This is a genomic window from Streptomyces sp. PKA51, assembly GCF_057552455.1.
The window spans coordinates 1-56,136 of sequence record NZ_BAAJPZ010000015.1; the positions used below are offsets into that span (position 1 = coordinate 1).

The following is a 56,136-nucleotide window of genomic DNA, read 5'->3' on the forward strand; positions in this document are numbered from 1 at the left end:
GGGGGCGCCCGCCGGCTACCACCGATCGGTGGTCGCCGGCGGGCGCCGTCCTTTTTACGGACACCAGCGGCCCGGCGGCCGTCCGTTCAGCCGGCGGGCGTCGTCCCGCTCATCGCGCGTGCCTGGGCGCGCACGCGCCAGGTGCTCAGCGCGAGGGCCAGGCCGGAGGCGACGGCCAGCTGGAGGACGGCGCCGGTGAGCGCGGCGTGCGGGGAGACGACGGAGTGCCACAGCAGCGGCGCGGCGACGGCCGTGCACATCAGGGTGGGGGCCGCGTACCAGATGAGGAAGGGCAGGACGGCGTACCAGTCCGGCGAGAGGAACATCAGGTCGTAGCGCATGGCGCCGCGGTACGCCGTCATGAGCGCGGCACCGACCGCGGCCGGGGCGCCGATCGTGGTGACCAGGGCCCACAGGTGCCAGGTGGCGGCCGGCAGGCCGGTCAGCAGGCAGGTGAGCCAGGAGGCGGCGGGCCCGAGCAGGCACAGGACCGCGGTGGGCACGACGAAATGACTGAGCGCCACCGTGTGCGGGGCGAAGGGCAGCAGGCGGGTGCGGGTGAGGTTGTCGGTGTCCTGGCGGGCGCCCTCGGTCAGGGCGCAGGCGGCGAGATACAGGGGGAGGACCAGGATCCAGCCGAACAGCGCGGCCTGGGGGCCGCCCGCCGACGGGTGGTCCGGGGCCTGCCCCCACTGCTGCATCAGGTGCAGCAGGAGCACGCCCACGGCCTGGCAGACCACGGCCGCGGCGATCCGGGCGGGCCGGCGCAGCAGCGCGAGCGCGTCGCGCCACAGCAGGACGAGCCGCGGGTGGCCGGCCGTAAGGGGCAGGCGGAACCGGGCCCGGCCGCGTCCGGCGCGCGCCACCGACTGGGCGACGAGGGCGATGCCGCGGACGTCCAGCAGGGCGGCGCCCTGCCCGGCGCGGGAGCCGTGCTGCGCCCGGGCGGCGAGTTCGGCCGCGGGTATCGCGCCCAGCCGGCGGAAGGCGCGGGCCAGGAGCGCCGCGGCGCAGCCGAGGACGGCCGTGGTGAGGAGGGCGGCGGGCAGCAGGTCGCCGCGGGCGGCGGCGGCCACCGCCCGGCCGGTCCAGCCCCACGGGCCGCTCCAGGCCAGGACGCTGCCGAGCAGCGGGAAGGACGCGCAGGTGGCGGCCGTGGCCGCGCCGAGGGCGCCGACGACCGCCGCGGCGGTGCGCAGCGCGCGGGAACGGGCGGGCCGGGCCTGGGTGAGGACGCCGAGGGCGGCCGCGAGCAGGGCCGCGGCCACCGTCGCCGGGACGGCGACCAGGACGGCCGCCGGCGCGGCCGCGCCGAGGGCCGCCTGGGCGACGGCGGCGAGCGGGACGGCGCCGACGGCACCGGCCGCGGCGGCCACGCCGAGGCCGGCCAGCAGCCGCGGCCGCAGCATGCGGCCGCGGTCGCCGGGCAGGGGCAGCAGCCAGGTGACCTCGTGGCTGCTCAGCAGCACCGGGCCCAGCCAGGTCGCCAGCCACATCGCGGCGGCGGTCAGCAGCGCGCCGGTGCCCGTGGTCAGGGCCAGGGCGGTGCCGGCCGAGGCGGGGGCGCCCACGGCCCGTCCCGCGCCGGGCGCGGTGTGCAGCACGCCGGCCGCGACGAGCACGAAGGCGGTGAGGGAGAGCAGCAGTTGCCAGCCGCCGGCGAACCGGGGGCGGCCGGAGCGGCCCGCGCGCTCGCGCCGGGCGTCGTGCGCCTCGCGCAGCGCCTCGGTGGTGGCGCCGGTCAGGTCGAGCTGCGGGTCGGGGGCTCCGGGAGCGGCGTACTGCGTGCTCTTCCGGCTGTTCTTCCCGTTGTCCTTCCGGTTGTTCGTCCGGTTGTTCGTCCGGGCTGTCCTGGTCGTGTTCTTCACCGTCGTGTTCTTCATCGCCACGGCGCGGCCTCCTCGGCGAGGACGCGGGCGGGTTCGCCCTGGGCGACGCAGCGCCCCGAGGCGAGCAGGACGACGTGGTCGGCGACGGCCTCCACCAGGAAGCGTTCGTGCGAGATCAGGACGATGCCGGTGCCCGCCCGCTTCGCCGCGCCGAGGACGGCGGCGAGCCGTTCCTTGGCGCGGGCGTCCAGGCGCTGTTCGGGCTCGTCCAGCATGAGCAGCCGGGCGGGGCGCACCAGGGCGGCGCTCAGCAGCAGGGCCTGGCGCTGTCCCGCGGAGAGGGTGCCGGGGAAGGCGTCGTGGTGCGCCGCGAGCCCGAGGTGGTCCAGGACGTCGGCGGTGGCCGCGGCGGCGCGGCGGCCGAGGCCGTGGGCGGCGGCGACCATGCGGACGTGCTCGGCCACGGTGAGGTCGGGGAAGCACTCGCCGCCGTCCATCGACACCGCGACGTCGCGGCGGAAGCGCGGGTCGCTCTCGCGTACGGGTTCGCCGTCGAGGAGCACGCTGCCGCCGTCGGCCTCCTGCCGTCCGGCCAGCACCCGCAGCACGGTGGACTTGCCCGATCCGTTCGCCCCCGCGAGGGCCACGCATCTGCCCGGTTCGACCTGCAGGCTGACGCCCGCGACGACGGGGGCGCCGCCGTAGTGGACGGTGAGGTCTTCGGCCTGGAGCAAAGGAGGCATGGGGGGAGCTTTCCTGCGGTCGGTGGTACGGAAGGGGCGGTCGGTGCGCCGGGGGGCTCAGGCCCCCGCGGGCACCGGCAGCAGGGAGCGGGCCGTCTCGATGAGCGCGAACTCGTCGTGCACCAGCAGCCCGAGCCGGTTGAGGGTCATGTGGCTGTGGGAGATGCACAGGCTCTCCCGGCGCGCGGCGGCCTCGGGCCCGTCGGCGACGGCGTCCAGGGCGGCGGCCAGGGCGGTGTCCCAGGCGGTCAGCGGACCGCCGCGCCGGATGAGCCGGTCGGCGGTGACGCCGGCGCGCTCGCGCAGGACGGTGGCCCACTGCACCGCCTCGGCGGCCAGCCGGTCGGCGGGGAAGACGGCGGTGGGGGCGAGCCCGGCCCACGTACGCCAGTACGCGGCGTACCGCTGCAGCCAGCCGTCCACGTCGTGCGGGCGGGCGCGGTGGGCGGCCTTGCAGATCGTCTCGATGCCCAGCAGGCGCAACTGCACGGCGCTCGGGGCCTGCCCGGCGGAGCGCACGGCGAGGTCGCTGGAGGCGGCGAAGGCGGCCTCGGAGAGGGCCAGGTGTTCGCCGGTGCCGTAGCGGTCGGTCTCGGGGGTGTAGACGGCGTGGTGGACGCCCGGCTCGCGCACCAGGCCGGCGAGGTGCGGGTCGACCGTGGGGTCGGCGCGCAGGCTGGCGCGGGCGAGGTCGCGGACGCCGTCGAGGTAGACGGCGGGGTCGTGGCCGGCCGTGGGGATGTCGCGGAAGGCGGCGTGCACGGCGGCGTCCAACGGGCCGGCGTCGTCCGCCGCGGTGGGCAGGATGCGCAGGCGCAGGTGGGGGCCGCCCTCCCAGTAGCGGATGAAGAACCAGTTCCGCACGCGGCCCGCCGCGCGCTGGGCTGCGATCAGCTGCGCGAGGGGCCCGGCTATGAGCGGGGCGAGGTGATCGGTGCCGGTCGGGTCGGCGGCCACGTGGACGTGCCAGGACAGCCAGCCCGGAGCCGGTCGCTGCTCGGACGGAACGACGCTCACGCCGTTGCTCCTTCGAGGGTCGTGGGGCGGGCATCCAGCCCCGGTTCGTCGAACCGGCCGGTGCCGCAGGCCAGTTGGTAGATCGCCTGGTGGTGCGGGGGAAGGCCCAGCGCGTCGGCCGCGTGGTCGCCGCGGAAGCTGCGCAGCGGCCGGGCGAACATCCCGTGCGCCGCGGCGGCCAGGGACAGGTGCTGGGCCAGCCATCCGGTGGCGGCCAGCACGTCGTCGGCGACGCGGGCGGGGTCGGGGGCGGTGCCGGCGGACCCGGTGCCGGTGGCCTGCAGGCCGGCGGCGGCGTCGAGGTCGGCGACGAACATCCACACCATTGTGCACCGGTCGAGGTCGAAGGCGAGCGAGGGGACGGGGGCGGCGTCGATCAGCAGCCCTCCGCTCGCGGGCGCGCACTCGCCCACGCGGTGCGCCTTGCTGCCGTCGACGCGGTACAGGCCGTCACGCATGCCCTCGACGCCGCGCACCCAGCAGTACAGGTGCAGCACCGACCGGGCCTGCGCGAGCACACCCAGGCCGGTGCCGGCGGCGGACAGCGCGGCCAGCGCCCGGCGGAAGGCGTCCCCGGGCACGGTGGTGCGCGTGGCGGTGAAGCCGGCGAAACCCCGCGGCACCCGGCCGCTGTTGCGCGCCCACACCGTCCGCGCCCAGCTCGGCCCGGGGCCGGCCGGGTCGGCGGACGCGGGCGCGGGCGCGGCCGCGTCCGTCATGCGGTAGCCCGGCACGACGGCCCCGCCCGTCAGCTCCTCCAGCCAGCCGGCCCACTGCTCCCCCGCCCGGCCGGTCACCTCGACCGGCCGGCCGAGGGCGGCGCCCAGCAGCGCCACGGAGGCGAGCAGGTGCCCGGTCTCCAGCCCGGCCAGCACCCGGCGCAGCGGACCGTAGAAGCCGGGCAGCGTGCGCAGCGCGGAGCCGGTCTCGATCGCCCGGCCCTGCGGCCGGACCTCCTGCGGCAGGGGCAGGTAGGCGTCGGCCTCGGGCGCCAGCAGGTGCCCGTCGGCGACGACGCGTACGGGGAACTTGGCGCGCGGCGACGGGTAGGGGCGGTGCTCGGGGTAGGGGTTGTCGGTCTCGTAGCGGACGGGCGCGCAGGCGGTGGCCACGACGTCCGCGAGGTCCACCGCGCGCCGCGGGCCGGGCTGCGGCCAGGGCAGCGCGTCCAGCAGGTCCCAGCGCGGCCGCGGGGAGGGCAGGTCGCCGCCCGCGGCCGCGTCGGCCACGGCCCGGCGGACGGGGTTGAGGTGGGGTGCCGCCTGCGGGTCGCGGCGGGTGTCGCCGCTGGGCTGGGCGCCCAGGATCTCCCGCAGCGCCCGGACGCGGCCGGACGGCGGATGCGTGGGGTGGGACATGGTCTGCGCTGCTCCTACGGGACGGGCGGGCTGGACGGTCGTCAGCGGGCTTTACGGGAAGGGGTGCACCGTGAGCCGGTCGGCGAGCGCGCCGTCCTGCGGCCCGGCGAACCGGGGCAGCCGGGGCAGGCCGAACACGCGCTGGTGCGCGTAGCCGAAGGACAGCGGGATCGCCCCGGGGACCAGGACGCGGGCCGCGTGCAGCCCGGCCGCCCGGTGCTCGGGCCCCGTCTGGTCGAGCACCAGCACCTCTCCCAGCCCCGCCGCGGCCAGCCGGGCGGTGAGGTCCTCGCGGACCTCGGCGAGCGGCCGCCGGCGCCGCGGCAGCCGGTGCGCGGCGGGGAAGGCGTCGTCGAGCGTGCCGAGGGGACCGGACAGGAAGGGTTCGAACGCCGGTGCCGCCTCGGGCACGGAGTACCAGCGCACGTGGTCGTCGAGGTCGGTCACCTGCCAGGGGTCCTCGCGCAGGGCGAGGGCGCGCTGCCGGTCGGGCGCCGTGAGGTCGCCGAGCACGATGGGGGCCAGTTCCGTCACGGCCGCCCGGACCGCGCTCACCGGATCGGGGTGGGCGGCGGCCGCGGTGAGGCTGTACTTGTCGCGGGAGGAGGCGTTGACCGCCAGCGCCCACACCACGGGCAGCGCGATGTCCTGGGTGACGGCGAACAGGTGGATCTCGTAGCCGGACCGGCGGATCAGGGCGCGCAGTTCGCGGGTCGTCGGGTCGGTCACCGACCGCCAGTCGATGCGCGGCACCGGGCGTTCGGACCACCAGGTGCGCAGAAAGGCGTCGCGCTCGACCACTTCCAGCAGTGCGTGCACGGCGGCCTCGTCGAGGCTCGCGCCCAGGGCGCAGCCGTTGGAGGACTCGTAGGCCACGCGCCCCCAGCGCTGGCCGGGGACCGGCCGCGGGTGCAGGTGGTAGGAGGCCGACTCCAGCGGTACGTACCGCTCCTGGCCGGTGCCCCAGACGCGGGCCGGCGTCCAGGACATCGGCTGGTCCTCGGTGAAGGGGTCCACGCGGCAGCGGGGGTGGGCGAGTTGCTCGGCGGAGAGCATGCCCAGGCGGCGCGGGTCGACGGCCTGCCCGGCGATGTCGCGGTAGGCGGCCACCAGCGGCCGGGCGGTGCGCGCGACGTGCTGGGAGCCGGCGCGCTCCAGCCGTTCGAGCAGCGCCAGGCGGGAGGCGCGGCCCAGGGTGCGGCCGCGGCCGTACCCCGCGGTCTCCTTGGCGCGCTCCTCGCGGGAGTGCATGGCACCGACGAGGGCGGCCGGCACGTCGGGCATGGCGCGCAGGGCGAGGACGGGGCCGTAGCGCAGGTCGACGAGCCGGCGGCGCAGGTGTTCCAGGGACAGGTCCGGGCCGTCGACGTGGCGCAGTTCGGCGTCGAGGTCGCCGAGGGAGGGTTCCTCGGTGGCCTGCATGCCGGCGGGCGTGCAGGCAGGGCAGCCGCTCTGGCGCAGCAGGCGGTGCCGGCTGCTGCCGGTCGCGCAGACGGTCAGCGTGTCCCCTTCCGCCGGCGGTTCCTGCGCGGCAAGGGCGAGGGCGTCGCGCAGCAGGCCGTGGGCGGCCTCGGCGGTGCCCCCGGAGGCCCGCAGCACCGCGGGCGCCTGTTCCTTGCCCCGGGTGCGGAACTGGGCGGTGACCTGGCACACCGGGCAACCGACGGCCGTACCGGGCGACCACAGCGGGCCGACCTCGGCCTCCTCGGACCAGATGCGGACGGTCAGCAGGGCGCGGCCGTCGCGCGTGGCCGCGTGCACGGCCTGCGACTCCCAGGCGAGGTCGTGGCCGGCGATCACCAGGAGGCGGGCGTCGTTGCGCTCCGCCAGGACGCGGCAGTCCTCGACGAGGGCGGGCGGCAGGCGGAGTGCGGGGTGAAGGTGCACGTCGGGGGCGGTGAGGGTGCTGCTCGTCCCGGTCATGCCCGTGCCTCCGTGACGACCAGGTGGCCCGCGACCAGGGGGGCGTGGCCGGTGAGGACGTCCTCGGCGTCGGGGCTGAAGGTCACCGGGGCGCCCAGCAGCGTCCGGGCGAGGGCGTACGCCTCGTCGTCCGCGGCGGCGATGCCGGTGGCACCGGTGGTGTCGAGCGCCACGCCGTTGCCGTCGGCTCCCTGACGCAGGGCCAGGTAGGCGCAGGCGGCGTGGTCCAGGGCGGTGGCGGCGTCGGTGGCCCAGGCCGCGGTGCGCCCGTGCTCCCCGGCGGCCTCGGCCAGGACGAGCCCGGCCGGGCCCCGGTGCGTACGGCAGGTCAGGCCGGTGACGTCCGCGGCCACGACGGGCACCGGCGCGTCCTCGTGCCAGGGGGTGTCCGGGGCGTCCGACAGGCGGCGGGCGGCTTCCCGCAGGGCGGCGTCCACGACGGCGGCCTGCAGCGTGAGGCCCGCGCCGCGGCGGGGGCCGTCGCCGCGCAGGAAGGCGGCGAGGGCCCGGGCCTTGGCCTCGTTGCGCACGACGCCCCAGCCGGCGGCCGGCGTGCGCTCGACCGTGCCCGGGCCGGTGCCCGGGCCGGGGACGATGCGCTCCAGGGCCAGGGGGATCTGCTGCCAGTCGTCGGGCGTGTCCCAGCGGTAGCAGCCCACCAGGTCGTCGGCGCCGGGGTGCGCCTGCTCGTCGAGGGCGTCGAGGACGTCCTCGACCGGCCCCGCGGCCCGCTCGATGCGCCGGCTGCGCCAGCCCAGGGGGGCGGAGTCGACGACGTGCACGGTGCCGGGCGCCTGCGCCAGCTCCAGCAGTTCGCGGAAGACCTGCTCGGCGGCGAGGCCGGCGGCCAGGCGCCGGGCGGCGGGTCGGGGCCGGCCCGGCACGGTGAGCCGGCGCTCCAGCTCCGCCATGGCCCGCGGGTCGGCGCCGAGGTCGCCGGAGGCGACCCACAGCCGCTCGCCGGCGTACCGCAGTTCCACCGCGAGGCGGCCGGCGGCGTCCCGGACGGTCAGGCCCGTACGGTCGCCGTCGTCCTCGGTGGTGTGGGCGATGCCGCGGCCGGCGAGGGCCTCGGCGGCGGCGCGGACGAGGTCCGCCTCGCCGCGCAGGGTCACCGTGGTGCGCGCCAGGCGGCGCAGGGCGGCGTAGGGGTCGCCCGGGCAGTGGCTCTCCGCGTAGGCGACCGCGGCGGCGGGGACGTGCTCCGGTGCCGGTTCCGCGGGGAGGTCCAGCAGCACGCCGTGGCCCCGCAGGTGCTGCAGCACCTTCTCCAGGGCGGGCGCCGCCTTGGGCCCGCCGGCGACGGCGAGCAGGTCCTGCTCGGTGGCCGGCCGCTGCAGGGCCTCCAGCCAGGCGGCCACCGGATCGATCAGCGGCGCGGGCAGGTTGAGGGTGAAGGCGCCCCGCGGCGACTGCACGAACACCGACGTCTCCGTGGTGCCGTACAGGATGCTCGGGCGCAGCTTGAGCCGCGGTATGTCGGTGGGGTGCATGTCAGTTGGGCCTCGTCTTCAGGCGGTCCTGCCATGCCTCGCCGAGCCGTTCGTCGACGGCGCGGGCCGTGCAGTAGCAGTACAGGTAACGGTGGACAGTGGTGACGTCCAGCACCGGGAGCAGCTCGTAGAGCCAGTTGACCAGGACGCGGTAGGGCAGGAAGCCCTCGGGCGGCCTGCTGTGGAATCCGCTGTGCTGCAAGGTGGCGTGGAAGGCGCTCATCCGGCCGGGCTGCGGCAGGGCGGCGGTCTCGTCGGCGGCGCCGAGCAGCGCGCGGACGGGGCCGTCCAGGTCCGGCTCGCGCAGCCGTGCGTACGCCTGCGCGAACGTCCCGTACGCCGGGAGCGCCTCGGGGGTGGCGAGCGCGTCGGCGACGAGCTGGTCCAGTGCCGCGGCGCGCTGCCGGTACGCCTGCTCGAAGCGGTCCCGCAGCGGCTGTTCGTGGGGGGAGGCGGCCAGGTACGCCTCGGCGTGCGAGCGGTACGACAGGGAACCGAACCGCAGCCCGCCGGGGAAGACGGAACCGGCCGCCAGCAGGAGCTGCAGCACCAGGCCCGGGCCGGGCTCGGCGGCGTCCGCGAGCACACCGGTGAGGCCGGTCAGCATCGTGTGCCGTACGGCTTCGAGCGGTGCGGGGTCGTCCTGCGTGTCGGCGCGCACGGTGCCGTGGGGGAAGGGCGAGGCGTGACGGGCGGTGCGCTCCTCGACGGCCTCGTACTCCCGCCGGCGGGCGGCGTACTCCGCCTCGCTCCAGGCCGCGCCCGGCTCGCCGAGCGCGGCCACCCGCTCGCCCAGCAGGGCGACGGCGTCCGGGCGGACGGGGCCGGGGCCGAGGTGCAGGGCGAGGTGGGAGCCGCCGTCCCAGTGGCGGGTGACGAAGGCGACCTCGTGGCCGTCCGCCCGCCGCAGCTCGTCCAGGAGCGGCAGCACCGCGCGGGTGAGCAGCCCTGCCTTGCGCGGGGCGTAGTGGTACGCGCGCAGAACGGTCAGCATGCCGCGTCTCCTGTCGTGCGGTCGAACTCGTGGACGTATTCGCGGGCGTGCGCGCCCTCGCGGGGTGCGGGCAGGCACTCCTCCAGGAAGGGGTGGGTGAAGGCGGCCGCGTCGCGGGCCAGCGACTTCAGACCCAGCGGGCTGGCCAGGTGCACGTAGCGGGGCTTGGGCTGCAGCGGCGCGGTGGTCGTCAGGTCGGGCATCGAGCCGCCGGCCCGCTGCCATGCGGCGAGTTGCTTGCAGAAGACCTCGTCGGACACGCCGTGTTCGGTGGCGAGGGCCAGCAGCCGGCGCACCCCCGCCTCGCTGCCGTCGGCCGCGCCGATCAGGTCGCTCAGGTCCGGCAGGTACCAGCGCCGCCGCTGCAGGACGAGGTCGCCGAAGCGGATGCGCGGGACGCGCGTGACGCCGGCGGTGCGGGGCAGGTACTGGTCGAAGGTGGGCTGCACGAGCCCGCCGCCCTGCAGCCACAGCGCGATGCGGCTGGGCGCGGGCAGCAGGTCCCAGCGGGTGGAGGTGATCACCACCGGCCGGTGGCCGTCGCGGGTGGTGACCCGGATCCGCACGTTGCCCGGGGCGTCGCCGCTCTCGATCACCGCGTCCGCCCAGTCGTCGGCCGTCATGGCCTCGCGCAACAGCGGCGGATGTACGCCGGTGTTGAGCCCGTGGCAGGCGCGGTCCTCCAGGACGCGCGGGCCGAGGAAACGGTGCAGGCGCTCGCGGAGCTCCTCCGTGGCCCGGCCCCCGGCGAGGGAGTCCAGGTGCAGGAAGCGGGCGAGGGTGGCGCCGGCACCGGCGAAGATGCCGTTGCAGACCCACTGCGGCCCGGTGGTGGCGGGCTGGAGCATGAAGGCGTAGGAGGCGTCGGGCCGGTCGGTCCAGGCGGGCAGCGCCTCGCGCCAGGCGGCGACGAGGGAGTCGGGCAGGGCGACGTCGTCGTGATCCCGGTGTGTGTCGCTGCCGATGAGCTCGGCGATGTCGGTGAGCACGCGCTGCCGGAAGCGCCACAGCTGTCCGAGCGCCTCGTTGAGCGCGGGGTCGGCGAGCCGGGGCATGAGGGTGCCGGTCCCGGTGACGGCACGGGCGGCCTCGGCGGCGAGGTCCTCGGCGGTGGCGGTGAGGGACAGGCGCGTCCCGCGGGCACGCACGGCGTCGTGCAGGGCCAGCCGCAGGTCGTGCTTGAGGTCGAAGGCGCTGAGGACGGGCAGGAGCGTACGGATACTGTCCCGCACTCCCTGCGGCAGATCGGGGGCACCGAGGGCAACGGCGGCGTCCTCGTACAATCCGAGCCCCAGCTGGTCGGCGTGCGGCAACTCGTGGGCGGCCTGCGCGACGTCCTCCAGCAGCGCCCGGCGTCGCTCGGGGAGCGCGTCGACGGCCGCGGCGATGCGCCGCAGCGGCGCCCGCACCCCGGCGCCGTCCGGCAGGGCGTCCACGGTGTCGTCGAGGAACCGGGGCGACTGCTCGTCGACGGCGAGCGCGGGCAGCAGGACCTTGGCGCGCAGCGCGCCGTCCACGACCCGCTCGGCGGCGTCCTCGGCACAACCCAGGCGTACGGCAAGCCGCTTGACGACGTCACTGCGCTCGTGCACGCCGAAGCGGGCCACGGCGACGAGGGCGTCGAGATGGGGCGTACGCCCGACGGTCACCCGACGCGGCCCCTCCTCCCCCACCCGCAAGAATCCCAGCCGGCCGTCACCGGCGGGCAGCAGCGGGGCGAGACGTACGTGTACGGCGGAGCCGTGGTCGAGCACGCTCTCACTGATGGTCTGAACGGCCCCCCGCTGAACGTCGAAAGCACTGACGAGCACGGTGGGCTTCTCCTGGTCCGCACCCGGCGTACCGAACCCGACCCCGGTGAACCGGGCCCGAGGACTGGTCCGCAGCATGGCCCGATGCGCATAGGCGACGAGCCCGGCCTCGCTCTTGCGGTCACCCCGCGACCAGCGCCCCACATGTCCGGCGTACCGCGCGCGGGCGGTGTCCAGGTCGAGGCTGACGAGGGCGAGGGAGGAGGCGAAGTCCTCCTGCCGGCACACGGCGGCGAGCTGCGCCCGCTCGGAATCGGTGACCTCCGGAATACGGGAGAGGAATTCCTCCAGCAGCCCGCAGAATTCCCGAACGGCCGACTCCCACCCGGCAACGGGCTCCCCCATGCCGGCCACGGACACGGCCAAGGGCGAGGCCGGCTTCTGCCGAATCCGCCGCCGCAACCGCACGAGCTCCGCACGGACATCGGAATCACCGGCTTCACCGGCTTCACCGATACGCCGATGCAGGAATTCATCGGCCGCCCCGGCGGCCCGGACAACCTCTTCATGGGCGGCGCCCAGAGCTTCCCAGGCACTACGGTGGGACGACGGTGCAAGGTGCCCAAAAGGAACCGGATTGGCCCTGACCACCACACGCTGATCGACTCTGAATTCCACGGCATCCTGCACTAGGTCCGGCGGCTTCCATCCAAAAAAGCGCCCGGGGGGCGGCCGAACGCCGCCCCCGGGTCACACCTCAGCTGCTGCTGGAGCAGCAGGAGCAGCTGGCCGCGCAGCAGGAAGCACCCTTCGAAGCACCCATGGCCGGCAGACCGGTGGTGTCGGGAAGCTCCTCGGCGGAAATCTCGTCGATGGCGAACTCGTCGAACTCGATGGTGGCGTCCATGATGGACCTCATTTCCATTCGTAACTGATGTGACGAAGCAACAGAGGGAACCGGACTCCGGTGAGCCGCACCCCCCGTGGCTCATGACCAGAACTAAACACGATCATCAAGAGGGAAGTCAACACCGATCGGCCCGATAAAACGCCACGAGAATTCTTTAGAAGGCCGATAACGAGGCGATAAGCGGGCGCGATAAATTGAATTGCGCGAGCGGGCGGAAAACGTCTTACCGGCCATTGCTCCGGCTGGTTCCGGACGGCTGCGCCGGACCTCCGCCGAGGCGTACTCCGGGCGCCTCGCCCCGCTGCGGCGCGCCCGCTCGGGCAAGCGCCGCCCGTCCTCCCACCCGCCGAGCGCCCTCCGGCACGGGGTCCGTTGCCGGTTTCACCCGGTGCCGCCCGTCAGTCGTCGCAGTCGCCAGCTACCATCGCCGACAGCCGGACAGTTGTACGGGGGCAGCGTCGGCAGTGGAGGGGTGTGTCCGGCGGGAGCGGCGGGGGATGTCATGGGTGACGTGAAGGCCGTGGTGTTCCCGGCGTGTGCTGCCCTGTGCGCGTTGGCGTTTCTCTACAAGGTGCGCGATCTGCGGCACCGGCGGAACGATCCTGCGCTGCGGGCGCTGCTCGTCGCCTTCTTCTGCAAGGGAGTCTCCTTCACCCTGTCCACGCCGCTGGTCGCGCAGGCGGTGGATGTCGCTGTCGGCGTGAACGATCTGGGGGCGCTGGGCATCCATCTCTTCGGTGGCGTGGCCTCCAGTGCCGCGTTTCTCACCGCGATCGTCTACTGGGTGTACCCGCCCGAGGAGGCCCGCCGTCGCGCGCTCGTCCGTCTCCTGGCCGCGGTCGTGGTGGCGGTGGTGATGGTCGGTCTCTGGTTCGCCGCGAAGAGCGGTAGCCACCAGCGCAGCGCCCACTATCTCCTGCAGAACGCGAACCGCCCGGCCGTGGCCGCCTATCTGCTGCTGTACGTCAGCGCCTTCGGCGCCGGGATGATCGAGATCATTCGGCTGTGCCTGCGGTACGGCCGTGTGGCGGGCCGGCAGTGGCTGCGCAGGGGGCTGCACACCACGGCGATCGGGGCGAGCGCGTGCCTCGTCTACTGCCTCAACCGCCTGTTCGTCCTGATCAGCGTGCAGTGCGGGCTGGATCCGCTGGACTGGGAGCTGCTGACGCCGGTCGCCAACGGCACGGGCATCTTCTTCCTGGTGGCGGGGCTGACGATGCCGTCATGGGGGCCCCGGGTGTCCGAGGGACGGCGTCTGGCCCGCAACTTCGTCGCGTACCAGCGGCTGCATCCGCTGTGGCACGCGCTGTCCACGGCGGTGCCCGGCATCGCGCTCGATCCCCAGTCGGGCAACCCCCTGGCCCGTCTGCTGCCGGGGGACATCGACTTCCGGCTCTACCGCAGGGTCATCGAGATACAGGACGGCCTGCTCGCCCTGCGGCCCTACACGTCCCCGGCCGTCGTCGCCGCCGCCCGGCAGTCGGCGCAGGAGGCGGGGGTGGCGGGCGACGCCCTGCGGGCACGCGTAACGGCCGTCTCCGTCGCAGCGGCGCTGCGCGCGAAGCGCGACCAGCGCAAGCGGCCGGACGGGGAGCCCCTGCCTGCCGGCCCGGAGGCGGCCGGGGGCGGGAGCTACGCCGACGAGGTGGCATGGCTGCTGAAGGTCGCCCGGGCGTACGCCGCTCTTCCCGCGAGTCTTCCCGCGATGGAAAGGAACGAACAATGAAGTACCGCAGGCTCGGGGCCCACGGGCCCGAGGTGTCGGCGATCGGCCTGGGCTGCATGGGCATGTCGATCGCCTACGGCGTGCCCGACGAGGAGGAGTCGCAGCGCACCCTGGACCGTGCCCTGGAGCTGGGCATGACCCTGCTCGACACCGCGGACGCCTACGGGCGGGGTCTCAACGAGGAACTGGTGGGCCGCTGGCTGCGCCGGCACGCCGGCGACCGGGACCGGGTGGTGGTGGCCACCAAGTTCGGCCTGCGCCACGACGCGGCCACGGGCCGAGTGGGCGACGTCGACACCTCGGCGGCCTACGTTCCGGTGGCGTGCCGCGCCTCCCTGCAGCGTCTGGGCGTCGACCACATCGACTTGTACTACGCGCACCGCAGGAACCCCGACACCCCCGTCGAGGAGACGATGGGCGCCCTGGTCCGCCTCGTGGACGAGGGGCTGGTGCGCCACGTCGGCCTGAGCGAGGTCAGCGCCGCCACGCTCCGCGCGGCGCACGCCGTCCACCCCGTCAGCGCGGTGCAGGTGGAGTACTCGCTCTTCACCCGGAACGTGGTGGAGGGCGAACTCCTCGACACCTGCCGCGAGCTGGGGATCGCCGTCGTCGCCTACTCCCCCCTGGGGCGCGGCATGCTCACCGGGGCCCTCTCCTCCCGCGACGACCTCGGCCCCGACGACAACCGCCGCCGCTGGCCGCGGTTCGACGAGGACAACATCGACCGCAACCTCGCCCTCGTCCGGGCCGTGGAAGAGGTCGCCGCACGGATCGGCTGCACCCCGTCCCAGGCGGCGCTGGCCTGGCTGCTGGCCCAGGGGGACGACATCGTCCCGATCCCCGGCACCAAGCGCCGCCGGTACCTGGAGGAGAACGCCGCCGCGGCCGACCTCACCCTGACCCCCGCCGACCTGGACCTGCTGCGCGCGGCCGTCCCCGAGGAGGCCGTGGCCGGCGACCGCTACCCGGCCCAGGCCCTGCAGCGGCTGGGGCACTGAGAGCCCGGTCCGGCTATGCCGCCCGCTTGAGGATCGCCACGCACTCCACGTGGTGCGTCATCGGGAACAGGTCGAACGCCCGCAGCGTCGCCGGCTTGTAGCCCGCTTCCGCGAAGTACTTGAGGTCGCGGGCCAGGGCGGCCGGGTCGCAGGCGACGTAGGCGATGCGGCGGGCGCCGAGCGAGGCCAGGTGGCGGACGGTGGTGCGGCCGGCGCCGGCGCGCGGGGGGTCGAGGACGATGATGTCGGCGCTGTCGATGCGGGTGCGGGGCAGGACGTCCTCGACCTTGCCGTGCTCGATGCGGACGCGGTCGAGGTCCTGGAGGTTGTGGCGGGCGTCCTCGACGGCGCGCTTGCCGGATTCGATGCCGAGGACGGCGCCCTTGTCGCCGACGCGTTCGGCGAGGGAGCCGGCGAAGAGGCCGACGCCGCAGTAGAGGTCGAGGGCCATGTCGCCCTTGCGGGGCATGAGGCCCTGCATGACGGCCTGGACCAGGACGTCGGCGGCCTTGGGGTGGACCTGCCAGAAGCCGCCCTCGCCGACCCGGTAGGTGCGCTCGTCCGCGCGTTCGCGGACGAAGGGGCGGCCGTGGACGCGGTGGACGGCCTTGTCCTTCTCGCCGATGCGCAGGACGGAGACGGGCTTGTCGAGTTCGACGATGGGCAGGCGGCCGCCGGGGCGGGGGGTGAGGATGACCTGGCGGTCGGCGGAGCCGGAGGCGGCGATGGCCTCGACGGAGGCGATCTGGGGCCACTGGCGCTTCTCGATGCCGAGTTCGCTCACGCCCTCGGCCGCGATCAGGCAGCGGTCGATGACCTGGACCTCGTGGGAGCGGTGCTTGCGCAGGCCCGCGTGGCCCTCGGCGTCGACGGCGTACTGCACGCGCGTGCGCCAGGCGGGGACCTCGCCCGCGGGGAGCTTGTCGCCGGGGGCGGGGACGACGGTGCCGTCCCAGCCGGCCTCCTCGGGGGTCAGGCCGGCCAGGCGCTGCAGCTGCTCGGCGATGACCTCGCCCTTCAGGCGGCGCTGGGCGCCGGGCTTGGCGTGCTGCCAGTCGCAGCCGCCGCACTTGCCGGGGCCGGAGAAGGGGCAGGGGGCCTCGATGCGGTCCTTGGAGGCGGTCAGGATCCGCACCGCGTCCGCGCGCAGGAAGCGGGAGGTCTCCTCGCCCTCGGTAACGCGGGCCACGACGCGCTCGCCGGGCAGGGCGTGGCGGACGAACAGGACGCGGCCGCCCTCGGTGCGGGCCACGCAGTGGCCGCCGTGGGCCACCGGGCCGACCTCGACCTCGTACTCCTCGCCGACCAGCGAGTTCTGCGGTGCGTCGGTCATGTCGGTCGGCTCCAGGTACGTCAAAGGGGTGAGGCGGGACAGCCGTCCAGTCTACGTCCCGACTCACCCCTTCGGCGCCGCGCCTCCTGGGTGCGCGCCTACTTCTTCGTCTACTTCTTCGTCGCGGCCTTTTCCTTCTTCGGCTCCGTCACCGGGCCACGGCGCACCGAGCCGGGGGCGTTCCACTCGGCGCGCTTGCGGGCGCGCTTGCGGGCGGCCTCGGAGGAGTCGAGCTGCCAGGGCACGGAGGTGACCATCACCCCGGGGGTGAACAGCAGCCGGCCCTTCAGGCGCAGGGCGCTCTGGTTGTGCAGCAGGTGCTCGTACCAGTGGCCGACGACGTACTCGGGGATGAAGACGCTGACCGCGTCGCGCGGGCTCTCCTTGCGCAGGCTCTTGACGTAGTCGATGACCGGCCGGGTGATCTCGCGGTAGGGCGAGTCGAGGATCTTCAGCGGTACGTCGATGCCGCGCCGGTGCCACTCCTCCTTCAGCGCCTTGGTCTCGGCGGCGTCCACGCTGATGCTCAGGGCCTCCAGGGTGTCGGAGCGCATGAGCTTGGCGTAGGACAGGGCCCGCAGGGTGGGCTTGTGGACCTTGGAGACCAGGACGATGGAGTGCAGCCGGGACGGGCGGACGATCTCGTCGCCCGGCTCGTCGGCGGCGGCGATCTCCTCGGCCACCCGGTCGTAGTGCTTCCGGATGGCGGTCATGGTGACGTAGAAGATCACCATGCCGAGGAGGGCGACCCAGGCGCCGTGCGTGAACTTCGTCAGCAGCACCACGACCAGCACCAGGCCGGTCAGGAAGGCGCCGAAGGCGTTGATCGCGCGGGAGCGCACCATGCGGCGGCGCGCGGCCGGGTCGCTCTCGCCGCGCAGCAGGCGGTTCCAGTGCCGGACCATGCCGGTCTGGCTGAGGGTGAAGGAGACGAAGACGCCGACGATGTAGAGCTGGATGAGCTTCGTCGAGTCGGCCCCGTAGATGTACGTGAGGACGGCCGCGGCGCCGGCGAGCAGCACAATGCCGTTGGAGAAGGCGAGCCGGTCGCCGCGGGTGTGCAGCTGGCGCGGCAGGTAGCGGTCCTGGGCGAGGATCGAGCCGAGCAGCGGGAAGCCGTTGTAGGCGGTGTTGGCGGCCAGGAACAGCACGAGGGCGGTGGCGGCGGCCAGCACCACGAAGAGGAACGATCCGCTGCCGAAGACCGCCTCGGCGACCTGCGAGATCACCGGGTTCTGGGTGTAGCCCTCGCCGAGCGGGACGCCGTGGTTGAGCAGGTTGGTCGCCGGGTCCTCGGCCATGCGCACGTTCGTGGCCATGGCCAGGCCGATGATGCCGCAGAACATGGTGACGGCGAGGCCGCCCATGAGGGCCAGGGTCGCCGCCGCGTTCTTGCTCTTGGGCTTGCGGAAGGCGGGGACGCCGTTGCTGATGGCCTCGACGCCGGTCAGGGCGGCGCAGCCGGAGGAGAAGGCGCGCAGCAGCAGGAAGACGAGGGCGAAGCCCGCGAGCCCCTGGTGTTCGGCGTTGATGGTGTAGTCGGCGGTGGGTGCCTTCATGCTGTCGCCCGCGATCAGGCCGCGGTAGGCGCCCCAGGCGATCATGACGAAGACGCCGCCGACGAAGACGTAGGTCGGGATGGCGAAGAGCTTGCCGGACTCCTTCACGCCGCGCAGGTTCATCAAGGTCAGCAGCACGATGACGCCGATGGCGCAGGCGGTCTTGTGCTCGATGATGAAGGGGACGGCGGAGCCGAGGTTCTCGATGCCGGAGGCGATCGAGACGGCGACGGTCAGGACGTAGTCGACGAGCAGGGCGCTGGCGACGGTCAGCCCGGCCTTGGGCCCGAGGTTGACGTTGGCGACCTCGTAGTCGCCGCCTCCGCTGGGGTAGGCGTGGACGTTCTGGCGGTACGAAGCGACCACCGTGAACATCAGCACCACGACCGCCACGGCGATCCAGGGGCTGAAGTGGTAGGCGGAGACGCCTGCCGCGGACAGGACGAGCAACACCTCGCCTGGTGCGTACGCCACGGAGGAGAGCGGGTCGGACGCGAAGACGGGGAGGGCGATGCGCTTGGGCAGGAGGGTCTCCCCCAGCTTGTCGCTGCGCAGCGCCCGCCCGATGAGGATCCGTTTCGGCAGGTCGGTCAGTTTGGACACGCAGAGGATCGTAAGGGCTCGATATCGGTCGCGCCCACCCGGCTGCCCATGGGCACGAAAGTGCGTTAAGAGGCCGTTAAGACCTGCGCCCGCGGCCATCCGCGGGCGCTTCGGGGGCGTCCGGCAGTCTCAGGTGCGGCGGGGACGCAGCGTCACGGGCAGTGACCGGTGGCCGTTGGAAATGAAGGATTCCACGGGTTGCAGGCCCTCGTCCGGAGTCGCCAGTTCCATTTCGGGGAAGCGTGTGAAGAGTGCCGGCAGTGCGATCTCGGCCTCCAGCCGGGCCAGCGGGGCACCCAGGCAGTAGTGCACGCCGTGCCCGAAGGAGAGGTGCTCCTTGGTGGCACGTATCACATCGAATCGGGCGGCGTCGTCGCCGTCGCCGTAGATCTCGGGGTCACGTCCGGCCGCGGCGTAGGCGGCGACGATCGGGTCGCCCTTGCGCAGCACGATCCCCCCGCCGTTGCCGAGCTCGTCCAGCTCGATGTCCTCGACGGCGTAGCGCAGCGGCAGGTTGGCGACCGGGGCCTGGACGCGCAGGGTCTCCTCGATCACGTCCTGCCAGCCCGCCCTGCCCTCGCGGACCAGGGCGAGCTGGTCGGGGTGGGTGAGCAGGGCGTGGATGGCGTTGTCGAGGAGGTTGACGGTGGTCTCGTGGCCCGCGCCGATCATCAGCAGCAGGGTGTCGACGAGCTCCTGCTCGTTCAGCTGCGAGTCGTCCTCGTCGCGGGCGGAGATCAGCACGCTCGTCATGTCGTCGCCCGGCGTCTCGCGCTTGACGGCGACCAGGCCGCGCAGCAGGGCGTACAGCTCGCTGTACGTCGCGGTGACCTCCTCCGGGTCGGCGGAGGTGTGGAAGATCGAGTCCACGCAGCGGCGCAGCCCCTCGCGGGTGTCCGCGTCCTCGACGCCGAACAGCTCGCAGATCACCTGGATCGGGATCGGGTACGCGTACCCCTCGCGCAGATCGGTCGGCTCCCCCGGCGGGAGCGCGGCCAGGCCGTCGAGGATGTCCGCGACCATCGCCTCGATGCGCGGGCGCAGCGCCGCGGTGCGGCGGGCGGTGAACGCCTTGGCCACCAGGGTGCGCAGGCGCTTGTGGTCACTGCCGTACGCGGTGAACATGTTCGTCACCGCCACCCACGTGTACAGCGGCCACTCCGGCGAGATCTCGCCGTTGATCCAGGCGGGCCAGTGCCGGCGCGGGTCCTTCGAGACGCGGGGGTCGGTCAGCAGCCGCTTGAGCAGGGACTGGGACGTTACTGCCCACGCCACCACGCCGCCAGGGAGCTCCACACGGGCCGCCGGCCCGTGGGCCCGGACGCGGGCGGCCTCGCCGTGGAGGTCACGGCCGGTGGGATCGAGCGCGACGACGGGGCGGGGGGAACGTTCCATCGGCGGTCTCCAGAGGTCTCGGTGCCGTCGGGCTGCGGCCCGGACGGGTGCGGGGAGTGGGGGGAGGAGGTGTCTGCGGCGGGGGACGGATCCGTGGGCGGCGCCGGCGCATGCCGCCCGTAGCCGCCCCCGGCGGGTACGGAGCGGGGTACGGGCACCTGGGCGGCCACCGGCACCGGGGGGAAGCGCACCGGCAGCGCGGTCAGCGCGCGGTGGAACGGGCCCGGGCGCCACACCAGCCGGTCGGCCGGCACGGCCAGCTCCATGTCCGGCAGCCGGTCCAGCAGCTTCTCCACGGCGGTGGCCGCGATCAGCCGGGCCGGGTCCTTGGCGGGGCAGTGGTGCGGACCCGCGCTCCAGGCCAGGTGGGCGCGGTTGCCGGTGCGACGGTCCGAGCGCAGCGAGGGGTCGGTGTTCGCGGCGGCGAAGCTCACCACGACCGGCTCGCCGGCGCGCACCGGCACCCCGCCGACCTCGGTGTCGGCCAAGGCGTAGTGCACGGCGTAGTTGGCCATCGGCGGGTCCAGCCACAGCACCTCGTCGAGGGCGTCGTCGACGGGCATGCTGCCGCCGGCCAGGTCGCCGGCGAAGCGGTCGTCCGACAGCAGCAGCCGCAGCGCGTTGGCGATCAGGTTCTGCTGGGGTTCGGTGCCGGCGCCGATCAGGACGACGAGCTGGTGCAGCATCTCCTCGTCGGACAGCTGCACCGGGTGCGCCATCAGCCAGGAGGTGACGTCCGCGCCGGGCTTGCGGCGCTTGAGCTCGATGAGTTCGAGCAGGCTGGTGGTGATGAGGGTGTCGGCGCGCTCGGCGTCGACGCCGTCGAAGATGCCGGAGAAACCCTCCACCAGGCGGTCGCCCAGTGCGGGCGGGCAGCCGAAGAGCTGCTGGAAGACCAGCAGCGGCAGCACCTTGGCGTACGACCCCAGCAGGTCGGCCTCGCCCAGCGCGGTGAAGCGGTCGATCAGGGCGTCCGCACTGCGCTCGACGTAGCCGCGCAGCGCGTTGGGATCGATCCGGGAGAGGCTGTCGTCGACGGCGCGGCGGTAGCGGTGGTGGTCCTCGCCCTCGGAGAACAGGCAGTTCGGCCGGTAGGCCATCATCGGCACGACCGGGTTGTCCGCCTCGACGCGGCCCTCCACGAAGGCCCGCCAGCGACGAGCGTCCTTGCCGAACCGCTCCGGGCTGCGCAGCACCTCCAGCGCCGCCCGGTAGTCGGTGACCAGCACGGCCCGTACCCGCGGCGCCAGTTCCACCGGCGCCAGCGGGCCGTACTCCCGCAGCCGCCGGTAGACGGCGTGCGGGTCGGCGGCGAAGTCCGGACCGTACAACGGGGTGTACGGGCCCTGGTGGGGCGCATAAGGCTGCTGATGTGCCGGGCAACCGCCCGGGACCGGCGTCGGGCCCGGCCCGGCGTCGGAGTGGTGCATCACACGGGCTCCTGAACGGTGCTGCGGCGCTGCAGATACTCGACGAGGGCGATCAGCGCACGGGTCGACGAGGCCCGGTCACGGGCGTCACAGGTGACCAGCGGGGTCTCCGGCAGCAGGTCCAGCGCCTCGCGGACCTCCTCCTCCGGGTACACGGGCGCGCCGTCGAAGTGGTTGACCGCCACCGCGTACGGCAGCCCGTGCTCCTCCAGCAGGCCCATCACGTCGAACGACTGTTCAAGCCGCCGGGTGTCGGCGAGCACGAGCGCGCCCAGGGCACCCTCCGTCATGTCCTGCCACAGCCGGGTGAAGCGCTGCTGACCCGGTGCGCCGAACAAGTACAGGACGAGACTGTCGTTCAGCGTGAGCCGGCCGAAGTCCATGGCGACCGTCGTGGTCGTCTTGCCCTCGATACCGGCGAGATCGTCGACGAGCGCGCCGGCCTGCGTCATCGTCTCCTCCGTGCGCAACGGCCGGATTTCCGACAACGAACCGACGAACGTGGTCTTGCCGACCGCGAAATGACCGACGACAAGAATCTTGACCGCCGTGCGGACGGTCCCCGGCAGATAGCGGGAGCCGTGCGAGCCGTGCGCGGCGGCGTCAGAGGCGAGCGCGGAGTCCATCCAGCACCTCCTGCAGGATCTGGGCCTCGGGCAACTGCGCCGAGGGGATGGGGGCCCGGGTGGAGAGATGACCGCTGTCCACGAGATCGCCGAGCAGCACCTTGACGACACTGACGGGCAGCATCAGATGCGCGGCGATCTCCGCGACGGACAGCGCGCCGCCGAGGCAGAGTTCCATGAGGGCACGCTTCTCGGGGCTCAGGCCCCCGAGGGGCCGGTCCCCGTGCGCCATGACCAGGGTGACCAGGTCAAAGGTGTTACGCGTGGGATGCGAGCGGCCCTCGGTGACCACATACGGGCGTACGAGCCCCTTGTCGCGGCGCGACGCCGGCGGGGTCATGCCGGGCTGCCCGGAACACCCTGCCACTGGCGCGGCGGCGTCACCAGTTCCTTGCCGAGACGGTCGACGGTCTTCTGCATCCGGTAGCTCACGGCCTCCATGTCGACGTTCTCCGACGTCGACACCGCCAGATACGCGCCCGGGCCCGCGGCGATGAGGAACACGTAGCCGTGCGCGAACTCGATCAGCGTCTGTCGCCAGGCCGTCTCGTGGTGCTGCGGATGCGTACAGAAATCACTGGTGGAACGGCTGATCGACTGCAGGCCGGACAGCGCCGCGGCCTGCCGCTCCGCCTCGTCCCGGTCGATGCCGCGCGAATGCGCGCGCAGCATGCCGTCCGCGGACAGCAGGATCGCGTGCCGGGCCTCCGGCATCTTCACGACCTCGTCCAGCATCCAGCCCAGGTCTTTGTTCAGGTGGTCGTTCACGCGTACGGGTTCCCTTCGTCTTCCGGATGCTGGTAGCGGTGGCCGCGCCCGTCGGTGCGGCCGGCGCGGGTGCCGCGCGCGAACGCGCCCATCCGCCGTGCGGTCTCCTCCGCGGTGCGCTCCGCCGCGGGCGCCGCAGGCGCCCCGGCCCCCCGCCGCCCCACGGCAGGCTCCCGCCGCCGCCGCTTGGGCAACCCACCGGCAGTGGTCTCCCACGGCGCGACGGGCTCACCGGACTGGCCGGACTGGCCGGATAGGCCGGCGGCGGTGTCGGCGGTCGGCACGGTGCGAGGCCGCGGGGCGGCGGTGTCGGCGGTGTCGGCGGTCGGCACGGTGCCGGGCCCGGACGGGTGGCCTTCGGCCGGCCGCCAGGACGGCGCCCCACCCGCGTCGGCGGGCGGGACGGTACGACCACCGGCAGCGGCACCGGACGGCTCTCCCCCGGCCCGGGGGGCGGCGGGGCGGCCTGCGGCCGGGCGCTCGGGCCAGTCGTCCGCGGACGCGAACCCGTGAGGGCCGCCACCGAACGGTGCGGCGCCCGCCTCCGCGGGCGGAACGTCGCCGCGACCTGGCGCGCCCGCATGGGGCTGCGGCGCCTCGCGCCGGGCGCCCGCACCGGCGGGCGGGAAGCCGCGACCGTGACCGGCATGCGGTACGCCGTCGGCGCCAGGCGCATCGGCCCCGGCGTGCGGTACGCCGCCGTCGCCGGAGGGCGGCACGGCACCGGACGGGCCTCCCGCGCCACGCGCCTGCGGCGCGCCCGCGGGCGGGAAACCACGGCCATCGGCCGCCGCACCACCCTGCCACGCCTCCCCGCCGGCAGGCGGCACCGGGCCGGCGCCGCGCGCCCGCCGGGCGCCCCCGGGCGGAAAACCACGGCTGCCGTCCTCACGCGCCACGTCGGCAGGCGGCAGCGCACCGGCACCAGGCGCCTGCGGAACATCCGCCGACGAGTAGTTGCGACCATCGCCCCCCGGCGGCACGTCGGCCGCCGCGTCCGGCCAGGCGTACCCGCCGGCAGGCGCCTTCGGCGTGCCCGCGTCCGCGGGCGGGCCGTCGGCGGCCGCCCGGTCGGGTCGCCCGCCGGCGCCGGCGGGCGGTGTCGCACCGCTGCCGGGCGCCTGCGCGTCGTCCACGGGTGGGCGGCCGCGGTCGAGCCGGGTGTCCACGTCATCAGCCCGGAAGCTGCGGCTGTCCGCCGCGGACGGCGCAGTGCCCGCCGCCGCGCCGTCCTGCCAGGCATCCGCGCCGGCAGGCGCCCGGTGGGCGGGACGCCCGGGCGCGGGCGCGTCGGTGGCCGCGTCCTCCGGCCACGGCTCCCCGCCGGTAGGCGGTGTCGCGCCGCCCGGCGCGTGCGGGATCAGGCGGGGTGGGTCCGCCAGGGGTGGCAGGTCCGGGGGTGGCGGGGTGGTCTCCGGGGTGCGGGGGCGCAGGGGCGTGGTGGACGGGCCGTCGACGTCGAGTTGGGTCAGCAGCGTGGCGGGCAGGAAGACCACGGCCCGTACGCCGCCGTAGGGCGAGCGCGTGTCGACGGAGACGCTGAAGCCGTAGCGGGCGGCGAGGACGCCGATGACGGGGAAGCCGAACTGCGGGGGGTCGCCGAGGCGGGAGACGTCCACGGGGCGGCGGCCGGCGAGCATGGCGACGGCTTCCTCGACCTCGCGGCCGTCCATGCCGACGCCGGCGTCGTCGATGATGACGCAGGCGCCGTTGTGCACGGGCTGGATGCCGACCTCGACGGTGGTGTTGGGCTGGGAGTGGCGGGCGGCGTTGTCGAGGAGTTCGGCGACGGCGAGGACGACGGGTTCGACGGCGCGGCTGACGACGGCGAGGTCGCCGTCGGCGGGGCCGTGCACGCGGACGCGCCGGTAGTCGCGGATGCGGGAGGTGGCGCCGCGGACGACGTCGGTGAGCGGGGAGGCGACGCGCTGGCGGCCGGGCCAGGAGCCGCACAGGACGGCGATGGCCTGGGCGCGCCGGCCGAACTGGGCGTTGGCGTGGTCGATCTCCAGCAGGTCGCGCAGCACGTCGGGGTGGTCGTGGCGTTCCTGCATCTCGGAGATGGCGAGCTGCTGTTCGTGGGCGAGGCCCTGCAGGGCGCGCATGGACGCCTTGAGTGCGGCCTTGGCGGACTGGTCGGCGCGGGCCTGGGCCTTGTCGACGGCGCGGGCGAAGAGCTCGATGACGGCCTGGAGGTCGTGTGCGAAGGCGGTGCCGGCGAGGCGTGCGTCGAGGGGGCCGGGCGGGGGCGTGTCCTGGCCGACGGCGTCGACGACGGCCGGCAGGCGTACGCCGACGAGGTGGGCGGTCTCCTCGTCACGCGCGCGGAGGCTCTCCTCCAGCTGGGCGACGCGCCGGCGCACTCCGTTGGTGATCGTCCGCTGGCGCACCAGCAGGACCGCGACGGCGGTCAGCGCGATGGCCAGGCACCAGATCACCACCTCCGGTATGTGATGCGACATCAATTCCTCTTGGACGACGGGGGCATGGACACGGCGGGACAGGTCGGCGTCCTGACGTCCCGTCCGAAGCGGAATACGGCGATCATCCTAACCATCATGGTGACCCCCTGTCCGATCTTCGTCACGCATTCCCGAACAACCTTGCGTATCTCTTGATCGCTTCCGGTCATGCTTGATCACCTGCCCGGTCGGCGGTCCTGGCGCCCGCTCCCCGGAGCGTTGCGGATACGGTGGTGGCATGCGCCGACGCGGGGCGCACGCCACCACCGGGCGCGCCGCGGCGTACCCGCGTACGGGAAGTTCGCGGGGCCAGCAGATCGGGAAGAAAGTTGTGAGCAGGTTGTTGGTGCAGGTCAGCGCGGTAGTCCGGAGCATGGGGCAGTCGTAATGCACATCGTGATCATGGGGTGCGGGCGGGTGGGCTCGGCCCTCGCGCAGACCCTCGAACAGCAGGGCCACACGGTGGCGGTCATCGACCAGGACCCGACGGCGTTCCGCCGCCTGGGCTCGGGGTTCGGCGGCCGCCGCGTGACCGGTGTCGGCTTCGACCAGGACACCCTGCGCGAGGCGGGCATCGAGGAGGCGGGCGCCTTCGCCGCCGTCAGCAGCGGTGACAACTCCAACATCATCGCCGCCCGGGTGGCCCGCGAGATGTTCGGCGTGGAGAACGTGGCCGCCCGCATCTACGACCCGCGCCGTGCCGAGGTCTACCAGCGGCTCGGCATCCCGACCGTGGCGACCGTCCGCTGGACGGCGGACCAGATGCTGCGCCGGCTGCTGCCCTCGGGCGCGGAGCCGCTGTGGCGCGACCCGAGCGGCGGCGTGCAGCTGGCCGAGGTGCCGGTGTCCGAGGCATGGGTGGGGCACAAGGTCAGCAAGCTCCAGGAGGAGACCGGCGTGCGGGTGGCGTTCCTCACCCGCCTGGGCGAGGCGATGCTGCCGGTGTCGGCCACGGTGCTGCAGGAAGGCGATCTGGTGCACGCGATGATGCGCACCGACGAGGTGGAGAAGGTCGAGGCGGCCTTCGCTGCCGGTCCCGAGGAGGCTCACTGATGCGGGTAGCCATTGCCGGCGCGGGAGCCGTCGGTCGCTCGATCGCGGGCGAGCTGCTGGAGAACGGGCACGAGGTGCTGCTCATCGACAAGGCCCCCTCGGCCATCTCGGTGGAGCGGGTGCCGCTGGCGGAGTGGCTGCTGGCCGACGCCTGCGAGATCACCTCGCTGGACGAGGCCGCGCTGCAGCGCTGCAACGTGGTGATCGCCGCCACCGGTGACGACAAGGTCAACCTGGTCGTCTCGCTGCTGGCCAAGACGGAGTACGGCGTGCCGCGCGTCGTGGCCCGGGTGAACAACCCGAAGAACGAGTGGCTCTTCAACGAGTCCTGGGGCGTGGACGTCGCCGTCTCGACCCCGCGCCTGATGTCGGCCCTGGTCGAGGAGGCCGTGAGCGTCGGCGATCTGGTGCGCCTGCTGCGCTTCAGCCAGGGCGACGCCAACCTCGTGGAGCTGACCCTGGCCCCGGAGGCCGCGCTGGCCGGCACCCGCGTCGGGGACGTCGACTGGCCGGAGGACACCGCCCTGGTGACCATCATCCGCGGCAACCGCGTCCTGACCCCCAACAAGGAGGACGTGCTGGAGGCCGGTGACGAGCTGCTGTTCGTGGCGGCCCCGGCGCGCGAGGAGCAGCTGGAGGACCTGCTGTCGGTGCGCCGCGAGGAGGCGACGGGCTGACGCGGGAGCGCGTACGGCGAGGGCCCCGGGACGTGTTCGTCCCGGGGCCCTCTTCGTGTACGTCCGGCCGGCCTCAGCCCGCCTCGGCCTGTGCCTCGCGCTCGGCGCGCTCGGCGGCCTCCATCTCGGCGAAGACGTCGATGGGCGGCGGCGCCTTCGACAGGAAGATCCAGGTCAGGTAGACCGAGAGCAGCATCGGCGGAATGCCGAGCGCCACCTTCACCCAGCCGAGCTGGGTGGCGTCTCCCCACCAGTACAGGGGGAAGAGGATCGCCGACTTGGCGAGCAGGATCAGCCCCCAGGCCCAGCTGGCCTTGGTGTAGGCGACCTTGCGGCCGGGGTTGCGGGTCCGCCAGGAGAGGTTCTCCTTGAAGATCGGGCCCAGGATGAGGCCCATCAGCGGGTACCCGGCGAGGGAGGAGACGATGTAGGCGATCGCCAGGCCCAGGGTGTAGAGCATCCCCGGCAGGTAGAAGTTCTTGGCGTCGCCGGACATCATCGCGAAGACCGCGCCGAAGGCGACCCCGAAGACGCCGCTGAAGGCGTGCTTGAGGGTGTCGCGGCCCACCAGCCGGGCGATGCCCAGCACCAGGGAGAGGCCGAGGGCGGCGATGGCGGCGATGTGGATGTCGCGCTTGACGGTGTAGAGCGCGACGAAGACCAGGCCCGGGACGGTGGTCTCCACCATGCCCCGCACGCCGCCGAACGCCTCGAACAGCGCGGCTTCCGTGGCCGCCCGGGAGTCCGTCCCGTGCGGGTGCTGCGAGGCTTGCTGGTCCGTCATCTTGTCGATGGACGACAACGGCTACTCCTGTCCGAGCGGTCGGAGTTCGTATCGGGGGTTGAACAGCACCCGCCGGCCGCGGCTCATGGAGACCCGGCCGGAGGCGATCAGCTTACGGCCGGGCTCGATGCCCGCGATGGAGCGGCGGCCCAGCCATACGACGTCGATCGCGCCCGAACCGTCGAACAGCTCGGCCTCGAGCGCGGGGACCCCGGCCCGCGGACGCAGGGTGACGGTCCGCAGCGTGCCGGTGACCTTGACTATGTCCCGGTCGTCGCAGTCGCATATGCGCGCGCAGCCGGTGGCCTCCGTGTCCTGCTGCAGCTCGGCGTGGTGCAGCTCCTCCTGCGAGGTGGAAAGCCGGTCGAGCATCCGGCGGAAACGGCCGGTCGGCTTGTCGGAACGGGGTTCGGCACTCATGCCCCCAGCGTAGCGGGGCACGCGTGCCCCCGGAGCAGCGGCGACGGCCCGTACCGCACGGTGACGGCCCCCGCCGTCATACCTCGAAGCGGTAGCCCATTCCCGGCTCGGTGACGAAGTGCTTGGGGTGCGAGGGGTCCTGTTCCAGCTTGCGGCGCAGCTGGGCCATGTAGACCCGCAGGTAGTTCGTCTCCGTGCCGTAGGAGGGGCCCCAGACCTCCTGCAGCAGCTGCTTCTGGCTCACGAGACGCCCCGTATTGCGTACCAGTACCTCCAGCAGGTGCCATTCCGTCGGGGTGAGGCGGACGTCGGTGCCGCCGCGGTTGACCTTCTTCGCCGCGAGGTCGACCGTGAAGGCCGCCGTCTCGACGATCGCGTCGTCGCCCGCGGCCGAGGCGCCCACCGGCTCGGCCCGGCGCACGGCGGCGCGCAGCCGGGCCAGCAGCTCGTCCATCCCGAAGGGCTTGGTGACGTAGTCGTCGGCGCCCGCGTCGAGCGCCTCGACCTTCTCGTCGGAGGTCTGGCGGGCGGAGAGCACCAGGATCGGCACCCGGGTCCAGCCGCGCAGGCCCTTGATGACCTCGACGCCGTCCATGTCGGGCAGGCCGAGGTCGAGGATGACGACGTCGGGGTGGCGCGCGGCGGCGAGCTGGAGTGCGGTGGCGCCGTCGGGCGCGGCGTCGACCTCGTACTTCCGCGCCTTGAGGTTGATCACGAGGGCGCGGACGATCTGCGGCTCGTCGTCGACCACGAGCACCCGGTTCATGCGGCATCCACCTCTGCTGTTCGGTTCTGTCTGCTGTGTGCGTACGGCCCGTACGCCGCGCCGGCGCTCACGTGGTGACCTGGGCGGGCAGGTCCGGCCGGACGGGCGGGCGGCCGGCGGCGGCGCACAGGGTCAGGACCATGGTCATGCCGCCGCCGGGGGTGTCCTCGGCCGTCAGGGTGCCGCCCATGGCCTCGGCGAAGCCGCGGGCGACGGCGAGGCCCAGGCCCACGCCGGCACCGCGCGGGGCGTCGCCGTAGCGCTGGAAGGGCTCGAAGATGCGGTCCTTGGCGCTGTCGGGCACGCCGGGGCCGCGGTCGGCGACGCGCACCTCGACGCGCTCGCCCAGGGCGCTGGCGGAGACCAGGACCGGAGTGCCGCCGGGGCTGTACTTGACCGCGTTCTCGACGATGTTGGCCACGCTGCGCTCCAGCAGGCCGGGGTCGACGGCGACCATGGGCAGCGACTCGGGGATGTCGAGGTCGACGCTGCCCTCGGGCACGCCGCCCAGCGCCATGGGGACGACCTCGTCGAGGTCGATCTCCCTGATCAGCGGGGTGACCGTGCCGGTCTGCAGGCGGGACATGTCGAGGAGGTTGCCGACGAGGTGGTCGAGGCGGTCGGCGCCGTCCTCGATGCCGGCGAGCAGCTCGGCCTCGTCCTCGGGCGACCAGGCGACGTCGTCGGAGCGCAGGGAGGTCACGGCCGCCTTGATGCCGGCGAGCGGGGTGCGCAGGTCGTGGCTGACGGCGGCCAGCAGAGCGGTGCGGATGCGGTTGCCCTCGGCGAGCCGGCGGGCCTGCTCGGCCCGGTCGACGAGCCGCTGCCGGTCCAGGACGACGGCCGCCTGGGCGGCGAAGGCAGCCAGGACGCGCCGGTCCTCGGCGGGCAGCACGCGGCCCGAGAGGGCCAGGGCGAGGTTGTCGCTCACGGGCATGTCGACGTCGGCGTCCTCGGGCCGCAGCAGCTGTTTGCCGTCGCCGGTGACGACGCTGCCCACGCACGTCCACGGCTCGACCTCGCTGGCGCGCTCCAGGAGGGCGACGGACTCCATGGCGAAGGTCTCGCGGACCCGCTCCAGCAGGGCGTCCAGGCTGGTCTCGCCGCGCAGGACGCTGCCGGCGAGGAAGGAGAGGATCTCCGACTCGGCCCGGAGCCTGGCGGCCTGGTGGGTGCGGCGGGCGGCGAGGTCGACCACGGAGGCCACGGACACGGCCACGACGACGAAGATCGTGATCGCGATGATGTTCTTCGGGTCCGTGATCGTCCACTGGTGCAGCGGCTCGACGAAGTAGTAGTTGAGCAGCAGGGAGCCGAAGGCCGCCGAGGCCAGGGCCGGCAGCAGGCCGCCCAGCAGGGCCGCCGCCACCGTCGCGCACAGGAACAGCAGCATGTCGTTGGCGAGCCCGAGGTCCGCCGGGATGACCTGCGTGAGCAGCAGGGTGAGCAGCGTCGGCATCCCCACGCCGACCAGCCAGCCGGCGAGGATGCGGCCGCGGCCGAGGCGGGCGCCGCGGGCCACGGGCAGGCCGCGGCCCTTGGCGACCTCGTCGTGGGTGACGATGTGCACGTCGAGGTCGGGGCCGGAGTCGCGGGCGACGGTCGCGCCCACGCCGGGGCCGAAGATGTACTGCCAGGCCTTGCGGCGGCTGGAACCGAGCACGATCTGGGTGGCGTTGACCCCGCGCGCGAACTCCAGCAGCGAGGCCGGCACGTCGTCCCCTATGACGTGGTGGAACGTGCCGCCCAGGTCCTCCACGAGCGTCCGCTGGACGGCCAGCTCCTTGGGGGAGGCCGAGGTCAGGCCGTCGCTGCGGGCGATGTAGACCGCGAGGATCTCGCTGCCGGAGCCCTTGGCGGCCATGCGGGCCGCGCGGCGGATGAGGGTGCGGCCCTCGGGGCCGCCGGTCAGGCCCACGACGATGCGCTCGCGGGCGTGCCAGATGCGCGAGACGTCGTGCTCGGTGCGGTACTGCCGCAGGTACTCGTCGACCCGGTCGGCCGTCCACAGCAGGGCCAGTTCGCGCAGGGCGGTCAGGTTGCCGGGGCGGAAGTAGTTGGAGAGGGCGGCGTCGACCTTGTCGGGCTGGTAGATGTTGCCGTGCGCCATGCGGCGGCGCAGCGCCTGCGGCGACATGTCGACCAGCTCTATCTGGTCCGCGCGGCGCACCACCTCGTCGGGGACGGTCTCGCGCTGGCGCACGCCCGTTATCGACTCGACGACGTCGCCGAGCGACTCCAGGTGCTGGATGTTGACGGTCGAGACGACGTCGATGCCGGCCTGCAGCAGCTCCTCGACGTCCTGCCAGCGCTTGGTGTTGCGGGAGCCGGGGACGTTGGTGTGGGCCAGCTCGTCGACCAGGGCGACGGCCGGGCGGCGGGCCAGGATCGCGTCGACGTCCATCTCGGTGAAGGACGACTCGCGGTAGGTGATCTCGCGTCTGGGCACCTGCTCCAGGCCGTGCAGCATGACCTCGGTGCGGGGGCGGCCGTGGTGCTCCACGAAGCCGACGACCACGTCGGTGCCCCGCTCCACCCTGCGGTGCGCCTCCGAGAGCATCGCGTACGTCTTGCCGACGCCCGGTGCCGCCCCGAGATAGATGCGAAGGTTGCCGCGTCCCATGGCCCCATTGTCTTTCACGTGTCGCGACGGTGTTCGCTTCGCCGCATACCGTCGACCTTACGGCCAACGTTCGGGACATTTCGGACGTCGGCCACCTCGGGGGCAGGTATTGACGCAGCTCTGACGCCCACGGCGGGGGGAAGGAAACTCGGATGCGGGGTCCGGGCGCACGGCGGCACAATGACGCCGCCGCCACCGCCGACGCGAGGGGACCGCCGCCATGCCGACCCGCATACGCTCCGCGCACACCTCCGACCTCACGGCCCCCGAGCTCGCCGCCGTCCGCTCGCTGATGGACACGGCCTTCGACGACTTCACCGACGACGACTGGGACCACACCCTCGGCGGCATGCACGCCCTCGTCCTCGACGACGACGGGGCCGTCCTCGCCCACGGCGCCCTGGTGCAGCGCCGGCTCCTGCACGGCGGCCGGGCGCTGCGCACCGGGTACGTCGAGGGGGTGGCCGTCCGGGCCGACCGGCGCCGCCGGGGCCACGCCTCGGCCGTGATGGCCACGCTGGAGCGGGTGCTGCGCGACGGCGCGTACGAGCTGGGCGCGCTCGGCGCCGCGGACGAGGCCGTGCCGCTCTACACGGGCCGCGGCTGGCAGCCCTGGCAGGGCCCGCTGTCCGTACTTGCCCCGACGGGCCCGTACCGCATGCCGGAGGAGGCCGGCGGCATCTTCGTGCTGCCGGTCAACGGCACCCGCGTCGACACCGCCGGGGAGCTCATGTGCGACTGGCGCCCGGGCGACGTGTGGTGAGACCCGCACCGCGGGTCCCCTACGGGGCGCACCGCTTCCGGTGCAGCGTCCCGTAGGGGCGCGGGGAACTGCGCGACAAGCCACGACATGCCCGCGGACCGGCACGGCAGGGCCGCCGGGCGGCCTCAACGACTCCGCGGTCCCGGGCGTTTGCCGAAGACGACCGTCGCGCCACGTTCCTCGCACGTGGCCACGCTCGGCTCCAGGCCGCCGGCCGTGAAGAGGGCGGCGGTCAGGGCGGCCTGCCGTGCGCCGGTCTCGACCAGCAGGTGGCCGCCCGGGGCGAGCCACTCGCGGGCGGCGGCCGCGACGCGGCGCTGGACGGCCAGCCCGTCGCTGCCGCCGTCGAGCGCCACCAGCGGTTCGTGGTCGCGGGCCTCGGAGGGCAGCAGGGCGATCTCGCCGGAGGGGACGTAGGGGGCGTTGGCGATCAGTACGTCGACGCGGCCGCGCAGGGAGTCGGGCAGCGGGGCGTACAGGTCGCCCTCGTGGACCCGGCCGCCGAAGGGGGCGAGGTTGCGGCGGGCGCAGCGCACCGCGGCCGGGTCGATGTCGGCGGCGTGCAGTTCGATGCCGCCGACGGCGGCGGCGACGGCCGCGCCGAGTGCGCCCGTGCCGCAGCACAGGTCGAGGACGACGGAGCCGGGTGCGGCCAGGGCCGTGGCGCGGGCCGCGAGGAACTCCGTACGGCGGCGCGGGACGAAGACGCCGGCGTCGACGGCCATGCGCAGGCCGTGGAATTCGGCCCAGCCGAGGACGTGTTCGAGGGGCAGTCCGGCAGCTCGCCGTCCGGCCATGGCCTCGGCGTCGGCCGGGGTGCGGGCGGTGGAGAGGATCAGGGCGGCCTCGTCCTCGGCGAAGACGCAGCCGGCGGCGCGGAGCCTGGTGATGAGGGGGTGGGACATGAAAGAGCCTTTCGGGGGACCGAAGGGCGCTCTCTCTTACGTCACCTGGACGTGGTCGCGGGTGAGAGCGCCCAGCCTGCCGCAGCGGTAATGGGTCTCACCTCCTGATGTCGTCGTGGCCCGGCAAGATCACGGATCTCGCCGGGCCACGACTTTACCCCACGGATGCGGGGGCTCAGCGCCTCAGTTCGCGCAGGGCAACGTTGAGTTCGAGGACGTTGACGTGCTCCTCGCCCATGAAGCCGAGCAGGCGCCCCTGGACGTGGTCCTCCACGAGCTCGGCGACCTTCGCCTCGGGCAGGTGGTTGGCCTTGGCGACGCGCTGCGCCTGCAGCCGGGCGTAGGCCGGGGAGATGTCGGGGTCCACGCCGGAGGCGGAGGCGGTCAGGGCGTCGACGGGGACGTCGGCGGGCGCGACGCCGTTGAAGGCGGCGACGTCGGCGCGCCGCTTGGTGACGTTGTCGAGCAGCACCTTGCTGTCGGCGGCGAGGTTGGAGGCGCCGGAGACCAGGAGCTTGACCTGCGTGTTCTCGGTGTTGGGGCCGGCCGCCGAGGGGCGTCCCTGGAAGAACTTCGGGTCGGGCAGGGGGTTGCCGTCCTTGTCCTTCGTATCGAGGTCGTAGCTCTGGCCGAGCAGCCGGGAGCCGACCGACTTGCCGTCGGTCTTGATCTCCGAGCCGTTGGCCTTGTCGTTGAAGGCGGCCTGGGCGATGCCGGTGACGACCAGCGGGTAGATCACGCCGCAGACCAGCGTGAGGACGAGCAGGGCGCGCAGCCCCGCGCCGACCAGGCGGGCCGTGGTGCGTACGGAGTTGTTCATGACGTCACCCGATGCCAGGGATGAGGGAGATGAGCAGGTCGATGATCTTGATGCCGATGAACGGGGAGATCAGGCCGCCCAGTCCGTAGATCAAGAGGTTGCGGCGGAGCATGGCGTCGGCGCTCATCGGGCGGTAGCGCACGCCCTTCAGGGCGAGCGGCACCAGCGCGATGATGATCAGCGCATTGAAGACGACGGCCGACAGGATCGCCGACTGCGGCGAGTGCAGGCTCATGATGTTGAGCTTGTCGAGGCCGGGGTAGGCGACGGCGAACATCGCCGGGATGATGGCGAAGTACTTGGCGACATCGTTGGCGATCGAGAAGGTCGTCAGGGCGCCGCGCGTGATGAGCAGCTGCTTGCCGATCTCGACGATCTCGATGAGCTTGGTGGGGTCGGAGTCCAGGTCCACCATGTTCCCGGCCTCCTTGGCGGCCGAGGTGCCGGTGTTCATGGCCACGCCCACGTCCGCCTGGGCCAGGGCCGGGGCGTCGTTGGTGCCGTCACCGGTCATGGCGACGAGCTTCCCGCCGGACTGCTCGCGCTTGATGAGCGCCATCTTGTCCTCGGGGGTGGCCTCGGCGAGGAAGTCGTCGACGCCGGCCTCCTCGGCGATGGCCTTGGCCGTCAGCGGGTTGTCACCCGTGATCATGACGGTCTTGATGCCCATGGCGCGCAGCTCGTCGAACCGCTCGCGCATGCCCTCCTTGACGACGTCCTTGAGGTGGACGACGCCCAGGACGCGGGCGCCCTTGTCGTCCTCGACGGCGACCAGCAGCGGGGTGCCGCCGGCCTGGGAGATCTCGTCGGTGAGCGTACGGGCGTCCCCGGCGACGCGGCCGCCGCGCTCCTCGACCCAGGCGATGACCGAACCGGTCGCGCCCTTGCGGACCTTGCGGCCGTCGACGTCCACGCCCGACATGCGGGTCTGGGCGGTGAAGGGCACCCACTCGGCACCCACCAGCTCGCCCTCGTGGCGCTCGCGCAGGCCGTACTTCTCCTTGGCCAGGACGACGACCGAGCGGCCCTCGGGCGTCTCGTCGGCCAGCGAGGACAACTGGGCGGCGTCGGCGACCTCGGCGGCCGTCGTGCCCTTGACGGGCACGAACTCCGCGGCGCGGCGGTTGCCGTAGGTGATGGTGCCGGTCTTGTCGAGCAGCAGGGTGGAGACGTCGCCCGCGGCCTCGACCGCGCGACCGGACATGGCCAGCACGTTGCGCTGGACGAGCCGGTCCATGCCGGCGATGCCGATCGCGGAGAGCAGCGCGCCGATGGTGGTCGGGATGAGGCAGACCAGCAGCGCCGCCAGCACGATCATCGTCTGCTCGGCCTTCGCGTAGATGGCGAAGGGCTGCAGGGTGAGGACGGCCAGCAGGAAGACGATGGTGAGCGAGGCCAGCAGGATGTTGAGGGCGATCTCGTTCGGCGTCTTCTGCCGGGCGGCGCCCTCGACCAGGTTGATCATCCGGTCGATGAAGGTCTCGCCCGGCTTCGTCGTGATCTTGACGACGATGCGGTCGGAGAGCACCTTCGTACCGCCGGTGACGGCCGAGCGGTCGCCGCCGGACTCGCGGATGACCGGCGCGGACTCGCCCGTGATGGCGGACTCGTCGACGGAGGCCACGCCCTCGACGACGTCGCCGTCGCCGGGGATGACGTCACCGGCCTCGCAGATCACCAGGTCACCGACGCGCAGCTCGGTGCCGGGCACGGACTCCTCCGAGCCGCCGGCGGTCAGCCGGCGGGCGACGGTGTCGGTCTTGGCCTTGCGCAGGGTGTCGGCCTGGGCCTTGCCGCGGCCCTCGGCGACGGCCTCGGCGAGGTTGGCGAAGATCGCGGTCAGCCACAGCCAGACGGTGATGGCCCAGCCGAACCAGTCGCCGGGGTGGGCGATCGCCAGGCCGGTGGTGACGACCGAGCCGACCTCGACCACGAACATCACGGGGGACTTGACCATCACCCGCGGGTCGAGCTTGCGGAAGGCGTCGGGCAGGGACGTCATCAGCTGCGCGGGGTCGAACAGGCCGGAGGGGACCCGGCCGGGCTCGTGGCCGCCGCCGTGCCCGGCGGCCGGGCCGGAGTCCTCGGTGGCGGTACGGACAGGGGTGGTGGTGCTCATGAAAGTCCCTCCGCCATCGGGCCAAGGGCCAGGGCCGGGAAGTAGGTGAGGCCGGTGATGATGAGGATCGCGCCGACGAGCAGGCCGGCGAAGAGCGGCTTCTCGGTGCGCAGGGTGCCCGCGGTCTCGGGGACGGGCTGCTGCTCGGCCAGCGAACCGGCGAGCGCCAGGACGAAGACCATCGGCAGGAAGCGGCCGAGCAGCATGGCCAGGCCGATGGTGGTGTTGTACCAGGGGGTGTTGGCGTTCAGGCCGGCGAAGGCGGAGCCGTTGTTGTTGGCGCCGGAGGTGAAGGCGTAGAGCACCTCGGAGAAGCCGTGGGCGCCGCTGCCGTCCACCGAGTTGCCGGCGGTGTTGAGGATCGACTCCGGCGGCGAGGACAGGGCCATCGACAGCGCGGTGAAGCCGAGCACCAGGGTCGGGGTGATCAGGATGTAGCAGGCGGCGAGCTTGATCTCGCGGGTGCCGATCTTCTTGCCCAGGTACTCGGGCGTGCGGCCGACCATCAGGCCGGCGATGAAGACCGCGATGACGGCCATGACGAGCATGCCGTACAGACCGGAGCCCACGCCGCCGGGGGCGATCTCGCCGAGCATCATGCCCAGCAGGGTGATGCCGCCGCCGAGGCCGGTGAAGGAGGAGTGGAAGGAGTCCACGGCGCCGGTGGAGGTGAGCGTCGTGGTGGTGGCGAAGATCGCGGAGGCGCCGACGCCGAAGCGCTGCTCCTTGCCCTCCATGGCCCCGCCGGCCGCCTGCAGCGCCGCGCCGTGGTGGGCGTACTCGGTCCACATCATCAGCGCCGTGAAGCCGAGCCAGATCAGGCCCATGGTGGCCAGGATCGCGTAGCCCTGCCTGACGTTGCCGACGAGCTTGCCGAAGGTGCGCGTCAGCGCGAAGGGGATGACGAGGATCAGGAAGATCTCGAAGAGGTTGGTGAAGGCGTTGGGGTTCTCGAAGGGGTGGGCGGAGTTGGCGTTGAAATAGCCGCCGCCGTTGGTGCCGAGTTCCTTGATGACCTCCTGCGACGCCACGGCGCCGCCGTTCACCTGCTGGGTGCCGCCCGTCAGCTGCCCGATCTCGTGGATGCCGGAGAAATTCTGGATGGCACCGCAGGCGACGAGGATCAGCGCGCCGACGACGGACAGCGGCAGGAGAATGCGGACGGTGCCGCGCACCAGGTCGGCCCAGAAATTGCCGAGGTCACCGGTGCGCGAGCGGGCGAATCCCCGCACGAGGGCGACGGCGACGGCCATGCCGACGGCGGCGGAGACGAAGTTCTGCACGGCCAGGCCGAGCGTCTGCACCGCGTGGCCCATGGCCTGCTCGCCGGAGTACGACTGCCAGTTGGTGTTGGCGACGAACGACGCGGCGGTGTTGAAGGCCTGGTCCGGACTGATGGCGTGGAAGCCGAGCGAGAGCGACTTCGGCAAGGCGCCCTGGAGGCGCTGGAGCAGGTAGAGGAAGAGGACGCTGACGAACGAGAAGGCGAGGACGCCGCGCAGATAGGCCGGCCACCGCATTGCGGCATTGGGGTCGGCGCCTATGAGGCGGTAGATCCACTTCTCGGAGCGCAGGTGTTTGCCGGAGCTGTAGACCGCGGCCATGTAGTCGCCGAGCGGGCGGTGGACCAGGGCGAGTGCGGCGATCAGGGCGGTGAGCTGGAGGACTCCGGAGAGAACGGGGCTCATGGGTGTGCTCAGAACCTCTCCGGGAAAACGAGGGCGAGGATCAGGTAGCCCAGCAGGGCGACGGCCACGACCAGGCCGACAAGGTTCTCGACGGTCACAGCTTCGTCACCCCCTTGGCGACGAGAGCCACGAGTGCGAAGACCGCGATCGTGGTGACGACGAAGGCCACGTCGGCCATCGTGTGCTCCTAGAGAGGGTTCGACAGGATCGGACCTCTAGAGGAAACATCCACTACCGGCGCGTACGACCGCTGTTGACGCCTCCCTTACGGCCATTAGCGCGCCTTTGACGCGATCCATACGCGGCCGCGGAAGACCTGCACAAAGACGACCGGGCCGGAACCCGCAGTGCGGATTCCGGCCCGGTGAAACACTCGATTCCGGCCGCCGGAAAGGCGGCCCTGCTATCTGTGTGTCAGCGCACCTCGGAGATTTCCGGGCCCCGCTCCAGGCGGTCCACGCCGCCCGCGAAACGGGAGCCGGACGGCTCCTGCTGGAGCCCCTCGGCGACCATCTGGGCGTCCTCGGGCAGCTTCAGGACGATCGGGTCGCGCGGCGCCATCGGGCCCTGCCCGCGCACCACGACGGTGTCCCGGAAGATCTGCTCCAGCAGCCCCGCGGTCTGCGGCTGCACCGCGCCCTGGCCGGAGATGACGCCGCGCAGGAACCAGCGCGGACCGTCACAGCCGACGAAGCGCACGAGCTGCACGCCCTGGGTGCCGTCCGGCAGCGCCACGGGCACCTGGGCCCGCAGCTCCCAGCCGAGGGGGCCCTCGACCTCGTCCACGACACCGCCCTGCTGGGTGATGCCGGCCGCGATCTCCTCGCGCACCTCGGGCCAGATGCCCTCGCGCTTGGGAGCGGCGAACGCCTGGAGCTGGACGGCGCTGTCGCGCAGCACCACCGTCGCGGCGACGATGGCGTCACCGGCGACCTCGACGCGCAGCTCCATGCCCTCGACGCCGGGCACGAACAGCCCGCCCAGGTCGACCCGGCCGTCGGCCGGGTCCCGCACCTCGGAGACGTCCCACGGCCCGTCGGGGCGGGGGCCCGGCTCCAGCCGGACCCGCATCTCGCTGCCCTGCGCGGCTTCGCCCGCCAGGGGGTCCTCAGCCGAATTTTCGGAGGTCACGTCGTCGAGGCGATCCGGCCCGACAACGTCCTCGCTGCGCTTGCGGCGACGACCGAACACGTCACTGTCCTTCCCGGTCGCAGGCGACCGAAGCGAATCCATTCCCCACGGCAGCGTGGCCACCGGTGGACCCGAAGCCCCCTTCGCCCCGTGCCGAGCCGGGAAGCTCCGCCACCTCGTGGAAGCGGACCTTCTCGACCTGCTGGACAACCAACTGGGCGATCCGGTCGAACCTCTCGAACCGGACGCTCTCGCGCGGGTCCAGATTGACCACAATCACCTTGATCTCTCCACGGTACCCGGCATCGATGGTGCCCGGGGCGTTGACCATGGAGACCCCGCAGCGGGCCGCCAGGCCCGAGCGGGGGTGCACGAACGCCGCGTAACCGTCGGGCAGCGCGATCGCGACACCCGTGGGCAGCACGGCCCGCTCGCCGGGCGCCAGCACCGCGGCCTCGGTGGTGACCAGGTCCAGGCCCGCGTCACCGGGGTGCCCGTACGAGGGGAGGGGCACCTCGGGATCCACACGATTGATGAGGACGTCGACGGGCTGCCGGCTCACGGGTTCACCTCGAAGGCTCGTGCCACCTTCACCTGATCCGGGTCGGCGAGGGCGGCCTGGATCTCCTGCTTGCGGCCGTTGGCGATGAAGTGGTCGACCTTGACCTCGACGAACACCGCGTCCGCCTGCACCGCGACCGGGCCGTCGGGGCCACCGATGCGGCCGGTGGCCGTGCAGTAGATCTTGCGGCCGTGCACCGCCAGCGCCTCGGCCTGCAGGTGCAGCACGGTGTCCACCGGCACGGGACGCACGAAGTCCGTCTCCAGGCGGCCGGTCACCGCGATCACGCGCAGCAGCCAGCCCAGCGACCCCAGCGTCTCGTCCAGGGCCGTGGCCAGCACCCCGCCGTGCGCGAGGCCCGGAGCGCCCTGGTGGGCCTCCCTGACCCGGAACTCGGCGGTGACGCTCACGCCCTCGCCGGCCCGCGTCTGCAGGTGCAGCCCGTGCGGCTGGCCGCCGCCGCAGCCGAAGCAGTGTTCGTAGTGCGACCCGATGATCTCTCCGGGCGCGGGGGCTTCGGGGTGCCGCACCGGGGGGACCGCGTCCCCCGGCGGTGTCAGCGCTGTCGTTCGTCCACTCACAGGGGCTGACCTTACCCGCGCGGACGGCACCCGGTCCCGTCCGTGCCAAGCTTGTGCACATGCAGCCTTACGAAGAACGCCTGACCGCCCCCCGCTCCTGGTGGTTCGTCGCGGTCCTCGCCGGGATCGCCATGGGGGTGATCCTGCTGCCGCTGGGGCCCCTGCCCATGCTCGGCGGGCTGGTCGGCGGCGGGGCGCTCGCGGCCGCGGCGGTGAGCTCGTACGGCTCGGTGCGCATCCGCGTGGTGGGCGACTCCCTCGTCGCGGGTGACGCCCGCATCCCGCTGACGGCCCTGGGCACGCCCGAGGTGCTCGACGCCGAGGAGGCGCGCGCCTGGCGCACCCACAAGGCCGACGTGCGCGCCTTCATGCTGCTGCGCGGCTACGTGCCCACGGCCCTGCGCGTGGAGGTCACCGACCCGGCCGACCCCACGCCGTACCTGTACCTGTCCACCCGCTCCCCCGAGCGCCTGGCCGCCGCCCTGACGACCGCCACCGCGGCGTGAGGAGAGCGTGAGGAGCGAAGCCGGCCCAGGGCCTGTCCGGGGCCCCGTAGGGGCGCGGGGAACTGCGCGATCGACCACCGACGGCCCGCAGTCGACGCACCACCTTGGGGATCCGGGCGAAGCACGGCACCTCATCTGCGGGCGCGCCGTGGCTCGTCGCGCCCACGCGGCGGCAGCCGCACATCGACGACGCACCGTGCCCCTACGGGGCGCCGTGATACCGCGTGACGCAGGTCCGCAGGACAGGCCCTAGGCCAGCCCCAGGCCCTCCTCGGGCAGGTCGCCCCAGGGCACCTGCCGACCGCGCAGGTCCGTGCGGATCTTCTCGGCGAGCTTCTTGGTGTCCCTGCGGTTCATCATCGCGCCCACCGCCGCACCGATCATGAACGGGGCGAGGTTGGGCAGGTTGCGGAAGGAGCGCTTGAGGACCCGCTGGCGCAGCTCGCGCCGCAGCTGGCCGCCGAGCGCGGCATTGACGGTCAAGGGGGACGTGACGTCGATGCCGCGCTCGTCGGCCCAGGCCCCGAGATAGGCCAGGGTGCGCTGGCGGGCGGTGCCGGGGGCCCGCACCCCGTAGACCTCGTGCAGCTCGGCGATGAGCTTGTACTCCACGGCGGCCACGCCGATGATCTCCGCCGCGAGCTCGGCGGGCATGGCGGGCGGTACGGGCAGCATGGCCGCCGCCCCGACACCCGCACCGACGGTGGAGGTGCCGTGGACGGCACCGGCCACCAGTTTGTCCGCGAGCTCCTCGGGCCCGAGCCCGGGGAACTGCGCGCGCAGGGTCGCGAGGTCCCGCACCGGGATGCGCGGCGCGTTCGCGACGATCAGGTCGGCGACGGCGCCCATGCCCGCCCGCACGCCCCGGCCGCTCTTCCTGAGCTGCACCACCGCGCCACGGCGCGCGGCGGCCGCGAGCGCGGCCGAGCGGCTCCGCTCGACCTCCTCCGGGGCACCGGGCGCCGCCGGGCCGCCGGAGGGCTCCCCGGCGGCCCCCAGGGCCGCTGTGGGCTGCCGGGAGGAGCGCTTGCGGAACGGGATCGAGCCTGCCATCGCAGACCGCCGTCTCACTCGCAGTCGCGGCAGATCGGCTGCCCGTTCTTCTCCCGGGCCAGCTGGCTGCGGTGGTGCACGAGGAAGCAGCTCATGCAGGTGAACTCGTCGGCCTGCTTGGGCAGGACCCGGACGGCCAGCTCCTCGTTGGACAGGTCGGCACCGGGCAGTTCCATGCCCTCGGCAGCCTCGAAGTCGTCGACGTCGACGCTGGAGGCGGACTTGTCGTTCCGCCGGGCCTTCAGTTCTTCGAGGCTGTCACTGTCGACGTCCTCGTCGGTCTTGCGTGGGGTGTCGTAATCCGTTGCCATGTCGCTCTCCCCCTCTGGGTGTCTGCGGTATCTCCAGCGCACGTAACGCGTGGGAGGCCGGACTTGTGCCCGACCCGAGGCGGAGATTTTGCCTCACATCAAGGTCTGTTACTCAATCGACACCCAACCGCACACCTGAAGAGGTGATCGGGACGGGTGGCGATCCGGACCGTACACCGTCCGGAAGCCGTTCCCGGCAACGCCATTTCGTGTACTTCCCGTGATCAGGACCCCCGGAAACCCCCATTTTCCCGGTGTCGGGCCCTGGGGGGCCACTACGGAGAGTAGATGGCCGGAAGTCCGCGCATGTGACGGATCACACACGGCCGGGGTGCCGCCGGAAGCGGAATTTTCCGCCCAAAGCGAACCCGGCGAGGACATTGTCCCAGGCTTCGCGCCCGGTGTCCTCACGTGGGCAGCACGACCCTCATGATCAGACCGCCGCCCTCGCGCGGCTCGGCCGTGATCCGCCCGCCGTGCGCCCGGGCGACCGAGCGGACGATGGACAGGCCCAGGCCCACGCCCTTGTCGCTGCCCGTGCGCTCGGTGCGCAGCCGGCGGAAGGGCTCGAAGATGTTGTCGACTTCGTACGCCGGGACGACCGGCCCGGTGTTCTCCACGACCAGCACCGACTGGCCGGGCTGGGCCTGCGTGGTGACCTCCACCCAGCCGTCCGGGGTGTTGTAGCGCACCGCGTTCTGCACGAGGTTCAGCGCAATGCGCTCCAGCAGCACGCCGTTGCCCTGGACGACCGCGGGCTGGCGGGTGCCCCGCAGCTCCACGCCCCGGGTCTGGGCCTCGGCACGCACCTGGTCCAGGGCCTGGGAGGCCACCTCGGCCAGGTCCACCGGTTTGCGGTCGACGATCTCGTTGTCGCTGCGGGCGAGCAGCAGCAGGCCCTCGACGAGCTGCTCGCTGCGCTCGTTGGTGGCCAGCAGCGTCTTGCCCAGCTGCTGCAGCTCCGGCGAGGCACCGGGATCCGACAGGTGCACTTCGAGCAGCGTGCGGTTGATCGCCAGAGGGGTGCGCAGCTCGTGCGAGGCATTGGCCACGAAGCGCTGCTGCGCGGTGAAGGCCCGCTCCAGGCGGTCGAGCATCTCGTCGAAGGTGTCCGACAGCTCCTTGAGCTCGTCGTCCGGCCCGCCGAGCTCGATGCGCCGGGACAGGTCGGTACCGGCCACGCGCCGCGCGGTACGGGTGATCTTGCCCAGCGGCGAGAGCACCCGGCCGGCCATGGCGTAGCCGAAGGCGAAGGCGATCACGGCGAGGCCGAGGAGGGCGAGGAGGGAGCGCTTGAGGAGCGTGTCGAGCGCCATGGTCTGCAGGTTGGCCTGGCAGATGCTCAGGACGTGGTTCGCCTCCTGGTAGGTGGAGACATTCCCGAGCTGCGGGCAGAGACTCGGGTTCTCGACCGCGAACTGGGTGCCACCCGTCAGTTTGATCAGCGGCTGGCTGCCGACGCCCAGGGCGTTCGCCGCCAGCAAGTAGATGATCGTCAGCAGCAGCACGCCCGCCATCAGGAACATCCCGCCGTACAGCAGGGTGAGGCGTATGCGGATGGTGGGCCGCAGCCAGGGGAACGGGCGGACGACCGGCTGGCGCGGGTCCCAGGTCGGCTTCGGGGGCGTCGCCGGGGGCGCGGGGGCCGGCGAGGGCGTGGCGGAGGACATGGCCGATCAGATCCGGTATCCGGAGCCCGGCACGGTGACGATCACCGGGGGCTCGCCGAGCTTGCGGCGCAGCGTCATGACGGTGACGCGCACGACGTTGGTGAAGGGGTCGGTGTTCTCGTCCCAGGCCTTCTCCAGCAGCTGCTCGGCCGACACCACGGCTCCCTCGCTGCGCATGAGCACCTCCAGCACCGCGAACTCCTTGGGCGCCAGCTGCACCTCGCGGCCGTCGCGGAAGACCTCGCGGCGGTTCGGGTCGAGCTTGATGCCGGCCCGCTCCAGGACGGGCGGCAGGGCGACGGTGGTGCGCCGACCGAGCGCCCGCACGCGGGCGGTCAGCTCGCTGAAGGCGAAGGGCTTGGGCAGGTAGTCGTCCGCGCCCAGCTCCAGGCCGGCCACGCGGTCGCTGACGTCGCCGGAGGCGGTCAGCATCAGCACGCGGGTGGGTATGCCGAGCTCCACGACCTTGCGGCAGACGTCGTCACCGTGGACGAGCGGCAGGTCGCGGTCCAGGACGATCACGTCGTAGTCGTTGACGGCGATGCGCTCCAGGGCGGCGGACCCGTCGTACACGACGTCGACGGCCATGGCCTCCCGGCGCAGTCCGGTGGCAACGGCGTCTGCGAGCAGCTGCTCGTCCTCGACGACGAGTACGCGCACGGCGCTGGTCCTTTCCTTCTCATCCAAGGATGTGTTCGTCAGGGTGTTCCTCCATCCTGCCTCGGAAGTCGATAAACCGGCTGTAAGAGTCGACCGGATGCGATGTTTCCGCCCGCGCGGGGATGGGGAAGACGTCTGCACACCCGCGATCACGCTCTGTCGTACGCATCCGCGTACGCGGGTACCCCGTACGTGATCGTTCATCGCCGTGGCACACCCCCGTGCCGCCCATCCACGACGAGGGGGCGCAGTTCCATGGACGCGTTCACCGCTGGCATCCTGCAGCGCATAGAGAGCACCCGGTCCGGCCTGGACCACGCCCGGCGCACGGGCGACGACTACCTCGCCGACGTCGAACAGGCGGAGCTCGAGGAGCTCCACCGACTGGCCGCCGAACACGGCGTCCATGTGAGTCCGGCTTAACGCCGGAGCACGACGGTGCCCCGCACCCGAAAGGGTGCGGGGCACCGTGCTGTGCGCAGCGCCCCGTAGGGGCGCGGGGAACTGCGCGATCAGCCACCGGCGGCCTGCAGCCGACGTACCACCCCGAGGCCCGGGCGATCTGCGGGCGCGTCGCGGCTTGTGGCGCCCACGTGGCGGCAGCCGCAGTCCGACACCGCCCCGCGCCCCTACGGGGCGCTAGTCGTGCCAGGCGCCCAGGGCGTCCAGGCGGGCCTGGAGGGGCTCGAACAGGCCCTCGGGTGCGGCCACCGTCAGTTCGCCGGAGGCCGGCTCGCCGGGGCGGCCGCCGGTGAGGGCGCCGGCCTCGCGGGCGATGAGGGCGCCGGCGGCGAGGTCCCAGGGCTGCAGGCCGCGCTCGTAGTAGCCGTCGAGGCGGCCGCAGGCCACGTCGCACAGGTCGATCGCCGCGGCCCCGGCCCGGCGGATGTCGCGGACCTCGGGCAGCAGGGCCCGCACGACCTCCGCCTGGGCGGCGCGGCGGGCGGTGAGGTAGCCGAAGCCGGTGGCGATCAGCGCCTGCCCGAAGGGCGGCGCGGGCCGGCACCGCAGCCGGCGCTCGCCCAGCCAGGCGCCGCCGCCGCGCACCGCGTGGTAGGTCTCGCCGCGCCGGGGGGCGGCGACGACGCCCACGACCGCCTCGCCGTCCAGTTCGGCGGCGATCGACACCGCCCAGGACGGCAGGCCGTAGAGGTAGTTGACGGTGCCGTCGAGCGGGTCGACGACCCAGCGCACGCCGCTGGTGCCCGGGATGCTCGCGCCCTCCTCCCCCAGCAGGCCGTCGTCCGGGCGGTGCTCGGCGAGGAAGCCGGTGATGAGCTTCTCGGCGGCGAGGTCCATCTCGGTGACGACGTCGACGGCGCTGGACTTGGTGGCGGCCACGCCGAGGTCGGCGGGGCGGCCCTGTTCCAGGAGCGTTCCGGCGCGCTCGGCGGCCTGCAGGGCCACCGCGAGCAGTTCGTCGGTGAGGGTGTCGGTCACGGAAGCGGTGCTCCTTATGCGTACGGGCTGTCGGCGCCCGCGGCGGCGGGCCGCTGGGCGCGGGCCGGGCAGCAGCCGACGGGGCAGACGTCGTGGGAGGGGCCGAGGGCGCCCAGGGCGCAGCGCTCGGGCCGCTCGCCGCGCTCGGTGGCGGCGCGCTCCAGGACCAGCTCGCGCACGGCGGCGGCGAAGCGCGCGTCGGCGCCGACGGTGGCGGCGCGGGCGACGGGCAGGCCGAGCTCGGCGGCCTTGGCGGTGGCCTCGGTGTCGAGGTCGTACTTGACCTCCATGTGGTCCGAGACGAAGCCGATGGGGACCATCACCACGGCGGGGGCGCCCGCACCGTGCAGGCTTTCGAGGTGGTCGCAGATGTCCGGTTCCAGCCAGGGGATGTGCGGGGCGCCGCTGCGCGACTGGTAGACCAGCTGCCAGGGCCGCTCGACGCCGGTCTCCTCGCGCACCGCCCGCACGATCGTGCGGGCGACGTCCAGGTGCTCGGCGACGTAGGCGCCGCCGTCGCCGTGCGCCGGCGCGGGGCCGGAGGTGTCGGCGGCGGCGGTGGGGATGGAGTGGGTGGTGAAGGCCAGGTGGGCGCCGTCGCGGACGTCCTTCGGCAGCTGTTCGAGGGCGGCGAGGGTGGCGTCGACCATGGGCTGCACGAAGCCGGGGTGGTTGAAGTAGTGGCGCAGCTTGTCCACGCGGGGCAGGGGCAGGCCCTCGGCTTCGAGTGCGGCGAGGGCGTCGGCGATGTTCTCGCGGTACTGCCGGCAGCCGGAGTAGGAGGCGTAGGCGCTGGTGGCCAGGGTGAGCACGCGGCGGTGCCCGTCGGCGACGATCCGGCGCAGGGTGTCGGTCAGATAGGGCGCCCAGTTGCGGTTGCCCCAGTAGACGGGCAGGTCCATGCCGTGCGCGGAGAAGTCCTGCTGGAGGGCGCGCAACAGCTCGCGGTTCTGCTCGTTGATCGGGCTGACGCCGCCGAAGAGGAAGTAGTGCTGCCCGACCTCCTGGAGCCGCTCGCGGGGGATGCCCCGGCCACGGGTGACGTTCTCCAGGAACGGAACGACATCCTCTGGCCCCTCGGGCCCGCCGAAGGAGAGCAACAGCAGGGCGTCGTACGGAGCGTGGGCTGGCTGATCTGACAGGTCCGGCATGGCTCCGATCCTGCCACCCGGCACTGACAGCCGGAAATTCCCTACGCCGCAGGGTGGCGCGGTCGTAAGCTGTATCGGCCACGAACGTTCCTTACGGCGCCCTCGTCCCGCCGCTCGCCCGTTCTTCAGGGAGCCGTCCTTGCCCAGTCCCTACCGCGCGATATTCGCCGCCCCCGGCACCAAGGGCTTCGCGGCGGCCGGCTTCATAGGCCGGCTGCCGCTGTCGATGACCGGCATCGGCGTGGTGACGATGATCTCGGCGATCACGGGCCGCTACGGCCTGGCGGGGGCGATATCCGCCACGATCGCCCTGTCGGCCGCGGTCGTCGGCCCGCAGATATCGCGCATGGTGGACCGGCACGGGCAGAGCAGGGTGCTGCGCCCGGCGACCATGGTTTCGCTGCTGGCGCTGGCCGGGCTGCTGGTGAGCGCGCATCAGCGCTGGCCCGACTGGACGCTGTTCGTCTTCTCCGCCGGCGCCGGCTGCGTGCCGAGCATCGGGTCGATGGTGCGGGCCCGGTGGGCGGCGATCTATTCCGGCTCCCCGCGGGACCTGCACACCGCCTACGCGGCGGAGTCCGTCATCGACGAGGTGGTCTTCATCCTCGGGCCGATCCTGTCGGTCGGCCTGTCCTCGTCGTGGTTCCCGGAGGCGGGCCCGCTGCTGGCCGCCTGCTTCCTCGCGGTCGGCGTCTTCTGGCTGACCGCGCAGCGCGCCACCGAGCCGCGGCCGCATCCGCACACCGACCACTCCGGCGGCTCGGCCCTGGCCTCCCGCGGCCTGCAAGTACTGGTGGCCGTGTTCGTGGCCACCGGTGCCCTCTTCGGCGCGATCGAGGTGGTCACCGTGGCCTTCGCCGACGAACAGGGCCACAAATCGGCCGCGAGCCTGCCGCTGGCCGTCTACGCGCTCGGCTCGGGCATCGCGGGCCTGGTCTTCGGCCTGCTGCACCTGAAGGGCGACGCGGCCCGGCGCTGGGTTGTGGGCGTGTGTGCGATGGCCGTGAGTATGATCCCCCTCCAACTGGTCGGGAACCTGCCGGTCCTGGCCGTGGCGCTCTTCGTCGCGGGCCTGGCCATCGCGCCGACGATGGTGACGACGATGGCCCTCGTCGAGCAGCACGTACCGCGCGCGAAGCTGACCGAGGGCATGACCTGGACGAGCACGGGCCTGGCGGTCGGGGTGGCGCTGGGGTCGTCGGCCGCCGGCTGGGTGGTCGACGGGTTCGGGGCGCGGGCGGGGTACGCGGTGCCCGGCGCGGCGGGGCTGCTCGCGGCCGTCGGCGCGTTCCTCGGATACCGCCGGCTGCGGCCGGCGCCTGAGCGGGTGGGGGTACGCGCCGATGCGGGCGACGACGAACAGCAGCTCATCTCGTAACACGTCATCCGGCACCGCCGGAAGCACGGACGGGCACACGACCGGGCACGCGACCCGGCACGGGCTGCGCGGCGGCGCGTGGCGCAACTGGGCGGGCACCGTCACCGCCCGGCCGACCCGGACGCTGGCCCCGGCCTCGGCGCAGGAGCTCGCCGAGGCCGTCGCACGGGCCGCCGCGGACGGCCTGAAGGTCAAGGCGGTCGGCAGCGGCCATTCCTTCACCGCCGCGGCCGCCACCGACGGTCTGCTGGTACGGCCGCAGCGGCTGACCGGCGTCCTGGGCCGGGACCGGGCGGCGGGAACGGTCACGGTCGCCGCGGGGACGACGCTGCGGCAGCTGAACCGGGCGCTGTCCGCCCGCGGCCTGTCGCTGACGAACATGGGCGACATCATGGAGCAGACCGTCTCGGGGGCCATCAGCACCGGCACCCACGGCACGGGCCGTACCTCCGCATCGCTGGCGGCCCAGGTCCGGGGCCTGGAGCTGGTGACGGCGGACGGCTCGGTGCTCACCTGCACGCCCGAGGAGAACGCGGAGGTCTTCGCCGCCGCCCGGCTGGGGCTCGGGGCCCTGGGCGTCATCACGGCGGTGACCTTCGCCGTGGAGCCGGAGTTCCTGCTCACCGCCCGCGAGGAACCGATGCCGCTGCCTGCGGTGCGGGAGGACTTCGCGGCGCTGGTCGAGGAGAACGAGCACTTCGAGTTCTACTGGTTCCCCCACACGAGAAGCTGCATCACCAAGCGCAACAACCGCGCCGCCGGTCCCCCGGCCCCCCTGGGCCGCGCCGCCGGCTGGGTGCAGGACGAACTGCTGTCCAACGGCGTCTTCGGCGCCGCCTGCGCGCTCGGCCGCACCGTGCCCGCCACCGTGCCGGGCATCGCCGCGCTCTCCAGCCGAGCCCTGTCGGCCCGTACGTACACCGACGTGCCGTACAAGGTCTTCACCAGTCCCCGCCGGGTGCGCTTCGTGGAGATGGAGTACGCGCTGCCGCGGCAGGCCGCGATGGAGGCGCTGGGCGAGCTGGAGGCGATGATCGAACGGATGCGGCTGCGGGTGAGCTTCCCGGTGGAGGTGCGCACCGCCCCGGCCGACGACGTCCCGCTGTCGACGGCACAGGGGCGCGAGACGGCGTACCTCGCGGTGCACATGTACCGCGGCACGCCGTACCGCGCCTATTTCAGCGCCGCCGAGCGCATCATGACCGCGCACGGCGGCCGCCCGCACTGGGGGAAGCTGCACACCCGCGACGCCGGTCACCTGGCGGCGCTGTATCCGCGCTTCAAGGAGTTCACGGCCGTCCGGGACCGGCTGGACCCGGACCGCGTCTTCGGCAACGACTACCTGCGGCGCGTCCTGGGCGAGTGAGCCGGGCCGCGGCTCAGGAGGCGGTGCCGGCGGACGGGCCCGTGCCGGTGCCGCCGGCCGCCGCGTTCTGGCCGCCCTGACCGCTCGGGCTCTGCCCCGGCTGCGGCGAGGACGACTGGCCGGTCCCCTGTCCGCCGCCCTTGCCGTCGTCGCCCTTGCCGCTGTCCGGGGAGGTGCCGGGGCCGGGCGTCGGGGTGGGCGAGCCGCCGCCGGAGGGGGACTGCGAGGGCCCGGGCGACTGCTTGCCCGTGCCGCCGCCGGGCTGCGACGCGCCGGGGGACGGGGTGGAGCCGCCGTCGTCCTCGTCGCCGGGCGCGGTGTTCCCGTCCGGGGTGCGGTCGTGGGAGGGGTCGTGCTGCTTGTCCCGGCCGCCGCCGTTGTCCGGGCGGAACAGGCGGCTGACGGTGGTGCCGCCCTTGTCGCCGTCCGCGCTGGAACCGGAGGCCAGCTCCACCGCGGTCACGGTGCCCATGGCCAGGACGAAGACGGCGCCGGCGGCCAGCAGGGAGCGCTTCCAGCCGCGCAGCCGGGTGCCGTGGACGGTGCCCGTGGAATACGCGTCGGAGTACCCGGAGAACGCGGCCGGCGAGTCGTCGAAGCGTGCCTGTTCGTGCGCGCCGGGGTACGCACCGGCGTGCGCCCCGGGCTGCGCCCGACGCGCCCGGTCCACGGCCCGGCCGGCCGCGCCGACGGGGACCTTGCGCAGCTTGGCGGCGGACTGGGCGCCGGTCGCATCGCGCAGCTGCTCGCCCGTACGCCTGAACAAGTGGTGAAAGAACGTGCCACCCGTGGTCGCCACGATGCTGACGACACCGGCACCGGCGACGGTCCCGTAGACCCCGAGCTGGCCGGCGAGCAGGGCGGCGATCACGGCTGCGAGGGCACTTCCGGCCACCTGTGCGACGCTCAGGTCCACACGCTTGACCTTGGCTTTTTCCTCGCTTTCGGGTTTTTCGTCCATCTCCAGCCTCTGTCGGTGCGTTCCGTCCCTCTTGTAGTCCGAAGAGACATTCGAGCCTAACGAACAGTTCCGGATCCGGCGATTGTGTGAACCACACCACCCGTGGGAAGGGCTACCGGCCGAGGGGTGCGCTCCAACTCCCCTGACGCGGGTGAACTTCGCTGGCGCGCCGATCCACCCCCAGTGGCCCGAATGGAGTACTGTGACGAGCCCTGGCCCCAATATCCCGTCCGGTCGCCCGGATCCGAACGGAACGGACGGAACGGACGGGAGGGGCCCGGGCGGCTCTGGCCCCGTCAACTCGGCAAGGTTGTGGCAGGCTGCTACCCGGGCAGGCCACACTCGACTAGCGGAAGCAGCGACGCAGGTGACGTCGGCAGGCACCACCCGGGAGGTCCCCATGCCCGAACTGCGTGTCGTGGCAGTCTCCAACGACGGCACACGGCTGGTGCTCAAGGCGGCAGACAGCACGGAATACACGCTGCCGATCGACGAGCGGCTGCGCGCCGCCGTGCGCAACGACCGTGCGCGGCTGGGCCAGATCGAGATCGAGGTGGAGAGCCACCTGCGGCCGCGCGACATCCAGGCCCGCATCCGGGCCGGCGCCTCCGCCGAGGAGGTCGCCCAGCTCGCGGGCATCCCCGTCGAGCGGGTGCGGCGCTTCGAGGGCCCGGTCCTGGCCGAGCGCGCGTTCATGGCCGAGCGCGCCCGCAAGACTCCCGTGCGCCGCCCCGGCGAGAGCGCCGGCGGCCCGCCGCTGGGCGAGGCCGTCGCCGAGCGGCTCGTGCTGCGCGGCGCCGACAAGGACACCGCCCAGTGGGACTCCTGGCGCCGCGACGACGGCACCTGGGAAGTGCTGCTCGTCTACCGCGCCGCCGGCGAACCGCGCGCGGCGAGCTGGACGTACGACCCGCCGCGCCGGATCGTTCAGGCGCTGGACGACGAGGCCCGCGCGCTCATCGGCGAGACCGACGAGGCACCCGAGCCGAGCTTCCCGTTCGTCCCGCGCATCGCCCGCCTGCCGCGCGAGCGGGGCCTGGACCGGGACCGGCAGGTGCCGGCCCCCTCCTCGGAGCCGGAGGCACCCTCCGGCGAGGCCGCGGAGGAACCGGTCAAGGAGCGCGACTCCCTGACCAGCCTGCTGGAGGCGGTACCCAGCTTCCGCGGCGACATGGTGGTGCCCGAGGCGCCCCCGGCCCCCGCGGAATCCCCCCGGGAGGACGAGGCGGAGATCGCCGAGCCGCCCGCACCGGCCGCCAGCGCCGGCTCGGCGTACGCGGACGTGCTCATGCCGCGGTCGGTCGCCGGGCACCGCGAGCGCCTGGTCGGCACCACGGACCGCCAGGCCGAGGCGGACGGCGTCCGCCCCGGCCGACGGGCAGCGGTGCCCAGCTGGGACGAGATCGTCTTCGGCACCCGCCGCAAGAAGCAGGACTGACCGGGCGCCCCCTAGGGGGCGCGAGGCCGCAGACCGGGGGCCGTGCTTCGCCCCCGGGCCTCGGGGTGACACGTCGACTGCGGGCCGTCGGTGGCCGATCGCGCAGTTCCCCGCGCCCCTTACGGGGCGCCCCGAAGGGCGAGGGGCAGTGCCGATCTGCGGCTGCCGCCGCGTGGGCGCGACAAGCCACGACGCACCCGCAGACGGGGTGCCGCGTCGCGCCCACGGGGCGCTAGCCCGGCTGGGGCCCCGTGGCCACCGGGCGGGCCGGGTCGGCCACCCACTCGCTCCACGAACCGGCGTACAGGGCCGCGTCGATCCCCGCAACCGCAAGGGCCAGCACCTGGTGGGCGGCCGAGACGCCGGAGCCGCAGTAGACCCCGACCTCCACGCCGTCCTTCGCGCCCAGCCGCGCGAACCGCTCCGCCAGCTCGGCGGCCGGGCGCAACAGCCCCTGCTCCGTGACGTTTTCCGTGGTGGGGGCCGAGACGGCACCGGGGATGTGACCGGCGACGGGGTCGATGGGCTCCACCTCGCCGCGGTAGCGCTCCGCGGCGCGCGCGTCCAGCAGCAGTCCGCGCCGGGCCAGGGCGGCGGCGCCGTCCGCGTCCAGCAGCGGCAGCGCGCCGGGCGCGGGCACGAAGTCGCCCTCGGCCACGTCCGGCACGCCGCTCTCCAGCGGCCGGCCCTCGGCCTGCCAGGCGGCGAGCCCTCCGTCGAGCACCCGTACCGAGGGGTGGCCGGCCCAGCGCAGCAGCCACCAGGCGCGGGAGGCGGCCCAGCCGGTGCCGCCGTCGTAGACCACGACGGGCCGGTCCGCGCGGACCCCGGCCCGGCGCATCGCCGCGCCGAACTGCTCCACGTCGGGCAGCGGGTGACGGCCCTTCGGCCCGGGCGGGGCGGCGAGCTCGGCGTCGAGGTCGACGTACACGGCGCCGGGCAGGTGCCCGGCCTCGTAGTCCGGACGGCCGTTCGGGCCGCCGAGCTGGTAGCGGATGTCCAGGAGCGTGGGCGGCCGTTCGCCGGCGGCCTCGTTCGCCCACTGCGTCACGGTGATGATGGGGTCCATACCCCCATCCTGGCGTATCCCCGTTGCGCCGAACGGCCCCCTGGCCCAACTGCGCGATGCTGATCGATACTGGACGGCGCCGCCGCGGGCCCGAAGCCGGCCGCGATTTTGGGGCATTCTCTGCGGGAACCGTGAAGCGCGGCCACCACGACGGTCCGAGGAGAAACTGACGATGACCGATGTACGGGGCTCCTTCGAGCACCGCGAGGCGGAACCCGGGCGGCAGGTGCCGGGCACACCGTGCTGGACCAGCCTTCTGGTGCACGACCTGGAAGCGATCAAGGAGTTCTACGGCAGTCTGTTCGGCTGGACCTACCACAGCCCCGGCATGCGCCAACTCGGCCCGTACGTACGGGCGGCGCTCGACGGCCACGACGTCGCCGGCATCGGCGAGCTGCCGCCCGACCGTCAACATGCCAACGCCTGGACCACCTATCTGGCGAGCGACGACGCCGACGCCTCCGCGGAGTGGGTGCACTGCTCCGGCGGGACGCTCGGAGTCGGCCCCCTCGCCGCCGAGGACGCCGGCCGGCTGGTGCTCGCCTCGGACCCGGCCGGGGCCTCCTTCGGGGTGTGGCAGGGCCGCCGGTTGTGGGACGCGCGTCCGGCCGGCCGCCCGGCGGGCCCGGGCCATCCGGTGTGGCACGAGCTGGTCACCCACGACGCCTCGGCGATGCTGAAGTTCTACCGCGCACTGTTCGGCTACGAGGCCAAGCCGGCCGGCGACGCGCAGACCGACAAGCTCGTGCTGCACGTGGACGGCCGGCCCGTGGCCTCGGTCACCGGCGCGGGGCCCGCACTGCGCCAGCCGCACTGGCTGACGTACTTCGAGGTGGCCGACGTGGACGCCGCGGCCGCGCGGGTGGGCGATCTGGGCGGCCGCGTGGTCACCGCGCCGCACCGTACGCCGGCCGGGCGCACGGCGACGGTCGCCGATCCCGAGGGTGCGGTCTTCGCCCTGCTGTGCTCGGCGGACCGGGCGGGGTAGGGCGTGCCCGGCGGAGTGCCGTGCTGCGCCCGGGGCCCGGGCGTGCCGCGTCGGCTGCAGGCCGCCAGTGGCCGATCGCGCAGTTCCCCGCGCCCCTTACGGGGCACTGCTGTCCGCGGCCCGGGCGTGCCCGGCGCACCTGCGTCCTGCGATGCTACGGCGCCCCGTCAGGGGCGCGGGGAACTGCGCGATCGGCCCGCGACGGCCCGCAGCCGACACACCGCCCCGGGGCCCGGACCATCTGCGGGCGCGTCGTGGCTCGTCGCGCCCACCCGGCAGCCGCAGATCGACAACGCCCCGCGCCCCTGACGGGGCGCCGTGGTGGCGCGTGACGAAGCCCCGCCGGGCACGGCCTAGGCGGCGTCGGGGTCGATCGGCAGCACGTCCGGGGACAGGGCGGCCGCGTGGGCGGCGGCGGACGTCAGGCGGCGGCGGTGGTGGCGCCGGCACAGCACCTCGTAGCCGACCACGGTCTCGGGCTGGCCCACGTCTCCCACCACGATCTGCTCGCCCTCGACGACCATGTGGCCGCCGATCGTCCGGGCGTTGTGGGTGGCTCGCGCCCCGCACCAGCACAGGGCCTCGACCTGCAGCACCTCGATGCGGTCGGCCAGCTCGACCAGGCGCTGGGAGCCGGGGAAGAGGCGGGTGCGGAAGTCGGTGGTGATGCCGAAGGCGAAGACGTCCAGTTCCAGGTCGTCGACGACCCGGGCCAGCTGGTCTATCTGCTCGGGGGCGAGGAACTGCGCCTCGTCGCAGATGACGTAGTCCGCCCGGCCGCCCGCGGAGAGGTGGGCCACGACGTGCGCGTAGAAGTCGAACCCCTCCCCCGCCTCGACCGAGTCGGTCACCAGCCCCAGGCGCGAGGAGAGCTTGCCCTCGCCCGCGCGGTCGTTGCGGGTGAAGATCAGGCCCTGCAGGCCGCGTGCCGAGCGGTTGTGCTCGATCTGCAGAGCGAGGGTGCTCTTTCCGCAGTCCATCGTTCCGGAGAAGAACACCAGCTCGGGCATGGGGAGGCCAGGGCCTTTCGTCGGTCGGTCCATCGAAGGGGTCGCTTGGGCGGGGACGCGCGGTCAGGTGCGGACTTCGAGCAGCGGCACGAGCTGCTCGACGGGCGTCATCGAACCGTGCAGGCCGACCATCGTCGACTCGTTCGGCTCGGTCTCGGTGGCCACGATGGCGATGTCGTCGCGGGCGGCCGCGACCACGTCGCCGATGCGGGCGTGCACCCGGTCGTCGACGCCCGCGCCGGGCGGTCCGAACCAGCCGGCCTCGATCGCCTCGTCGCGCCCCGCGACCCACATCTGCTCGCCGAGCACCTCGCGCCACACCGCCAGCACGTCGGCGGCCGCGCCGGGGACGGCGTAGACGTGGCGGGCCCGGGCCTCGCCGCCCAGCAGGGCGACGCCGGCGCGCAGCTCCCAGTCGTGGTCGAAGTCGATCCGCGACTCGGGGTCGAACGGGATGTCGATCATGCCGTGGTCGGCGGTGATGTACAGCGCGGAGCGCGGCGGCAGCTGCTCGGCCAGGCGCCGGGCGAGCAGGTCCACGTACATCAGCTGGCCGCGCCACTCCTCGGAGTCCACGCCGAAGCGGTGGCCCTTGCCGTCCACCTCGCTGTAGTACGTGTAGACGAGCGCGCGGTCGGCCGCGGCGAGCCGGTCGGCGGCGAAGTCCATCCGCTCCTCGCCGGACAGCCGCCCGTGGAAGGTGCCGCCGCTGAGCGCGATCCGCGTCAGCGGGGTGTGCTCGAAGTCGGGTGCGGAGACCTGGCAGGTGGCGATGCCGGCCGCGTCCGCCAGCTGGAAGACGGTGGGGTACGGCTGCCAGGCGTGCGGATCGGTCCACGGCCGCCAGCGCAGCTGGTTCATCAGCTGCCCCGTCGCCGGGTCGGCCACCGTGTAGCCGGGCAGGCCGTGCGCGCCGGGCGGCAGGCCCGTGCCCACGGAGGCCAGCGAGGTCGCCGTGGTGGAGGGGAAGCCCGCGGTCATCGGCCGGCCGGTGCCGTTCAGGGACGTGGACAGCAGCGAGTGCAGGAAGGGCGCCTCGGCCGGGTGGTCGCGCAGCAGCTCCCAGCCCAGGCCGTCGATGAGGAAGACGCAGACCCGGTCGGCGGGCTCCAGGTGCAGGCCGGAGGCGAGCCCGGGCACGCCCAGGCCCGCGGCGACGGAGGGCAGCAGATCCGCGAGGGATCCGGTGCCGTAGCGCGGCAGCGGGGCGTCGCGGGGGTCGAGCGGGGCCGGCTCGGGCCAGGCGGAGCCGGCGGCCAGGGGGCCCGGGGTGGATCCGGCCATCACCGGCCGGTCGCCGCGGAGGCCACCGTGGCCTCGGAGAG

The 56,136-nt window shown here is 73.6% G+C and carries 51 protein-coding genes (1 of these 51 only partly in view); 11 read left to right on the forward strand and 40 right to left on the reverse strand.

The window, feature by feature from the left end; translation table 11 throughout:
• Window positions 1-86: 86 nt before the first annotated feature.
• From AC27L3_RS21380 to AC27L3_RS21420, 9 genes are all read right to left on the reverse strand, one after another.
• On the reverse strand, window positions 87-1,883 hold the full coding sequence (locus AC27L3_RS21380; RefSeq protein ID WP_487235773.1) for a DUF6297 family protein: 1,797 nt from the start codon (window positions 1,881-1,883) through the stop codon (window positions 87-89).
• Window positions 1,880-2,572: an ATP-binding cassette domain-containing protein gene (locus AC27L3_RS21385; protein ID WP_487235665.1), complete on the reverse strand. Its 693-nt coding sequence runs from the start codon at window positions 2,570-2,572 to the stop codon at window positions 1,880-1,882. The genes AC27L3_RS21380 and AC27L3_RS21385 overlap by 4 nt, the downstream gene beginning before the upstream one ends.
• A gap of 57 nt (window positions 2,573-2,629) precedes the next feature.
• The gene (locus tag AC27L3_RS21390) at window positions 2,630-3,589 is read right to left on the reverse strand and encodes a thiopeptide-type bacteriocin biosynthesis protein (RefSeq protein WP_487235666.1); all 960 of its coding nucleotides are present in this window, start codon (window positions 3,587-3,589) and stop codon (window positions 2,630-2,632) included.
• Window positions 3,586-4,947 (reverse strand): hypothetical protein, encoded by a 1,362-nt coding sequence (locus tag AC27L3_RS21395; protein WP_487235667.1) that lies wholly within the window; start codon window positions 4,945-4,947, stop codon window positions 3,586-3,588. Before AC27L3_RS21395 ends, AC27L3_RS21390 begins: the two co-directional genes overlap by 4 nt.
• A gap of 51 nt (window positions 4,948-4,998) precedes the next feature.
• On the reverse strand, window positions 4,999-6,870 hold the full coding sequence (locus AC27L3_RS21400; RefSeq protein ID WP_487235668.1) for a YcaO-like family protein: 1,872 nt from the start codon (window positions 6,868-6,870) through the stop codon (window positions 4,999-5,001).
• On the reverse strand, window positions 6,867-8,363 hold the full coding sequence (locus AC27L3_RS21405; protein WP_487235669.1) for a hypothetical protein: 1,497 nt from the start codon (window positions 8,361-8,363) through the stop codon (window positions 6,867-6,869). Before AC27L3_RS21405 ends, AC27L3_RS21400 begins: the two co-directional genes overlap by 4 nt.
• 1 nt (window position 8,364) lies before the next feature.
• Window positions 8,365-9,357, reverse strand: a complete 993-nt coding sequence (locus tag AC27L3_RS21410; RefSeq protein ID WP_487235670.1) for a lantibiotic dehydratase C-terminal domain-containing protein — start codon at window positions 9,355-9,357, stop codon at window positions 8,365-8,367.
• A complete protein-coding gene (locus AC27L3_RS21415) occupies window positions 9,351-11,513 on the reverse strand; it encodes a lantibiotic dehydratase (RefSeq protein WP_487235671.1) in 2,163 nt (720 codons plus the stop codon). Before AC27L3_RS21415 ends, AC27L3_RS21410 begins: the two co-directional genes overlap by 7 nt.
• Before the next feature lie 352 nt (window positions 11,514-11,865).
• A complete protein-coding gene (locus AC27L3_RS21420; protein ID WP_487235672.1) occupies window positions 11,866-12,033 on the reverse strand; it encodes a thiazolylpeptide-type bacteriocin in 168 nt (55 codons plus the stop codon).
• Between the two features lie 487 nt (window positions 12,034-12,520).
• Between AC27L3_RS21420 and AC27L3_RS21425 the strand changes: the two genes are divergently transcribed.
• Together AC27L3_RS21425 and AC27L3_RS21430 are read left to right on the forward strand one after the other, a co-directional pair.
• Window positions 12,521-13,744, forward strand: a complete 1,224-nt coding sequence (locus tag AC27L3_RS21425) for an MAB_1171c family putative transporter (RefSeq protein ID WP_487235673.1) — start codon at window positions 12,521-12,523, stop codon at window positions 13,742-13,744.
• Window positions 13,741-14,742 (forward strand): aldo/keto reductase, encoded by a 1,002-nt coding sequence (locus AC27L3_RS21430; protein ID WP_487235674.1) that lies wholly within the window; start codon window positions 13,741-13,743, stop codon window positions 14,740-14,742. The genes AC27L3_RS21425 and AC27L3_RS21430 overlap by 4 nt, the downstream gene beginning before the upstream one ends.
• Window positions 14,743-14,755: 13 nt before the next feature.
• Here the strand turns inward: AC27L3_RS21430 and AC27L3_RS21435 are convergent, their stop codons facing one another.
• The 8 genes from AC27L3_RS21435 to AC27L3_RS21470 form a co-directional block, all read right to left on the reverse strand.
• A complete protein-coding gene (locus tag AC27L3_RS21435; protein WP_487235675.1) occupies window positions 14,756-16,075 on the reverse strand; it encodes a class I SAM-dependent RNA methyltransferase in 1,320 nt (439 codons plus the stop codon).
• Window positions 16,076-16,185: 110 nt separating this feature from the next.
• The gene (locus AC27L3_RS21440; protein ID WP_487235676.1) at window positions 16,186-18,237 is read right to left on the reverse strand and encodes an APC family permease; all 2,052 of its coding nucleotides are present in this window, start codon (window positions 18,235-18,237) and stop codon (window positions 16,186-16,188) included.
• 129 nt (window positions 18,238-18,366) lie between these two features.
• The gene (locus tag AC27L3_RS21445; RefSeq protein ID WP_487235677.1) at window positions 18,367-19,515 is read right to left on the reverse strand and encodes a cytochrome P450 family protein; all 1,149 of its coding nucleotides are present in this window, start codon (window positions 19,513-19,515) and stop codon (window positions 18,367-18,369) included.
• Entirely contained in the window at window positions 19,497-21,062 is a 1,566-nt protein-coding gene (locus AC27L3_RS21450; protein ID WP_487235678.1) for a cytochrome P450, read from the reverse strand. Before AC27L3_RS21450 ends, AC27L3_RS21445 begins: the two co-directional genes overlap by 19 nt.
• On the reverse strand, window positions 21,062-21,688 hold the full coding sequence (locus AC27L3_RS21455) for a GTP-binding protein (RefSeq protein WP_487235679.1): 627 nt from the start codon (window positions 21,686-21,688) through the stop codon (window positions 21,062-21,064). Before AC27L3_RS21455 ends, AC27L3_RS21450 begins: the two co-directional genes overlap by 1 nt.
• Window positions 21,666-22,028: a DUF742 domain-containing protein gene (locus AC27L3_RS21460; protein ID WP_344433847.1), complete on the reverse strand. Its 363-nt coding sequence runs from the start codon at window positions 22,026-22,028 to the stop codon at window positions 21,666-21,668. Before AC27L3_RS21460 ends, AC27L3_RS21455 begins: the two co-directional genes overlap by 23 nt.
• Complete coding sequence (locus AC27L3_RS21465; RefSeq protein ID WP_365964488.1) at window positions 22,025-22,456, reverse strand: roadblock/LC7 domain-containing protein; 432 nt, start codon at window positions 22,454-22,456, stop codon at window positions 22,025-22,027. Before AC27L3_RS21465 ends, AC27L3_RS21460 begins: the two co-directional genes overlap by 4 nt.
• A complete protein-coding gene (locus AC27L3_RS21470) occupies window positions 22,453-24,918 on the reverse strand; it encodes an ATP-binding protein (RefSeq protein ID WP_487235680.1) in 2,466 nt (821 codons plus the stop codon). Before AC27L3_RS21470 ends, AC27L3_RS21465 begins: the two co-directional genes overlap by 4 nt.
• Before the next feature lie 387 nt (window positions 24,919-25,305).
• Here AC27L3_RS21470 and AC27L3_RS21475 point away from each other — a divergent pair, with 387 nt between their 5' ends.
• On the forward strand, window positions 25,306-25,971 hold the full coding sequence (locus AC27L3_RS21475; protein WP_487235681.1) for a potassium channel family protein: 666 nt from the start codon (window positions 25,306-25,308) through the stop codon (window positions 25,969-25,971).
• Complete coding sequence (locus AC27L3_RS21480) at window positions 25,971-26,648, forward strand: potassium channel family protein (protein ID WP_487235682.1); 678 nt, start codon at window positions 25,971-25,973, stop codon at window positions 26,646-26,648. The genes AC27L3_RS21475 and AC27L3_RS21480 overlap by 1 nt, the downstream gene beginning before the upstream one ends.
• A gap of 73 nt (window positions 26,649-26,721) precedes the next feature.
• Here the strand turns inward: AC27L3_RS21480 and AC27L3_RS21485 are convergent, their stop codons facing one another.
• The 4 genes from AC27L3_RS21485 to AC27L3_RS21500 form a co-directional block, all read right to left on the reverse strand.
• Window positions 26,722-27,450: a DUF3159 domain-containing protein gene (locus tag AC27L3_RS21485; RefSeq protein WP_487235683.1), complete on the reverse strand. Its 729-nt coding sequence runs from the start codon at window positions 27,448-27,450 to the stop codon at window positions 26,722-26,724.
• Window positions 27,451-27,453: 3 nt separating this feature from the next.
• Complete coding sequence (locus AC27L3_RS21490) at window positions 27,454-27,852, reverse strand: OB-fold nucleic acid binding domain-containing protein (RefSeq protein WP_487235684.1); 399 nt, start codon at window positions 27,850-27,852, stop codon at window positions 27,454-27,456.
• Window positions 27,853-27,928: 76 nt separating this feature from the next.
• On the reverse strand, window positions 27,929-28,618 hold the full coding sequence (locus AC27L3_RS21495; RefSeq protein WP_487235685.1) for a response regulator: 690 nt from the start codon (window positions 28,616-28,618) through the stop codon (window positions 27,929-27,931).
• A 67-nt stretch (window positions 28,619-28,685) separates the two neighbouring features.
• Window positions 28,686-31,241 carry a DUF4118 domain-containing protein gene (locus AC27L3_RS21500; protein ID WP_487235686.1) on the reverse strand — a complete coding sequence of 852 codons (2,556 nt, stop codon included), beginning with the start codon at window positions 31,239-31,241 and terminating at the stop codon, window positions 28,686-28,688.
• Between the two features lie 220 nt (window positions 31,242-31,461).
• Between AC27L3_RS21500 and AC27L3_RS21505 the strand changes: the two genes are divergently transcribed.
• Window positions 31,462-32,004, forward strand: a complete 543-nt coding sequence (locus tag AC27L3_RS21505) for a GNAT family N-acetyltransferase (RefSeq protein WP_487235687.1) — start codon at window positions 31,462-31,464, stop codon at window positions 32,002-32,004.
• Window positions 32,005-32,129: 125 nt separating this feature from the next.
• Here the strand turns inward: AC27L3_RS21505 and AC27L3_RS21510 are convergent, their stop codons facing one another.
• From AC27L3_RS21510 to AC27L3_RS21545, 8 genes are all read right to left on the reverse strand, one after another.
• On the reverse strand, window positions 32,130-32,909 hold the full coding sequence (locus tag AC27L3_RS21510; RefSeq protein WP_487235688.1) for a putative protein N(5)-glutamine methyltransferase: 780 nt from the start codon (window positions 32,907-32,909) through the stop codon (window positions 32,130-32,132).
• A 175-nt stretch (window positions 32,910-33,084) separates the two neighbouring features.
• On the reverse strand, window positions 33,085-33,729 hold the full coding sequence (gene kdpC / locus AC27L3_RS21515; RefSeq protein WP_487235689.1) for a potassium-transporting ATPase subunit KdpC: 645 nt from the start codon (window positions 33,727-33,729) through the stop codon (window positions 33,085-33,087).
• Between the two features lie 4 nt (window positions 33,730-33,733).
• Window positions 33,734-35,848: a potassium-transporting ATPase subunit KdpB gene (gene kdpB / locus AC27L3_RS21520; protein WP_487235690.1), complete on the reverse strand. Its 2,115-nt coding sequence runs from the start codon at window positions 35,846-35,848 to the stop codon at window positions 33,734-33,736.
• Entirely contained in the window at window positions 35,845-37,536 is a 1,692-nt protein-coding gene (gene kdpA / locus AC27L3_RS21525; RefSeq protein ID WP_487235691.1) for a potassium-transporting ATPase subunit KdpA, read from the reverse strand. The genes kdpB and kdpA overlap by 4 nt, the downstream gene beginning before the upstream one ends.
• Window positions 37,537-37,544: 8 nt before the next feature.
• On the reverse strand, window positions 37,545-37,634 hold the full coding sequence (gene kdpF / locus AC27L3_RS21530) for a K(+)-transporting ATPase subunit F (protein ID WP_217241610.1): 90 nt from the start codon (window positions 37,632-37,634) through the stop codon (window positions 37,545-37,547).
• A gap of 316 nt (window positions 37,635-37,950) precedes the next feature.
• Complete coding sequence (locus AC27L3_RS21535; RefSeq protein ID WP_487235692.1) at window positions 37,951-38,727, reverse strand: DUF3710 domain-containing protein; 777 nt, start codon at window positions 38,725-38,727, stop codon at window positions 37,951-37,953.
• A 1-nt stretch (window position 38,728) separates the two neighbouring features.
• Window positions 38,729-39,229: a dUTP diphosphatase gene (gene dut / locus AC27L3_RS21540; RefSeq protein WP_365969972.1), complete on the reverse strand. Its 501-nt coding sequence runs from the start codon at window positions 39,227-39,229 to the stop codon at window positions 38,729-38,731.
• Complete coding sequence (locus tag AC27L3_RS21545; protein WP_487235693.1) at window positions 39,226-39,810, reverse strand: PaaI family thioesterase; 585 nt, start codon at window positions 39,808-39,810, stop codon at window positions 39,226-39,228. Before AC27L3_RS21545 ends, dut begins: the two co-directional genes overlap by 4 nt.
• A 59-nt stretch (window positions 39,811-39,869) precedes the next feature.
• Between AC27L3_RS21545 and AC27L3_RS21550 the strand changes: the two genes are divergently transcribed.
• Window positions 39,870-40,316, forward strand: a complete 447-nt coding sequence (locus AC27L3_RS21550; protein ID WP_487235694.1) for a DUF3093 domain-containing protein — start codon at window positions 39,870-39,872, stop codon at window positions 40,314-40,316.
• Between the two features lie 249 nt (window positions 40,317-40,565).
• Here AC27L3_RS21550 and AC27L3_RS21555 read toward each other — a convergent pair whose 3' ends face one another.
• From AC27L3_RS21555 to AC27L3_RS21570, 4 genes are all read right to left on the reverse strand, one after another.
• The gene (locus AC27L3_RS21555; RefSeq protein ID WP_487235695.1) at window positions 40,566-41,369 is read right to left on the reverse strand and encodes a hypothetical protein; all 804 of its coding nucleotides are present in this window, start codon (window positions 41,367-41,369) and stop codon (window positions 40,566-40,568) included.
• A 14-nt stretch (window positions 41,370-41,383) separates the two neighbouring features.
• Window positions 41,384-41,680, reverse strand: coding sequence for a DUF4193 domain-containing protein (locus AC27L3_RS21560; protein ID WP_344433868.1), 297 nt, complete (start codon window positions 41,678-41,680; stop codon window positions 41,384-41,386).
• Between the two features lie 407 nt (window positions 41,681-42,087).
• Window positions 42,088-43,350 (reverse strand): sensor histidine kinase, encoded by a 1,263-nt coding sequence (locus AC27L3_RS21565; RefSeq protein WP_487235696.1) that lies wholly within the window; start codon window positions 43,348-43,350, stop codon window positions 42,088-42,090.
• 6 nt (window positions 43,351-43,356) lie between these two features.
• The gene (locus tag AC27L3_RS21570) at window positions 43,357-44,010 is read right to left on the reverse strand and encodes a response regulator transcription factor (protein ID WP_365969968.1); all 654 of its coding nucleotides are present in this window, start codon (window positions 44,008-44,010) and stop codon (window positions 43,357-43,359) included.
• Between the two features lie 255 nt (window positions 44,011-44,265).
• Between AC27L3_RS21570 and AC27L3_RS21575 the strand changes: the two genes are divergently transcribed.
• Complete coding sequence (locus AC27L3_RS21575; protein ID WP_365969967.1) at window positions 44,266-44,433, forward strand: hypothetical protein; 168 nt, start codon at window positions 44,266-44,268, stop codon at window positions 44,431-44,433.
• A 216-nt stretch (window positions 44,434-44,649) separates the two neighbouring features.
• Here the strand turns inward: AC27L3_RS21575 and AC27L3_RS21580 are convergent, their stop codons facing one another.
• Both AC27L3_RS21580 and AC27L3_RS21585 read right to left on the reverse strand, forming a co-directional pair.
• Window positions 44,650-45,450 (reverse strand): inositol monophosphatase family protein, encoded by an 801-nt coding sequence (locus AC27L3_RS21580; RefSeq protein WP_487235697.1) that lies wholly within the window; start codon window positions 45,448-45,450, stop codon window positions 44,650-44,652.
• A gap of 14 nt (window positions 45,451-45,464) precedes the next feature.
• A complete protein-coding gene (locus AC27L3_RS21585) occupies window positions 45,465-46,601 on the reverse strand; it encodes a ferrochelatase (protein WP_487235698.1) in 1,137 nt (378 codons plus the stop codon).
• Window positions 46,602-46,740: 139 nt separating this feature from the next.
• Between AC27L3_RS21585 and AC27L3_RS21590 the strand changes: the two genes are divergently transcribed.
• Complete coding sequence (locus tag AC27L3_RS21590; protein ID WP_487235699.1) at window positions 46,741-47,979, forward strand: MFS transporter; 1,239 nt, start codon at window positions 46,741-46,743, stop codon at window positions 47,977-47,979.
• Window positions 47,945-49,345, forward strand: a complete 1,401-nt coding sequence (locus AC27L3_RS21595) for a D-arabinono-1,4-lactone oxidase (RefSeq protein ID WP_487235700.1) — start codon at window positions 47,945-47,947, stop codon at window positions 49,343-49,345. Before AC27L3_RS21590 ends, AC27L3_RS21595 begins: the two co-directional genes overlap by 35 nt.
• Before the next feature lie 13 nt (window positions 49,346-49,358).
• Here the strand turns inward: AC27L3_RS21595 and AC27L3_RS21600 are convergent, their stop codons facing one another.
• Window positions 49,359-50,306, reverse strand: coding sequence for a hypothetical protein (locus tag AC27L3_RS21600; protein WP_487235701.1), 948 nt, complete (start codon window positions 50,304-50,306; stop codon window positions 49,359-49,361).
• Window positions 50,307-50,673: 367 nt separating this feature from the next.
• On the opposite strand from AC27L3_RS21600, the gene sepH reads away from it, so the two are divergent.
• A complete protein-coding gene (sepH, locus tag AC27L3_RS21605; protein ID WP_487235702.1) occupies window positions 50,674-51,744 on the forward strand; it encodes a septation protein SepH in 1,071 nt (356 codons plus the stop codon).
• 232 nt (window positions 51,745-51,976) lie between these two features.
• On the opposite strand, the gene AC27L3_RS21610 is transcribed toward sepH, so the two are convergent.
• Window positions 51,977-52,813 (reverse strand): sulfurtransferase, encoded by an 837-nt coding sequence (locus AC27L3_RS21610; RefSeq protein ID WP_487235703.1) that lies wholly within the window; start codon window positions 52,811-52,813, stop codon window positions 51,977-51,979.
• Between the two features lie 172 nt (window positions 52,814-52,985).
• Here AC27L3_RS21610 and AC27L3_RS21615 point away from each other — a divergent pair, with 172 nt between their 5' ends.
• Entirely contained in the window at window positions 52,986-53,801 is an 816-nt protein-coding gene (locus AC27L3_RS21615) for a VOC family protein (RefSeq protein WP_487235704.1), read from the forward strand.
• 353 nt (window positions 53,802-54,154) lie between these two features.
• On the opposite strand, the gene AC27L3_RS21620 is transcribed toward AC27L3_RS21615, so the two are convergent.
• The 3 genes from AC27L3_RS21620 to AC27L3_RS21630 all read right to left on the reverse strand — a co-directional run.
• The gene (locus AC27L3_RS21620) at window positions 54,155-54,811 is read right to left on the reverse strand and encodes a thymidine kinase (RefSeq protein WP_487235705.1); all 657 of its coding nucleotides are present in this window, start codon (window positions 54,809-54,811) and stop codon (window positions 54,155-54,157) included.
• A 63-nt stretch (window positions 54,812-54,874) separates the two neighbouring features.
• The gene (locus tag AC27L3_RS21625) at window positions 54,875-56,095 is read right to left on the reverse strand and encodes an alkaline phosphatase family protein (RefSeq protein WP_487235706.1); all 1,221 of its coding nucleotides are present in this window, start codon (window positions 56,093-56,095) and stop codon (window positions 54,875-54,877) included.
• Window positions 56,095-56,136, reverse strand: partial view of a DUF5998 family protein gene (locus tag AC27L3_RS21630; protein WP_487235707.1) — the 3' portion only. It continues 555 nt past the right edge of the window; the window shows 42 of its 597 coding nt (coding positions 556-597); its start codon lies off the right edge, out of view; the stop codon is at window positions 56,095-56,097. Before AC27L3_RS21630 ends, AC27L3_RS21625 begins: the two co-directional genes overlap by 1 nt.

Coding starts and splice junctions, on each gene's coding strand:
- AC27L3_RS21380 (WP_487235773.1), bottom strand. CDS start 1,883: ATGAAGAACACGACGGTGAAGAACACGACCAGGACAGCCCGGACGAAC.
- AC27L3_RS21385 (WP_487235665.1), bottom strand. CDS start 2,572: ATGCCTCCTTTGCTCCAGGCCGAAGACCTCACCGTCCACTACGGCGGC.
- AC27L3_RS21395 (WP_487235667.1), bottom strand. CDS start 4,947: ATGTCCCACCCCACGCATCCGCCGTCCGGCCGCGTCCGGGCGCTGCGG.
- AC27L3_RS21400 (WP_487235668.1), bottom strand. CDS start 6,870: ATGACCGGGACGAGCAGCACCCTCACCGCCCCCGACGTGCACCTTCAC.
- AC27L3_RS21405 (WP_487235669.1), bottom strand. CDS start 8,363: ATGCACCCCACCGACATACCGCGGCTCAAGCTGCGCCCGAGCATCCTG.
- AC27L3_RS21410 (WP_487235670.1), bottom strand. CDS start 9,357: ATGCTGACCGTTCTGCGCGCGTACCACTACGCCCCGCGCAAGGCAGGG.
- AC27L3_RS21415 (WP_487235671.1), bottom strand. CDS start 11,513: ATGGGGGAGCCCGTTGCCGGGTGGGAGTCGGCCGTTCGGGAATTCTGC.
- AC27L3_RS21420 (WP_487235672.1), bottom strand. CDS start 12,033: ATGGAAATGAGGTCCATCATGGACGCCACCATCGAGTTCGACGAGTTC.
- AC27L3_RS21425 (WP_487235673.1), top strand. CDS start 12,521: ATGGGTGACGTGAAGGCCGTGGTGTTCCCGGCGTGTGCTGCCCTGTGC.
- AC27L3_RS21430 (WP_487235674.1), top strand. CDS start 13,741: ATGAAGTACCGCAGGCTCGGGGCCCACGGGCCCGAGGTGTCGGCGATC.
- AC27L3_RS21435 (WP_487235675.1), bottom strand. CDS start 16,075: ATGACCGACGCACCGCAGAACTCGCTGGTCGGCGAGGAGTACGAGGTC.
- AC27L3_RS21450 (WP_487235678.1), bottom strand. CDS start 21,062: ATGCACCACTCCGACGCCGGGCCGGGCCCGACGCCGGTCCCGGGCGGT.
- AC27L3_RS21455 (WP_487235679.1), bottom strand. CDS start 21,688: ATGGACTCCGCGCTCGCCTCTGACGCCGCCGCGCACGGCTCGCACGGC.
- AC27L3_RS21460 (WP_344433847.1), bottom strand. CDS start 22,028: ATGACCCCGCCGGCGTCGCGCCGCGACAAGGGGCTCGTACGCCCGTAT.
- AC27L3_RS21470 (WP_487235680.1), bottom strand. CDS start 24,918: ATGTCGCATCACATACCGGAGGTGGTGATCTGGTGCCTGGCCATCGCG.
- AC27L3_RS21475 (WP_487235681.1), top strand. CDS start 25,306: ATGCACATCGTGATCATGGGGTGCGGGCGGGTGGGCTCGGCCCTCGCG.
- AC27L3_RS21480 (WP_487235682.1), top strand. CDS start 25,971: ATGCGGGTAGCCATTGCCGGCGCGGGAGCCGTCGGTCGCTCGATCGCG.
- AC27L3_RS21490 (WP_487235684.1), bottom strand. CDS start 27,852: ATGAGTGCCGAACCCCGTTCCGACAAGCCGACCGGCCGTTTCCGCCGG.
- AC27L3_RS21495 (WP_487235685.1), bottom strand. CDS start 28,618: ATGAACCGGGTGCTCGTGGTCGACGACGAGCCGCAGATCGTCCGCGCC.
- AC27L3_RS21500 (WP_487235686.1), bottom strand. CDS start 31,241: ATGGGACGCGGCAACCTTCGCATCTATCTCGGGGCGGCACCGGGCGTC.
- AC27L3_RS21505 (WP_487235687.1), top strand. CDS start 31,462: ATGCCGACCCGCATACGCTCCGCGCACACCTCCGACCTCACGGCCCCC.
- AC27L3_RS21510 (WP_487235688.1), bottom strand. CDS start 32,909: ATGTCCCACCCCCTCATCACCAGGCTCCGCGCCGCCGGCTGCGTCTTC.
- kdpC (WP_487235689.1), bottom strand. CDS start 33,729: ATGAACAACTCCGTACGCACCACGGCCCGCCTGGTCGGCGCGGGGCTG.
- kdpB (WP_487235690.1), bottom strand. CDS start 35,848: ATGAGCACCACCACCCCTGTCCGTACCGCCACCGAGGACTCCGGCCCG.
- kdpA (WP_487235691.1), bottom strand. CDS start 37,536: ATGAGCCCCGTTCTCTCCGGAGTCCTCCAGCTCACCGCCCTGATCGCC.
- AC27L3_RS21550 (WP_487235694.1), top strand. CDS start 39,870: ATGCAGCCTTACGAAGAACGCCTGACCGCCCCCCGCTCCTGGTGGTTC.
- AC27L3_RS21555 (WP_487235695.1), bottom strand. CDS start 41,369: ATGGCAGGCTCGATCCCGTTCCGCAAGCGCTCCTCCCGGCAGCCCACA.
- AC27L3_RS21560 (WP_344433868.1), bottom strand. CDS start 41,680: ATGGCAACGGATTACGACACCCCACGCAAGACCGACGAGGACGTCGAC.
- AC27L3_RS21565 (WP_487235696.1), bottom strand. CDS start 43,350: ATGTCCTCCGCCACGCCCTCGCCGGCCCCCGCGCCCCCGGCGACGCCC.
- AC27L3_RS21575 (WP_365969967.1), top strand. CDS start 44,266: ATGGACGCGTTCACCGCTGGCATCCTGCAGCGCATAGAGAGCACCCGG.
- AC27L3_RS21585 (WP_487235698.1), bottom strand. CDS start 46,601: ATGCCGGACCTGTCAGATCAGCCAGCCCACGCTCCGTACGACGCCCTG.
- AC27L3_RS21595 (WP_487235700.1), top strand. CDS start 47,945: ATGCGGGCGACGACGAACAGCAGCTCATCTCGTAACACGTCATCCGGC.
- AC27L3_RS21600 (WP_487235701.1), bottom strand. CDS start 50,306: ATGGACGAAAAACCCGAAAGCGAGGAAAAAGCCAAGGTCAAGCGTGTG.
- AC27L3_RS21610 (WP_487235703.1), bottom strand. CDS start 52,813: ATGGACCCCATCATCACCGTGACGCAGTGGGCGAACGAGGCCGCCGGC.
- AC27L3_RS21615 (WP_487235704.1), top strand. CDS start 52,986: ATGACCGATGTACGGGGCTCCTTCGAGCACCGCGAGGCGGAACCCGGG.
- AC27L3_RS21620 (WP_487235705.1), bottom strand. CDS start 54,811: ATGCCCGAGCTGGTGTTCTTCTCCGGAACGATGGACTGCGGAAAGAGC.
- AC27L3_RS21625 (WP_487235706.1), bottom strand. CDS start 56,095: ATGGCCGGATCCACCCCGGGCCCCCTGGCCGCCGGCTCCGCCTGGCCC.